Below are 57,340 nucleotides of genomic sequence, written 5' to 3'. Positions count from 1 at the left end.
CTGGGCCGCGCCGGGTGTAGGTAGTCGGCGCGTCTGCAATATGTGCCGTCCCAGGTGGGTTCAGAGCGCCCACTGACAAGGTGCGCACGCTTTCCGAAGGCTTCTGCAGTGTATCCGGCGAGGTTCGGTTGGCGAAATAAGTCTTAACGACGCTTGGTTTTGCCTGCCATGGCGCACGCGCCTGGGACTTGGGCAAGTTGCCAACTGAGTTGATAAACAGGACGCCGTGCGTATCAGCGATCTGATCCAATCTAGCGGCATAGATGCTGTACCGGCTCGCTTCGACGTCCGAAATTGCATTGATAGACAGATTAAAGATCCGAATACCATGAGCATCCTTGGCCTCGATCACCGCTTGCTCGAGCTCTTCAAGGAAATCTGAAAACCCCTTCGGGTACTCGCGCATGAAGTTGCCCTTCGGGAACAGTGCAGCATCGTACACCAAACACCCATCGGGTTCGGGGGCCAGGTTCGGTGCATTAATGCCCTGCCCCATTGCTGCGATCCCGGCAACGGCCGTTCCGTGTTGAGGATCACAATCCGAAAGGTCGAGGTAGTCGAAACGATCTACAATCCAATCGCCCAAGATATCCGAAATGCCGGAGTCGATGACGCCCAATCTGGGATACGTTGCATTGGGCTGCGGGACAGGAATTGAGATATCCAACCCTTGGTCTTCGACCTCCATAGTACTTGTCCAAGCCGGATCATCTGCCAGTGTGAGCTGGATCGGAGGACGGATTGCACGAACCAGAGGGTGCGCTTGCAGCGAGCTAAGAGCGGCTTCATGCCGATCAGGATTCAGGTCAGCTTCTGCCGATCTTACTGCTGGAGTTGCTTCCCCTGAACTCAGACCGATCCCACTGTCAACGATGGCACGAGTGTCACTGCGTGTTAGTTGCAGCTCGAGGACGGGCGTGCGGCCGATCTCGGTGGCAATGAACGTGCGGGCCCCCTGTCCCAGACCTAGGAGGAGTTGTTCGAGGCTTGCCAAGAGAGCTCGACGACCGGTCACATCGTCTGTGATTTCACGTCTCTCAGGCGTCTCAAAGAGCTCGATCTGATAACCTGAAACCGATGCCGGGTCGCTAAGTAGACGAACCGCTTCCGCCACAGAGAATTGCCGCTTTTCCACTGAAGGCGCGATCTCAATCGCGTCGATCGCACCGACTTCAGCACGCGCGGCTGATGGAGCCTTGTAGCTCTCGCCATCCGATTGCCGAAACTTGGTTTCTACGACGATCTCGGCTTCGTTCACCCGCCTGATCAGTGCGTCCAGATAAAACTCCGGCGCGCGGAAGTACAAGGTGCCAACAGCATCCGCCCCAACGCAGGGAAACTGCGCCGGTTTAAAGAGGTATGACACTGGGCGATAGGATTTCGCGAGTGCTTCGGTGCGCATTTGCACCTTCAGATATGCCGCTGGGCCAAATTCTTGTTCGGAAATCTCCAATTTGGCCTGTTTCAGCGATTCCAGTAGCGCGGTCTTGTGGCGTTCGAAGGCAGCGTCAGCACCGTCGAAGAAATCCTTATTCCTAGGTGGCTGCCCCGGTTCGGGTGCCTGATGGAAGTCTTGGTCGTTCAGGATGATCTGGACTGGATTATTGGGCAACGAACCGCTCCGCTACTTCGAGATGGCGCTTCTTTTGCTTGATCTCACTCACTTTGGACTGACCGAACCCTGTGGCTTCTCCGATTTCCGTTTGCTTGAGCCGAAGGTCATGATCATTCGCCGCAAGGCTAACAAATGCCTCGAGATCTTCCGTCAGCATCCACGCTGCTTGGTTTTCCAGATGCGGAGCCTTCGACAAAACTCCAACAAGGGCGTCAAACACTGAGGCCGCGTTCTGCGGGCTTTTGTTCAGTGCGAGAGTGCGCTTTACAGCCGTGCAGACGCGCTCCAGATCTGCGCCCGACAATCCCGCCAGACAGTAAGCAAACAGCTTGATTGTTGCTGGAGATGCAGGGACGGGCTTGAGGAAGCGGGCAATCATATGCTCGCGGGCATCGGAGTGCGGAGCATCGATGTGGATCTGGCTTTCGAACCGCCGCCAAACAGCTGGGTCGAGAAGCCTGTCGTGATTTGTGATCGCAATGGTAATCCCATGCCTGCGCCGCTCATCCAGGTTCTGCAGGAGCGTATTCACCACACGCTTGATCTCTCCGATCTCCTGAGGGTCGTCTCTGAGCTTGGCCAGAGCATCAAACTCGTCCAGCAACAGCACGCAACGATAGCGGTTCGCAAAGGAGAACAACCCAGCAATGTTGCGAGCAGTTGTGCCAAGAAACGACGAAATGAGCCCGTCGATGCGTGCAGTTAACAGAGGCAAGCCGAGCCGATTTGCGACGTAGTGAGCCGTCAGTGTTTTTCCTGACCCCGGAGGACCGTAAATCAAAACGCTTTTTGTTGGCTCAACATCCATCGAACTCAACAGGGCCGCACTCTGCCATTCCTCGATCATACCCTCGACGGCTTCACCCACAGTCGCACCGTGAACCGGTGTAACGATCTCATCACTCGGGAAAGCAATCTCGCAAAGAGCGGCGCCGGTCTCACGATCTATCGGCGGGTTAGCGTCGCGAGACAGTTCTTCCCCAGTGACAAGCGATCTCGAAACTTCTACTCGGCTCGGTGCCAGCTCTTTTGTTTCAGAGGCGGCGTGCAGGAGGCGTTCCAGGACTTCCACTTCCTTCTCCGAGCCGGCCTTCCGGAGGCGGCTCTGTAGGCGGCGAACTTGCTTGTCCACTGCTTTGGCATCGCCGTTAAGGCCTGCGCGAATGATGCTTTGTACCGCTGAAAAGTGTTCCATATCTGGTTTCTGCTCTGAGAATCTGATTTGGAGCCAAAATATCTGTGGGTTGGGGAAATATCAAGAAAAATCGCCGACTCTTTGGAAAATGACTGCTCGGAATCTCGAAACAGGGTGCAGGAATCTGGTGGAAGATACTTTTGACTGGCACGCCAGCGCTCCAGCGCTGACCAGGCTCTTGGCTACGCCCGGAGCCGCGTGACCCGCGTCTCCGCCATTCGGTGGCGATCCTTCGTGCATGTCTCAGGTGAGATCGCGGGCGAGACCGCGATCGCTTGAATCAATGGTCAGCCGGGTCTCCGCTTCGCTCTAACCCGGCTGGCAGGTTTCCAGTGTTGAATTCCGCCTGCCATCCGGTCGGCGCCCCGAACAGGGGCTCTGGTGTCGCGTGCCGCGCCAGCCTCCTCGGAGAAATCCGGTTCCTCCCGCGCGGATGCGCGGGTCCCTCCCGATTTCACCGCTCCGGCCCCCTGTGTCGGGTCGCCTTCCGGCCGCAGGACGGGCTATCGCCCTCACCTGCTCTGCCCAGCCGAAAAGCACGGGGGCTTTTCGGGCTGACAGATCAGTCGAGGCCTCCGCCACTGGCGGTAAGCGGGCCAAGGCCAAACGGTCGGAGAAATCGAGCACCGCGCCGCTCTAACCACGAAAGGAGCAGGCCATGGGCCTCGATCAATACGCATATGTCAAAACCCCCGAGAGCGGCGATGAGGGCGAAAGCCCCAAGTTCGTCTGGCGCAAGCACTCGAAGCTGCAAACCTTCATGGAAGGTCTCTACACCGAGCGGACCGGGCTTTCTGCCTCCGATCTGAACTGCGGTGAGTTGAAGCTCGAAACCGCCGACATCGACACGCTGGAACAAGCGGTGAAAGGAGGCGCCCTGCCCCATTGCGAGGGCGGGTTCTTCTATGGCATCAGTTTCAAGACGAGCAGGCCACTGAATACCGCGACTACGATCTGGAGTTCTGCGCTTGGGCGCGGGCCGAAATCGCACGAGGGTCGACCGTGATCTATTCCTGCTGGTGGTGACGCCTCTGGGTCGGGTCGCATGAGCGGCCCGGCCCCCTCCCCTACCCCATCAACAAAACCAGCCGCCGAGCGCCTGGGCTGCGCTCTAAGCGGGCCTGACACCCATCCGAAAGGACAAACCAATGACGAAACAACAACCCATCCAAACCGATGCCGCCAGCGCCGTGATCCTGCAAATCCCCTTGGAGATGCTCACCGTCTCTGATCTTAATCCACGCAACGCTGTTTCCGAAGCTCACATCGAGACGCTGGCCGACAGCATCGAGCGCTTTGGCCTCATTCACAATCTTGCAGGCCTCATGGACGAGAATGGAAAGGTTGGGATCGTCGCGGGCGGGTGCCGCCTTCGCGCCATTCAGATGATTGCCGAGCGGTCCAAAGACCACGCCTTCACCACCGTGCCTGTCAAACTCGCTGCTGACGCTGCCGAGGCCGAGGATTGGGCCAGCGCCGAAAACGCCGCCCGTGTGGATATGACCCCGGCGGATGAAATCCGCGCCTTCGGTCGCATGAAATCGCGCGGGGCCACCGTGCCGGAAGTCGCCCTCGCCTTCGCAGTCACCGAAGCCCGCGTCTATCAGCGGCTGGCTTTGGCGGGCCTGCCCGAGCCGGTGCTCGACGCGCTTTCGGCGGGTGAGATCAGTCTCGGCACCGCCAAGGCCTTCACCCTCTCCGATGACGAGGCGCTGACCTTGAGTCTTCTGGATCAGGTGAAGGGACAGGCGGTGTCCGAGAGCGCCATCAAGAACGCGCTGCAACCCGATGCGATCAAGGCCACGGACCGTCGCGCCAAGTACGTTGGGATCGAAGCCTATGAGGCTGAGGGCGGCACGGTCACACGCGATCTCTTCTCCGACGAGGTCTTCCTCGCTTCCCCTGCCCTTTTGGATCGCCTGTTCGCCGAGAAGTTGGACGAAGCCCGTGCCGATCTGATTGATGCTCAAGGCTGGGCATGGGCAGAGGCCCGGCCCGAGGCCTGGCTCAACTACTACGAACTGGATCAGATGAAGCTGGCCCGCCTCTACCCCATCGAGGGCGATCTGACCGAGGCGGAAGCAGAGGAATATGACGAATTGGCGGAATTGGCCAATGGCGGGGTTCTGGACGAGGACGGTGAAGCGCGGCTCTCGGAATTGCAGGCCACTCTCGACGGTGACTATTCCGAGGACCAGAAAGCCCATGCGGGCTGCATCATCCTTGTCAGCAGGTCCGGAAACCTTGAGATCACCGCCGGTCTGGTTCGCCCGGAGGACAAGAAAGCGGCCATTGAGGCTGGCGTTCTGCAAGCGCCGCAGACCACCAAGTCTGACACCCCGAAATCTCCCTACTCGCAAAAGCTGTTAGCGGATATGCAGGCGATCCGGCTGGCATCGGTGCAGGCCGCCCTTCTGGCCAAACCAGAACTGGTTTTGGACCTGTTGGGGTTCGGGTTGTCGGAAGTCTCGGGCAGTATCGAGAGCGTTTTCGGCATTCGACTGGACCGTCCGACCAACGCGCCAAGCGTGGGAAACGGATTTTCCAGCGAGCCGCGTCTTCAGCACGGGATCGATGCCAGCGAATACTGGCAGAAAGGCACTCGCGTGGAGGACCTGTCGGACGCCTTCACCGCTTTCCGCGAAGCCGGCAAGAAGGCCCGCAATGCCCAGATCACAGAAGCCATTGCGCGTACCCTGCCCTACCGGGCTGGTAGCGCTGAGTTCTTCGGCCTGATCGCGGACGAGGCCGGGGCCGATATCCGCAAGCACTGGACGCCCACGGCAGAGAATTTCTTCTCGCGGGTGTCTGCAGGCCATCTGGTCGATCTGCTTTGCAAATTTCTCGACTGCGATGCCCGTGACGAGCGTGTCGCCGGTTTCGCCAAGCTCAAGAAGGCAGAAAAGGCCGAGAAGATGGAAAAGCTCGTGATCGACCCCACAACCCAGAAGCTCATGGGGGTGACACTGGAACAGAAAGCCAAACTCGACAAATGGGTGCCCGACTGCACCTGATGGCTCCTTCGTGGGGAGACCCAACTGGCCCCGCTTCGGTGGGGTCTTTTTTGTTTGAGTTAGCATCAAGACGCGAAGCCTGCAAAATTGTCCGGCGGCGGGGCAGAAGGCCGAGCCCCCTGCCCCGCCGCCGGACCGGCGCTATCCGCGCGGGAGCACCGCCTGGGCGGTGCGGATTGATTTCAAAAAAACCGAACCGGACAAATACTTGACGATCCTAGGTGGAAACCCGATATTGAAATCGGCCTTCCGCACAGGCCGGTGTGCCCGCCACGCAAAGCCTTGCAGTGCTTGAAGTTTTGTTATCGACCCCTTCTTAGCGGATCGATTAGTAGCGGGCACCTAGTCAGATCCGGAACTAGGAATGGATCATGACTCAAGATCGCAATATGAAAGACCTGAAGACCATCGCAAAGAAGATCGCGAGGTCAAAACGCATCGACCACCATGAGGCACTCGATATGGTGGCTCAGGAACTCGGACATGCCCATTGGTACGCGGTGTCCGCTGCCAACAAGAATGGGTGGACCCCACAGCCGGATGACCTGTCCAAAGCGACCGGCTTGCTTGAACAAGTCAATCCTAGAGCGGTTCCGAACGAAGGAGAGCCAGATGCGACCTCCGAGATGTTCGGCGATCCCGGCGGTGAAAGCCAGGGACAGATCGGCCCACATCACTACAGGATCGATGTCTCTATGGATGACGTCTACATGAGCGGCCGCGGCTGGCTCATCCATGTCCCTGAGGCGCCTTCGAGACCGCCAATTGTTCAGGTGACCGACAGACGGTACAAGGTGAACCCAACAAGTGATCCCGACTTTGTTGCTCGCGCCTTGGAAATTGCCAATGTCAAAGCCGAACAGGTGCGTGCACGCATTGCTTCGGACTGGCCAAGGCGCTCAACGAAGCCGGACGCCCAAGGTCGTGCCCTTCATCCGATTCATCGGGATGAGAGTGATACCTGGTACTGTTTGCATTGCGATGAACAATCGTCTGGAAAGACCGTCGCCGCCAACCTCTGGCATTGTCCGGCCTGTGGCGCATCACCGATCGATATCTTCAGCTCTCCCTGGTGGCTTGATGATTTTCCGGGGACTCGCGAAAGCTCGGCGTAGCCTGTGCGGGTGTGTTCCCACGTGAAACGGGGCCGGTGGCGAGGTTCTCCACCGGCCCTTTCATTTGGCCGTGTCGGCGCTGTTGGTGCCAGTTGCTGAACATGGCAACCATGGGTGTCGCAGTTTGTCCTCTTGGATAGTCGACGTGGTAAAGGCGGAGTCTTTGGGGGCCGTTCACTCACGCTTTGCCCGGCACTTCCTGAACGCCTTAGGGTGTCAGTCTTTGCACCTTAATTCGGTGTTGCATGACATGCTGGTCGCAGGGTCCGCCCCGAACTCAAAGGGCGGTCGCCAGAATTTTCCCCTGCCCCATGGGCATTCCGCGCGGAGCAAAATTCAGACCCCCTGCCCTTCTCCGCTTCGCTTCGCCTTCGGTGTGTTCAGGCCTTTGTCCCCTGCCCTCTGACCATCATTGCAACACCAGAAAAGGAGCAAGGCAATGACCACCAACTGCATCAAATTCGAAAGTGCCGACATCGAGACCGCTAAGGGTGTCGGTTCGATCTCCACCCTGACCTTCGACATCGACATCACAGTCGAGCCCGTTACAAGCGACAATCCGATGGCACCGACGCACCGTGTTCTCGGTCGCTCGCCACGCGGTCGCCTGGTCGAATGCGGTGGCATCTGGAAAAAGCAGAACCGCGACACCGGTGCTGACTACTTCACCATGAGCATCCGGGACTTCGGCTTCAATGCCAATCTCGGCAAGGCCGCAAATCAGGATGATGACACGCTTCAGGCGGTGATCCCCTGGGGCCCGAAGGAAGCCTGAACGAAAACTCCAGCGAGGTTTTAACCCTCGCTGGAGGGTTTACACCTGTAAACCAATCTGGTTTCCTCAGTGGCGTATATAGTCTAACCCTGTCGCATTAGACACTAAATCAGCGAAAAACCTTGACTTAGATGGGTGAATCACACCTGTTATCCCCAAGTGGCGCGAAAAAGGCCACATTTTCGAAATTGGGGCAACCACATGATTCCAGTGACACCACTAGCTACCGAAAGGCCTTCAGCTCTCGCAACTGAGATTTCCGAGCGGTTGAATGCGGCAATTCGAGAACACCTACTTGCGGCATTCGCCCCAGACAATACCAAGACCCTGCGTAAATTCGCTGCTCCAGAAGTCGCCGAGCTTCTAGGTGTTTCCGGTCAATTTATGCGAAAGGTGCATGTGGAGGGAACCGTCCCTGAGCCCGATGACATTCGGGGTGGCCGTCGATACTACACTGCCCAGGAAATTTGGGACGCACGCGAGATTTTGGAGCGTTCATCCCGAACAAAGGGACGGTATGTGCCGCGCCGATCCTCCGAAGAAAAGCTCCAGGTTTGGCAGTTGATGAACTTCAAAGGCGGTAGCAGTAAGAGCACCACCACTATTCACCTGGCCCATTATTTCGCGCTTCGCGGGTACAGAGTCCTCGTTGTTGATCTCGACCCACAAGGTTCTCTTACTTCGATGTGTGGGATCAGTCCGGAGATCGAGTTTGATGGTCTGACGATCTATGATGCTATTCGTTACGATGATCCCGTGAACATGGCCGACGTTGTACAAGCGACGTACTTTCCAGGATTGTCTATCGCACCCTCGAGACTGATCCTTTCAGAGTTCGAGACAGAATCTGCGGTTCATTCTAACCCTGATCAGCCGTTCTTTACGCGGATAAGAAACGCACTGGCGCAAGTCGAAGGTGACTTCGATCTCGTTCTAGTGGACAGCCCTCCACAACTTGGCTTTTTGACAATTGCTGGGATGGCAGCAGCGAGCTCGCTTGTCGTGCCGCTTACACCTTCCATGCTGGACGTTTCTTCCACGGCCCAGTTTCTCGAGCTTGCGGGCGCGTACATGGGGGTTATCGAAGACGCCGGCGCAACGCTGCAATACGATCATTTCAAGTTTTTGGTCACCCGCGACGAACCGACGGATGTGCCTTCCCAGCAGCTTACATCGTTCATGCGCGCACTGTTTCAGGATCGCGTAATGTCAGCGACTGCGCTGAAGAGCACAGCAATAAGCGATGCAACGATGCTTAAACAGTCGATCTATGAGGTTGTTCGTTCTGAAATGACGCGAGCAACATACGATCGCGCCAAGGACTCAATGGACGCCGTGGGCGAAGAAGTCGAGCGAATGATCCATCAAGCATGGGGGCGTTCATAATGGCTAGGAAATCACTCCAAGAAATGTCTGGCATCGCCAGTACCATCGCCCGGTCTGGAGCTAAGCCGGCGGACAAGGTTGCGAAGACAAGTGCTCCGGCTCTCGGGGCACTTCAGGGTTCACTTGCCGCAATTCGTGAAATCGATCCGAACCTAATTGATGACTGGGGCCCTGTAGATAGGCTCGATGAGTTTACAGCTGTAAACTCTGAAGACGACGGCGAAGGTTTCGATGCACTCAAAAGCAGCATCCAGGACGGGGGACAGCAGGTACCAATCCTCGTCCGTAAGGCGAAGTCCGAGGGGCGGTTTGAGGCCATCTATGGTAGACGACGCCTAAGAGCCTGCCGGGAACTCGGCATCAAAGTACGCGCCAATGTCCAAGACATAGATGACCAGACAGCTCTTCTAGCGAAGGGCTTGGAAAACGCCGCTCGCCGCAACCTATCGTTTTATGAAAAGGCGCGGTTTGCCGAGGCCATCCTTGAGGCCGGGCACGCGACTCCGACGGTGCGGCAAGTATTGAGCTTGTCCGCCTCGGGTCTCTCGCACTTGATGAAAGTGACCCAGAATGTGCCGGTTAAGGTTGGAGATCTCATCGGTGCCGCTCCGAGATCTGGCAGACCGAAGTGGACCGCTCTCGCGGAGCTTTTCATCTCCAAGAAGCTTACTGAGAAGGCTGCAGTGTCAGTTCTTCAAAAATGCGGAGAGGAAGTGAGCTCAGATGATCGACTGGTTCTGCTGCTGAAAGAAGCTTCCAAACGAGGTGCACGGCAAGGCCAAGGCTCCTCGGAGGTCACACCGGTTGAGGGTGTTACTATCAAGACAGGACGTGGATCGATTTCGATGTCGGCTAAGAAATCGGGTGCCAATGCGAAGTTTGCGGAATGGCTCGACGATAACCTGGCTGAAATTATCAAGAGATCCTACGCCGAGTTTACAGCTGTAAACCGGACGGATGAAAACTGAGGACGAGCAGAAAGGAGGAAGGCGAGCAAAGAGAAACCCCCGAAACCGGAGCTTCGAGGGCTGCTGCGCAAAGCGCAATTCTTAGATTAGACACCTAGAATCTAGCAGCCACCGAATCACCACACAAGAGAAAACGCTCCTGAGCGAACGGGAAATCTTTGCCTGCTGGCAATGTAATGACAAAATTCGACGATGCTCCGCATGGAGCGACTGGGACAGTCATGCCTCAGAACGGTGGAGGTATGTCCAATGTCAACCAACCCTCGGGGTGGCGCAAAGCGACTGCCGGACTCGCAGTCGCTGAACAGCACGCACAGGCCGGAGAAAAGGCTGCCGTTCCCAAAACCCAAGCATTCGTGGCGGTAAAGCGCGTTGCTGCTCATATCGGCCTCAAGGCTGGCGATATGCTGCTGCTCGACACGCTTGGAGCTTTCACACAGGCCCAGGACTGGGAGGAGGGGCGCCGGCCGATCGTTTGGGCCTCCAACGCCTATCTGATGGAGCAGACCGGCTTCTCGCTCTCGGCACTCAAGCGCCATGCGCGGCGCTTGGCGGAGATCGGCGTGATTTCCTTCAAGGACAGTCCAAACGGCAAACGATGGGGCCGCAGAGATGCTGACGGTCGCATCATCGAGGCCTACGGCTTCGATCTGTCGCCGCTGTCAGCCCGTGTTGAGGAATTCGAGCAGCTGCAGGCCGAACTGCAGGCCGAGCGTGAGCTCTGCCAACGCCTTAAGCGCCAGATCACGGTTGCGCGCCGGATGATCCGTGCCCGGATCGAAGCGGCCTTCAGCAGCACGCTGAAAGGGCCCTGGGAGCATCTTTCAGGGTTGCTTATGGAGCTCCTGGACCGTCTGCCGCGCCGGAACACGGCCTCTGAAACGCTTGAACGGCTCCTGGCATGGTTCAGGGAGCTTCAGGAGCGCGTCGAGGCGACCTATCTCAACGCAATTCGGGCGGATGAGGTTGTGGAAAACACCACTGAAATCACCGAACAAGTCAGTGAAAAGACTCAAGAAATGGACCCCAGGGAGGTCGTTTCTGAACCTCATATACTAATTACAAACCAACTTAATCCTGTAACCTGTAATTCCTCAGAAAAAGAGGAAGCGGCGGGCGTGGTGCCCAATGCGCCACCGGAGGAGCGGGTGGATAGCGAGCTGGAAGACTGGGTTGCTGAAACCCGCAAAAAACGCGGTGCTGCGCTTGATTTGCCGACAGTCATGCAGGCATGTCCGGAATTCGCGTCCTGGGCACGCAATATCGGCGGATATCTCAAGGATTGGGGCGATCTGCACCGGGTTGCCGGGCAGTTGAGGCCGATGATTGGCGTCTCAGAGCACGCCTGGAACCTCGCTCAGGACCGTCTTGGACCTCAAATCGCAACCGCGGCGCTGGTTTTGACCTTCGACAAGCATTGCGCTGGCGAAGTAGGCTCTCCAGGCGGATACCTGCGCGGTATGGTCGAGAAGGCCGGGGCAGGGGAGCTGCATCTCGAGCGCAGCTTCTATGGCAGGCTCATCGGGCAGGCAGCGTGATGGGGCAGGGGGTCAGAGACCTGCGGCCTGGGTCAGGTTCACCCGGAACCGATCCCGGCGGCGCTGGTAGCGGCGGGTCATCTCAGCCGAGGCATGCCCGAGCTGCTTTTGAACGTAGCGCTCGTCGACTTCGGCTGAGCTGGCGAGGCCGGCACGCAAGCTGTGGCCCGAGAACAGCGCGAGGCGTTCTTTCTCGGGTAGTTCTGCACGGATGCCAGATTTCAGGACGGTGGTCTTGATAAGACGGGCGACGTGTTTGTCGGAGAGCCGGGCTTCGAGCGCATTCTTTCCGTCCCGCGACGTACGGACGAAGACTGGCCCGAAGTCGATCTTCGCAAAGTGCAGCCATTGCTCGAGCGCATGGACTGGACAGGTCTGATCAGTGGACCCGCGGCCAATTTCGACCTCGCGCCAGCCGGTCTTGGCGTTCAATGTCAGCACGGCACCGTCGTCGAGGATCTCGATCCAACCGCCGGAATCTGGCGTATCGTCCTTGCCAACATCCATGCTGACGATCTCGGAACGGCGCAACCCGCCGGCATATCCGATGAGCAGGATGGCCCGATCCCGCAACCCGCGCAGATCAAAGGGCAGGGTGGCGACCATGGCGAGGATGTCTTCGGGCAAGATCGCTTCCTTCTGCACCGGAGGGCGCGCATGTTTGCGTTTGATCCCGGCCAGGACGGTCGCGATGTGCCGGTCCTTGCGGTCGAGCGAGAACCCGCGTTGCGCATAGTTCCACGCAAGTCCGGACAGACGACGGTCAATGGTTGAGACGGATAGGGCAGGGGAGGGGCCTGTCGGTGCCGCCAGGTCGGTCAGATAAAGGCCAATCATCTCCGGTGACGGGGGCAGGGGGTCTGTTCCCTTCAACCTGCACCAGCGGGCAAAGTGCTTCCAGTCCGCGGCATAGGCCTTGTTGGTGTTCTCAGCCGTCGAGGCTTTTGCGTAGTCGCGGGCGTTCTCAACCAGACGGTCGAGCGTGCCGGACCCGGCGACATGGGAGGGCAGGGCAATCGTATCGCTCTTTACTTGATCTCTCTCGTCGACCTGAGCATCCTGAAGCGCATCAGAGTGAGATGATCTCGATTTCTCGTCTTCTGAGGCCATTTTTGTCGGTCTGCCGGAATTTCTGAGACTGCGTTCCATTTGTTTTCAACAGCTTGCCTGTGTCGCATTTCTGAAACCGATTCAGGGTATGTGAGACTGGACGCCGATTTGAGTCACCATTTGTGAGACTATCCGGCATCCATGCACTGAGTAAGTTATGTCCGATAATTTTCCAGCTGACAAGGATTGGGAAGAGGCCGAGCGCCGCGCGCAAGTGATCGCGGAGCTGCCGGTCCAGCTCACTCAGGGCAATGTCGACTGGGCCATGCGCCAGTTGAATGTCAGCCGATCCACGCTCTTTCGTCTGGTGAAGCAGTTCCGCGAAGACGGGCGGACCAGTGCACTGCTACGGGATACCCGGGGGCCCAAACCGGGCATGCAGCCCCTGGACCCGGCGGTGGAAGCGATCGTGTCCCACCATTTCAGGGTTTTCTATGCCACCCGCCGCAAGCCCACCAAGACCCGGTTCTGGCGGGAGGTCGCTGCCGATTGTCAGGCGCAAGGGTTGGCGCCACCCTCGATCCGGCGTTTGGGCCGCTGGCTGGAGCAACATGACCAAGCTAAACTGATGGCCCGGCGGGAGGGGAAGGACAAGGCGGAGCGACGCCATCTGGCCACACCGGGAGGCCTCACTGCGGCCCGCCCGCTCGACATCGTCCAGATCGACCACACCAAGGCCGATGTGACAGTGGTCGACCCGGTGACGCGTCGCCCGCTCGGTCGTCCGACGCTGACTGTGGCAATCGATGTGAACACCCGCATGGTTTTGGGGTTTCATCTGTCGCTGGAGCCGCCATCACTGCTGGCCGTCGCACTGTGTCTGACCCATGCGGTGATGGAGAAATCGCACTGGCTGGCGGCGCGTGGGATCAATACGGACTGGTCCGCTCATGGTATCCCGAGCGCGATTTACGTGGACAATGGCGCGGAGTTCCACGCGCGCGCCTTCGAGCGGGCCTGTTCCGAATATCAGATCGATCTGCGGCACCGCCCGCCCGGAACGCCGCGCTATGGCGGCCATATCGAGCGGCTGATCGGAACGATGATGGGCGCGATTCACCTACTGCCGGGCTCGCATTTCTCGAACATATTCGAGCGCGGTGGTCTCGACTCTGAGGCTGAGGCGGTGATGACGCTCGGAGAGCTGGAAACCTGGCTCGCTCTCGAGATCACTGGCTCCTACCATGCGCGGGTCCACAGCGCGCTGGAAACCACACCTGCAGTTGTCTGGGCCGCGCGGGTGGAAGAGGCCCAACTCCGCATGCCCGCCGATCTGAGGCAGTTCCTCGTCGATTTCCTGCCCTCGGAGCAACGTGTCCTGCAGCGCGATGGCCTGCATCTCTTCCACATCCGCTACTGGGCGGACGAGTTGCGCTGGCTGATGGGCCGGGAAAGCCGCAAGTTCACGCTCAAATACGATCCGCGTGATCTTTCGCGCATCTTCGTGCTGACAGAGAACGGGATCATCGAAGCCCGACCGGCGGATCTGACACGGCCTGCGGTCACGCTCTGGGAGCACCGCGCGGCGCGACGCGCTTTGCGCGAGGCCGGGCGCCGGTCGGTAGATGCGGAACTGATTTTCAGGACGATCGAGTCACAGCGCGACCTCGTCGACAGCGCCGAGCGGCAGACGAAGGCGATACGGCGCCACCAGGCACGGCGGGCACATCTGGCCCCTCTGCCGATGATCAATGTGACACCGGATGCCGCCGCGCGAGATGCCCTGCCTGCGCCGGAAGGGGAGGGGAGCACGTTTCTCAGCCACCCCGGCTTCAAGGTCGAGGAGTGGTACGAGGATGACTGAGTTCCCGCATCTCTATCCGGGAGCCGGCAAGATCGCCGCGCTCAGTGCCGAGGAGCGCATTCATAGGATTCGCGCCGACCGCTGGATCTCCTACCCCAGGGCTGAGGCCGCCTTGGAGAAGCTGGAAACCCTGATGTCGTTTCCCGAGCGCGCCCGCATGCCGAACCTGCTCATTGTCGGCGACAGCGGCATGGGCAAGACCATGATCATCGAGAAGTTCACCCGCGACCACGCATCGAGCTTCGACGAGACCAGCGGACGGCTGCATATGCCGGTCGTCGCCGTGCAGATGGTGTCTGGGCCTGATGAATCGCGCTTCTACCGCCGGATCTTGGCGACGATTGGTGCCCCGGAGCCGCCGCGGGCGACACTGTCTGTGCTGGAAAGCCTGGCCTTGCGTCTGCTCGCCGAATTGCGTCCGGGGATGCTGGTCATCGACGAGATTCACAGCCTGCAGGCGGGGACGATCCGCGAACAGGCACGATTCCTGAACATGCTGCGCTTTCTGGGCAACGAGCTGCGCATCCCGCTGGTCTGTGTTGGTACAGCGCAGGCTCGCAACGCGCTGCGCACCGATGATCAGCTGGTGCGCCGTTTCGAGGCCTTCGCGTTGCCGCCTTGGCGCGAGGGCGAGGATCTGAACGGGCTGATGAGCACGCTCACGCGCACGCTGCCTCTTCGGCGCCAAAGCCAGATCGACGAGAAGGCACTCACGCGGATGATCAAGGTGACTGGCGGCATCACCTCGGGCATCTTTTCGATCTTGTCGCAGCTGGCGATCGCCGCCATCGAAAGCGGGGAGGAACGCATTCTCTCGCGCGATATTCTGGGCGGCGACCGGTTGCAGGCGGTCCTGGGAGAGCCGGTGTGACGGCGCGCGGGCGCCTGCCGGTTGTCTACCTCCCCGAGGTCGACGAACGGCTGTCTTCCTGGGCTACCCGCATGGCCCCGTTCTACGCCATGACGGTTTCGGAATTCGTCGCCGCGCTTGGTCTAAAGGGGCACGACGTGTTCGACTTGGAATGGCGTCTTTCGGAAGGGCAGGGGGCTCTGATCGCGGCTCGGACCGGCCTTTCGCCCGAAGCGGTGCAGGCCATGACTTTTCGGGAACTGGGGCCTGCGGTGCGCATGATGATCGCGCGGAAGAACCGGTCTCCGTGTCCGCACTGTCCCGAAGACCTGCAGCGCAAAGCCGCCGCGCTGCCGTGGCGATTTCGCTGCCCGGTGCATGGTGTGGAGTTTCGGGACGCCACCGGCGAGACCCTCTCCGTCCGGTTCGGTACGGATCGCTTCAAGAGACTTGAAGGGCATGCCGAGGCTGGTGCCGCGTATCTCGATGCCTGGGCGCGCGGTGCTGGGCAGCGAGACCTGGAAGCGCCCGAAGTGCTTCAGGTTCTGACGGCACGGCATCGCCGCGCCTCGCCGCCGAACGTCGGCGAGCAGCCTCGAATGTCTCTGAAAGACCGGCGGGACTATCAAGATTTTCTGACCACGCCGATCCTCCGACAGGCGCTGACGGTCGTTGTCCCCGAATACGATCAGGTGGCGCCAGTGCTTGCCAAGCCGGTGCGGCCCGGTCTTCAAGCCCTGGCGCAGGGCTCGCTCTTGCAATGTTTCGCGCTGACGGTCGGCGTCGGGCGGATCATTGAGGATCCGGTCAAATGGGCGATCTCAGTCATGCTCGAGAGCGATGCGGAGGGGCAGGGAAGGGTCCGGCAGGCGATTAGCCCATGGCCTCTCTCGCTGAGGCGAAGCATCGCGGCCCGGTTCTGGCGCGCTGAGCGCGACGAGAGAGCTCGCCAGTCTGCCGAAGAAGCCGCGAGACAGCGCCAGTCTCGCAAATACCGACTCATCCAGTCTCATAAATACCGGTACAGAATCTCATGAACCCCGACTCGTTTTTCAGGGAAGTGCTTGAATCTCATGAATTCCGGCTATCCGACAAGTGAATCCGGTGGTGAAATTAAACTGCGTCCTAGCATATCTCTTGATGTCCGATAATGCAAACTTATTGGACATAGTGTAGAACAGCAATGCGGGGCGGTTTGGTTGCTATTTTATGGCAAAAAGCGCCGCGCTGATGTAGGCTTCAGGCATGACTTTCGCCCGGCTAGATCACATCAGCGACCTCGACACGTTACCCCGGATGCCTGCCTGGGTCACCTCTGCACGCGCTGAAACCCTTGAAGATGTTGCGTTTTTGTCGGGCGCGGCGCTGAACCATCTGCATGTTGTGCTCGGACGCGCGGAGGTGCCCCAAGCTTTGTTGCGGGACCGTTTGGCACTGAGCGCGGCTGCGGCTTGTGTCGCGTTCTCTGGACGACCGGAGCGGGAAGCGGAGTTGCGCGATGCGGTGCACCTGTTGCGGCCCGGCGATCTACCCGGACCGACCGGTGAAACCTGCCTCGCCTGGCGGCGTGCGGTGGAGCGGCTTGTTTCGGTGGAAAGCCTGTCCCGTGCCTTGCCGGAGATTGCGCCGGAGCGGATCGCCACATGGCTAGACGGAGAGCAGGACGGGCCGGTGGATCGCGCCGCTTGTGTGATCGAGGCGGTTCTGGCCGACATACCGCGCGCGACCTCGGCGGCGTTGCTACTGGCTGACGCGGCGCTGGCGCAGGCTTTGGGCTGGTCGCATCTGGTGCCGCTCTTTGGGGGTGGCTTGAAGCGCGCTGATTTACGGGCGACGGGCAATGAATTGCGGCTGGCCTGTCACCGCGCGGTGACCCGTTCAAGTGTCGAGGCCGCGCGACTGGCCACTGATCTGACACGCCGTGCAGGGCGGCTGGAAGCGGTGGCCCCCAAGCTGCGCGCCAAGGGGGCCGGGGAGGCGGTCGCGATTTTCCTGACCAGCGACGCGGTGGCGCCTGCTGCCCTGCCACTGCCCGACCGCGCGGCGCGGCGGCTATGCGACCGGCTGGTCGAGCTTGGCGCAGTGTGCGAGCTAACGGGTCGGGACACGTTCCGGCTTTACGGAGTGTAGCGGTGGCGAAGGACGAACCCGACCTTGATCGAGAGCTGGAAGACCTGCCGCCGGAACTGCGCTGGCGCGAATGGTTGCGCCGGATAGAGGCGGTGCTTTTCGCCTCTGCCTCCCCTGTGCCGCGAGACGACCTGGCGCGCGTGGTGGGGCAGGGGGTGTCGGTCGATCTGCTGGTCGAGGACCTTGCCGCCGACCTAGAGGGGAGGGCTTTTGAAGTTGCGCAGGTCGCTGGCGGATGGCTGCTGCGGACGCGGTCGACCTATGCGCCGGCGATCCGGGCAGCCGCCGATGTGGGCGAGCAGGATCTCGATCTGCGCGAGTACGAGGTCGCCGTGCTGGCGGCCATCGCCTATCACCAGCCGCTCACCCGCGACGGACTCAAAGACATCTTCGGCAAGGAGATTAGCCGAGACCTGATCGGGCGGCTGCATGCACACGGTCTCATCGGCACGGGACCACGATCCCCACGGCGCGGCGCGCCCTACACCTACGTGACGACAGATCAGTTCCTCATGGCGTTCGATCTGGAGTCGCTTCAGGACCTGCCGGATCGGGAACAGCTGGAGGATGCCGGCATGATTGCAGGTGATCCGGAACCGAGTTCGGCCGCGAAGAGTTAAGGGAGCATCAATCGATTTCGAATATTTCGAGGATTGCGATTGATTCGATTAACGCCTATGTTCTGTTCAAACCAGAACACGAACCCAGGAGCACATCATGACCGCCCTGAGGAAAGAGGCGTTCTTCGACCGACTGCCTGATGAGGTTGAGATCAAGAACGCCGAGCAACTCAGAACCATCGTCGCCTCGCAGATCAAGGAAGGCGAGCCCACAACCTTGTCGCTCGCTCTCGAGGGAGGGAAGGTCCAGAACGTAACGCTTGCACCTGCACTGGCGGCATCACTTCTAGAGGTATTGAGGCTTGTCTCGAGTGGGCGTGGGTTTCGCATGATTCCCGTCGGCTCTGAACTCACGACCCAGCAGGCCGCCGATTTGCTGAACGTGTCGCGCCCTTTCCTCGTGAAGCTTTTGGAAGAGGGCGAGATCCCGTTCACAAAAACCGGGCGCCACCGCCGCGTGCGCGCGAACGATCTCTTCGCGTACAAAGAAAAGCGCGACGCGACGCGGTCGGACGCTCTGAGTGATCTCGCGCGAACCGATTCCGAAGAAGCGCTCATATGAGCCAGTATGCCGATCGGTTCACAGCGCTGATCGACGCCTGTGTGCTTGGCGGTGCCTTGCGCCGCAACATGCTGCTCAGTCTAGCCGAGGCTGGACTGTTCCGGCCGCGGTGGAACGTGCGCATCCTTGATGAGACCCAGAAGGCGATCTCCGAGATCACGAAGGGTGCGACAGACGGATCGAGACAGCGTGCGGCGATTGAAGCTGCATTCCCAGAGTCCCTCGTTACAGGATACGAGGTGTTCGAGGATAAGCTCAAGCTGCCGGATCCAGGCGACAACCATGTTTTGGCAGCAGCGATTTCGACATCGGCACAAGTCATCGTGACCGACAACCTCGCGGATTTCCCAGCCGAAGCGCTTTCGCCGCATGCTATCGACGCGATCTCAGCAGACGACTTCATCGCCGACACGATCGAACTCGACCCTTCAGAAGCGATCCTCGCGTTGAGGCGTATGCGTGAACGGTTTGCGAACCCTGCGATCGATGTTCCTGCGCTGATCCACAAGTTGGAGGCACAGGGTCTTCTCCAGGTTGCAACGATCATGAATGAGTACAGAGCATTCCTTTAGAGGATCGAAAATCCGAGAATTGCCATCCCCGCATCAAACCAATTTGTTTCCAATGCGAAGAAATCTCCGTCTCCTTTCGGACTGACGCCCATGACATCGAAGGCAGTGACACCAGAAGAAATCGAGCGCCTGGCCCAAAGCAAGGGTCCAGTCACGGCCGCAGCGAGCCTTGGCATCGGTGACTACAGTGACGAAGCCTTGATGACGGCGCTTGCGGTAGGCGCGTCACGCCGCAATGTCCTGATTTCGGCTGATGATGAAGACCTCTTGGATAGCCTTTCTGGTTCACGCTTCTTCGACGTTCAGATCATTCTCGACGAGGTCATTCCAAAACTGCGGTCCCAACCACCTCAGATCATGGGGCTTGTCCGCCGCCTGGTAGAGAAGGGTGGAGACGATCTGGCGGCCAATCAGCCCAATGCCGCGTTTCGAAAATGGTGCGCTGCCGATCAGACCCGCGCCAACGCCGTGATCAAGGCTGCACGGAACGGCGATGAAGATGCGCTGCATCACCTCGTTTTTGCTTTGGAAGCGAAAGGAGATCCGGACGATGCCATGCAGTCTGCAAGATCCAGCGATGCAGAGAGGACAGCTGGCATTCTGGCATTGTCGCGCCTGCCGCTCGACCGAGAGCAGGCACAACATGCGCTTGCGTTAATCCTGGAATTCGTCGAAGAGGCCACGCTACAAGACGTTGCCGGCCTTTTGCATGCTGCACTAGCGGTCGCAGACAAGCACGAAGGCCTAGATCGCTCCTCCCTCGCCAGTGCCTTGGTTCAGCTCTCGGCGTCAAATGACCCTACAGCTGTGCATCTGCTGGCAACTGCGCTCCATTGGCATCAGTCAAAGATGACAAGGGAGGAGTATGAAGCCTGCCTCCTTGGAATTCGGTCGGTAAACCCTGAGAATGCCGGCACGGTGAAGGAGATCGACCGCGCGCTCACGAAACTATGGGCATCGCACCCTGAGGATGCCGCCTCAGCGGCAGGGGATATCATTGAGCGCGCAGCCGGACGTATCGGTACGAAGGAAATGGACGGCTTCTTCCACGCTGTAGAGAATGGCGATCCTCGTACATCGGGCCGATTGGCAACCTCATGGCTTCTTGAAGGTGGCTACCACGCACGTCAAACACTGGCTTCTCTCTTTTCCGAGATCAACCGAACTGAGCCCTGCGTGCAAGTCACGCCTGAGGATCTGCCGAAAAGCGCTCCTGATCAACTCTTCCTCTGTCGGAAAGCTATTGGTTTTCTGTTCCTGTCCCCGATGACGGCAGCCTCATGGATCGTCGCTGTGCTCCGCGGAGGAAATCCTGAAGCTACGACACAAGCAGCAGATCTGCTCTATGAACCGCTTCTCGTGAACTATGGTGGTGCGCTGCGTAATTGGCTTGAACGCACAGCAAAAGAAGGTGCACCTGGTCAAGAAGCCATTCAGGACGTGTTGGACCGTGCTCGGCTATTGCACGACGACATCGTCGCAGCCGGCGAGATTGTGGAGCTTGAGCCGTCCACTCATCGCCGGGCACAGCTCCACTTTATGGAGGCAGAGGAGGCGGAGCGGGTTCAAGAGCAGGCTCATTCGCAGTCGATTTTCGCGGACTTGGTCACGACCCAGCATCTCCTGTACGGAGATCGCTCAAGCTTTCGTGTGACCGACGGCCAGGGCCGTCGACATTCTCAAACGACCCATATGGCCGAGTTGTCTGTCAGTTCCGAACTGCCGAAGGGGCTCATCTTCGATCCGGTTGGTTTGGAACACGTCCTGGAGGTCTTACGCCATGAAGTGAGGGCCGGATCATGAAACTGCTCGTGCGCCAGCACCTGTTTGGCATGAAGGAGCGCGGTGTCCTTGATGTTCTTTTGCCGCAGTTACTCAGCGAGATGGGATTTGAGGTGATCCACCATCCTCGTATCGGCGGACGACAGGCTGGAGTGGACGTTGCAGCGGTTGGGCCAGATCCGGATGCGGGCGATCGCAATACCTTGCACCTCTTCGTCATTAAGTCTGGTGATATTGGCCGAGGAGATTGGGACGGATCACTGCAGGCAGTGCGCCCTTCTTTGGGAGAGGTGGTTGATGACTACATACCCAACCGGGTGCCGCCTCAATACCGTGATCTACCCATAGCGGTGTGTGTTTGCATGGGCGGTGAGATCCAGGAAGGCGTCCGAGCCCAGTGGAAGGGCTTTGCCGCCAAGGAAGGTACGGACCAGATCTCGTTTCGAGAGTGGAACGGTGATCGGCTCGCCAACCTAATTTTGTCGGGCATTCTGCGAACTGAACTTCTCGAACCGGCTCATCGAGCCCACTTTCAAAAGGCTGTGGCGTTGGTCAGTGAGCCGGACGCCTCCTACGAAAACTTCCGGGCGCTCCTCGATGCGCTCTCCGAGAATATGGACTACGGGGCGCATGGCGCGACACGCCTGAGGCAGATGATGATTTGCCTTTGGATACTTGTAGGTAATGGTCTCGATGCCGGAAATCTCGATGCACCTTACCGCGCGTGCGAGTTGGCAATGCTGCATGCTTGGGATGCCCGTCGCAAGGTTTCCGAGGACATAAATCCTGCGCAGAAGAAGGTACGTGAAGAGATACTTGACCACGTGCTTGGTCTGTATCTCGCCGTCGCGGAGAAGCTGGTAGTCGAGAAAATCGGTCCTCATGCCCCGAAACGCCATGCGCTCTCCGCGAGTGTCAGATCCCGTTCGGCCCTTGATGTGAACCTGGCATTGTTCGAGACGATGGGCCGTGCTGCACTGCTAGGACTATGGCACCACTATATCGGGTGCTTTAGTGACGGAGAAGAGCAAACCATTCATCTCAAAAAGCGCGACGGCATTGTCGACATAGCGATCGGAATGATCAACGCGAATCCGACCTTGGTTTCGCCAATGCGCGATGATCATCAGATTGAAATCGGCCTTCTAATGCTCCTCGCACAAGGTTGCGGCCGACTGTCGAACGTGGATGGCTACCTTCAAGAAGTCAGCGAGCGCCTAGCGTACCGGTATGGTCGTCGGCGACACTGGCCGACGCATTTCCGGGACTACCGGCAGCTGCTCCGGCATCCCGTTGATCATGGGGACGAGTACTTCCAACGTTCGACCCGTGGGAGCGTCCTTATTCCTTTCTTGATAGCCGGCCTCCAGCGTCTCGGCGCAAATGACAGCAGCGAGTTCCTGACGCAGGTTGAAAGTGACCACCTGAGCCATACGACGCAGCAGCTCTGGGCACCTAGTGAGGAGACGGACGATGTCATGTGGATCCAAGGTGACAGCATCGGCTATGCGGTACCAGTTGGCACGCCCGAGCTTGATGGCAGCACGCCGTCGATATCGGAAGAGGCGGACGGTATTGCGGAAGATCACGACGCTGTCTTGAAAACGCAGGCCGTCTCACGCGGACTGATCCCGCTCTTTCTAACGGCCTGCCGTCACCACCGCCTACCATTGCCACCCCACTTCTGGTTTCTCGCCGGTGGACGCGAGAACGACGAAGAAAATCAGGACGCTGGATAGCTCGTTTTTTTGACGGGCTCTTCTTCTGTTGGCCTAAAGCGAAGTTGGCGATCCAATCTGTTTACGGACCAGCCCAAACAGAGCAGCGGATTGGCTTTGCCGCGGTTTACTCAATCAGATTGCGAGACAAGGCAGCGGCTTATCGCCAATCAGTTCGCGCCACTTTCGGTTCAACTGATTTTCTTCAATAGTGCCGCACGCGCAATTGGTTCGCACCCCTGCCAGGCCTTCTCGGACTGACTGATGAGACGTCTGCTCCTTTCATCGCTCGGACCATGAATGATGGCGGATCGAACCTTGTAGAACCGTCTCAATTGTTCCCTGATCGAATTTTTCTCGTCGTCAGTGACTGCTAGCAACTCAGCCGTGGATTTTTCGAGTTCTCTACCAATTGACCGTCCTCGAGGCTTGAATAAGCGCTCAAACACGATCGCTAAGTCCAGAACCCGGTCCTCCAGTGCAAAACGTCCGTCGCGTCTATGCGCTTCGGCGAGCCTTTGAATGATGGCGGCCATTTCCGGATACTCTGTGTTGCGCCGTTTGGAAAATAGCTGTTTGACCAACGTGATCTGGTCAGCTCCAACGAAATCGGTTCTGTCAAAAGGAGAGAACAGGTGGCTGATTGAGCGGCCTTTGTGCGTTTGAGCGGCGTCGTGATGGGAGCCTAGGAGCTTTGCTGCGCGGCGTGGAATGCACCCTTCGAATGTTGCGAGCCACGACACACGATAGCTCATCACTACTGATAGCAGATTGGCAAACTCGGCCGCCCAGCGATGGAACAGCGGCGGTGGATTCCTTGTTTGTGGTTCAGGGGGAAAGTGCAGGTTCCCGACGCTGGGCTTCCAGGGAAAACGCCGCACGATACCAAAAACCTGCTCCATTCGCCGCCAGCTCACTTGTTCCGCCGCAACCGCTTTCAGCCAGCCCATGTCAACGTAGTCAGCAAGTTGTTCGAACGGGAGCAGCGCATATTATTCCCCGAGTTCGACTTCGTCCTCAAAGCATGCCCCGCAGTACACTGCTACATCGATCGCCGTTCCAAGGGATTCGGCTTTTTCCGCTTCGGCTTGCACCAATGAGAGTTCCAAGAGTGTGCTCAAGTCCGATGCTGGTTTGCGGAAAGGTTCCGTGGTCCCTTCGTCTTGATACTCCATAAGGCCGACAATCAGCTGACTGAGTGTTGTCATTGAGGTGTGATTCAGAATTCCGACCTGGAATTCGTCGCGTTTGAGGTCTCTGCCCATAGCGCGTGCCAACGTTGGATGGTCTCGCAAGACTCCACGGACGGGGTCCAGCGCAGCTTTCAGCTTCTTGAATTTTTCGGTCTTTCGAAAACGAGCCTCAAACAGGGCATCATCATAGAGTTTTCCAAGTGCTTCGCTGGGATATGGCGTTTCGTCCCGACCGTTCCGAAGGATCCGAGGGTAACCACTGGGAGTGAAGTACCATTGTAGAAACGGCTGCTGCGCTGCTTCTAGGTCGTGGAGACAAGCCGTCAGCCGTTTGATCCATTCCGTGCGGTCGAAGTTGTCTATATGCATGAGTGCCAAGCTAGCAAACCCGTCGGACAATCGAAACTGAGTCCTCTATTTGCACGGTGAGCGCACGAATGCACGACGATGGACAACGCAGTCGATTGCTGCAGCAGAACAGGTCCCGCTACAAGCACACATAGCGATCCAAGTCTGGCTACTCGGCGTTGGGTTTATTACAATAACATATAGGCAGAAGCGGTCAAGCAGGCATCAATTGACGATGTACAAGACAAAGAAAGACTGGGGCACAATGCACCCCGCGTTCGAGGGGCGTCAGATTTCGGCGAATCCTCATGATAGAGCTACACTTCCATCCGACGTCCTGTCGTTCAGTATGCCGGATACCTGGCGCGATGCCGTTTGGCGCATCCTCAGCGACCAAGTAACTGACGAGGTACTTTCAGCATTCTGCGCAGCACCGCCGAAGTATCTTGCTTCGGATGATCTTGGGTGGCTGGATGACATAATCGAGATGGTTTCCGGAGAACCGAGTGACATCAAGGCGCTTCTCGGCGCAAGGTTGAGGGAAGCGTATGGCTATTTCCGGGCAGGACACGCAACTCGTACAGATGATCTGACTCCCTACTACGAGCGCGGGCTTCGGGTTCTTCGGCCCGAAGAAGCTCAGGATAAGGTTCGCTATCTTTTTTTGAACGGTCAGTTTCGCGGCGTGTCGGAGACCAGGCTAGAGGCGGCGATTGAGGAGGTCGGAGAAGACACGCGAGAAGGCCACCTTTACTTTGCTGCTCGAGAAGACAGCTTGTATACTGAAGACGGGTCAGCAGGACACTATCTCGTCTACGGCAGCGAATACCTCTACTGTCTTGCCATCAGGGTTGCAGGTACGATGACTGCAAAGAAAGTCCTCAGTAGGATCGGTCGGCCAACTATGTTTGTTTGTGATATCCCGATGGATCAAATTCGAGATGGTACGCTCGAGGAGTTCGCGGGGATGATGCTGGAATATCTCTTTGCCGGTCTCGTCGAACAGATCGAGACTGAAGTGCTCTCACCATGGAGCGGGTCAGCATTGTCGATCTGGACTGATGTCGCACCAGAGTGCATTGTTGGACACTATCATCCTGAAAAGGTGTTCGATCCGCTTTGGAATGCTTGGTAGGAGGTGTTGTACTCATCTTGGTCAAAATGGTGCTACGGTGAACGAGTTCACCTTGGGCTAAGCTCGACCCGAATTTGTGACGGATATTGATCGCACCATGAAGAGAATTACCGATGCAATACAGCTAAGTGCTTCTGACCTCGTGGGCCATTTGAGTTGCAGCCATCTAACGGAACTCGATCTTAGTGTCGTTTCCGGTGCGCTTGAAAAGCCGAATGTCTGGGACCCGCTTCTGGAGATTCTTCGAGAACGCGGCCATCGCCATGAGCAAGAATATGTGCAGCACTTGGCGGATCAAGGGCTTGCGAGCGTCGTCATTGATGGCGTGGACATCACCAATGGCGCAGTATCCGAAACTTTGGAAGCGATGAAAAGTGGGGCCGATATCATCATACAGGCCGCTCTTCGTCACGAGCGCTGGTCTGGACGCGCCGACATCCTTCGCCGCGTCGAAACGCCCAGCGATCTTGGGGCCTGGTCGTACGAGATCATCGACACGAAACTTGCGCGCGAGGCCAAAGCAGGCTCCGTCCTCCAGCTTTGCCTCTATGCCGATTTGCTGCACAGAGCGCAGGGGACCCCGCCTGAGTTCGTCTACGTTGTTGCTCCCTGGTCGAACTTCGTGCCGCAGCAATTCCGTTATGCCGACTACGCGGCCTATTTTAGGAGAGCCAAGGCAGCCATCGAATACGCGACCCTGGACGATGCACCGCCCTCGCACTACCCCGAGCCAAAGGAGCATTGCGACATTTGCCGCTGGCGTGAACGCTGCGAGAAAAGACGGCGCGAAGACGATCATCTCTGCCTTGTCGCCGGGATCAGTAAGAACCAGACGAGCGAGCTTCAGGAGCATGGCATCACAACGGCGGCGGCGCTTGCCGCCATGCCAGTGCCAATGCCCTGGAGACCGCAACGCGGTTCCCCGCTTTCGTTCGAGAAAGTACGCGAGCAAGCTCGCATCCAGATCGAGTCCCGTGAAGCAGGTGAGCTCAAATACGAAACCCTGCCGGTCGTACCCGAAACCGGTCTTTGCCTTCTGCCCGAGCCATCCGAAGGCGACATCTACTTCGACATTGAGAGCGATGCCTTTGTTGGAGAGCACGGCCTCGAATACCTCTTCGGATACACCTACCGAGACGATGACGGGAACTGGACCCACACAGCAGATTGGGCGTTTGACCGTGATGCAGAAAAAGCAATCTTTGAGCGCTTCGTTGATTTCGTGAGCGCACGCCGCAAGACCTATCCTGACCTTCACGTCTACCACTACGCGCCTTACGAGCCGGGCGCTCTGAAGCGTTTGATGGGACGCTATGCCAGCCGAGAGAATGAGATCGATAACTTCCTGCGCGGACACGTGCTTGTCGATCTCTACGGCGTGGTGCGCAACGCCGTGTGCGCTGGCGTGGAAAGTTACTCGATCAAGAAGCTTGAGCCGATCTACGGTTTTGAGCGTCAGACCGGCCTGCCAGATGCCAACTTGGCTCTGGCCAGCCTTCAGGCCGGGCTTGAACTCGGCGAGCCGGACTCGATCAGCCAAGAAGATCGGAACACCGTCCAAGGCTACAATGAAGATGATTGCGCCTCGACGATTGCCTTGCAGGAATGGCTGGAGGCAAGGCGGCAAGAACTCATCGACCAAGGCACTGATGTGCCGCGACCGGTTGCTCCAGAGGGGCAAGAACAAGAAGAACTGAGCGAGCGCCAACTGGCGATACAAGCTCTGATTGAACGCCTGACAGCCGATGTGCCGGTAGACATTGAAGAGCGAACACCGGAGCAGCAAGCGCGCTGGGTGCTCGCCTATCTGCTCGAATGGCATTGGCGCGAAGAAAAATCCACTTGGTGGGAATACTTCCGGCTGGCAGGTCTTACGCCAGAAGAACTCATCGATGAGCGCGCGGCCTTGTCGAACATCAGCTATGTCGCAACCATTGACCAGTCGGCAAAAGGCATCCCGACTGATCGTTATCGCTTCATTCAACAGGATTCTGACCTTCGCGGCGGTGAGAGCTTGAGATCAGCTGGCGGTGAAACATTCGGCAGCGTGGTTACCATCAACGCGGATGAGCGCACCGTCGATATTAAGAAGATGGGCAAGACCGCAGACATTCATCCTGAGGCCGTTTACGCCTTCGAGAACTTTCCAGGTAAAGAGCAGGCAAACGCGATCTTTCGGATCGCCGAACATGTTTCCGGTCACGGCATTGAGGGCGACGGGCCGTTTCTTGCGGCTCGCGCTCTACTCTTGCGAGAAAAGCCGCGAATAAGTGGCGAGCCGATCCGAAAGGAGAACGAAGTGGCGCTGGAAAGCGCCCTTCGCATTGCCGACAATTTGGACGGAGGAGTTCTGCCTATCCAGGGTCCACCCGGAACTGGAAAAACCTTCACCGGCGCGCGGATGATTTGCCGGTTGGTCGAACGTGGCCTCAAGGTCGGTATCACGGCCAACTCTCACAAGGTCATCCGAAATCTGCTGGACGGCGTTGTCAAAGCATCCATCGAAATGGGCACCAATCTCACTTGCATCCAAAAACCCGGCGAGCGTGAGTCAGACCAGGAGCGCCTTGTCTTCGCCAAGAGCAACGATGACGTCTTCTCGGCGCTCGGTTCACGGCGCTGCCAGGTGGCGGGAGGAACGAGTTTCTTGTGGGCGCGCGAGGATGCGAGCCAAACGCTCGATGTCTTGGTTGTCGATGAAGCTGCGCAGATGTCACTGGCCAATGTCGTCGCCGTATCGCAAGCCGCGAATACGTTGATCCTGCTCGGCGATCCGCAGCAACTCGACCAACCAAGTCAAGGCTCTCACCCAGACGGCACAGATGCCTCATCCCTCCAGCACATTCTGGGCGACGAACACACGATCAGTGCCGACCAAGGCCTCTTTCTAGAGCAGACATGGCGTCTTCACCCCGAAATCTGTTCCTTCAATTCCGAGCTCTTCTACGATGGAAAACTTCACGCGAAGAATGAATGTGCGCAACAAACGATCATCTCGGAAGGCCCGATTAGCGGCAGCGGGCTTCGCTATCTGCAAGTGCCCCATAGCGGCAATAAGAGCTTCTCTATCGAGGAGGCAGACGCCATCGCCAAGCTCGTGAAGGGTATTCTGGGCAGCAAGCCAAGCTGGATTGATCGTGACGGCGAGGAACATGCACTCAGGCTTGAAGACATCCTTATCATAACGCCGTACAACGCACAGGTCTTCGAGATTCAACAGCGACTGCCGAACGCGCGCGTCGGCACAGTGGACAAGTTCCAAGGCCAGGAAGCACCCGTGGCGATCTACTCGATGGCAACGTCGAGCCATGCGGATGCGCCGCGCGGCATGGAGTTTCTTTACAGTGCCAACCGATTCAACGTCGCGATATCACGCGCCCAATGCGTCGCGATCCTGATCGCATCGCCCGATGTATTCGAGGCTGAGTGCAAGACCCCTCGTCAGATGCAACTTGCCAATGCTTTTTGTCGGTATCTGGAGGTGTCTTCTGTTTTCTAGTAGACCGGATAAAGGCCGCATATGCTTCAGTTTAACCCACCCGCGAATACGGGTAGGCGTTCTTTATGTAGGTATTCAGGAAGCGGCCCTTCGAGGGATCGTTCATTAGTTGATCGTATATGTTTATAGGTACATTGTAGTACTGATAGATCGACCCGTTTAGAAATTCCACTTCCAGAGTTTGAGACGGCTCGTCGTATCCGATTGATGCAATATTTGAAGATGCTACAGAATATCTTTCCATTAATTCCTCCCTCAATCGTCCTTTGATTCATCCGTCACTGGTGCACGCGTGATTGTCACGGGATTGACCGTCGCACGAGGCCTTTGGGCACGCCAGGAGGCTATCACCCGATCATACCCTTCCGCGCGGCGTGGAAGCGACCACTCCTTGGCGACTTTGGGATCAGCACTTCTCGGCCTGTTCTTTTCATCAGGCAGGGTAATTCGGCAGCGCATTGGGAGCTTAGCGGCCTCGCCCATCACAATGGCTTCACCTGTTCTCAACACAGGGAGAACATCAAGCAGGGAAACCAAGCCGTCCGGTAACGTGCCCTGAACACGCTGGCGGTCTGTAGGATTGGACAGGCGCAGGGCGAAGTAAGTCCCACACTGCGAAAGGATCGTCTCATCGACCTCGGATGGTCTTTGGCTGATCACCATCGAGCCGACACCGTATTTGCGCCCTTCCTTAGCAATCTTCTTTGCCGTTTCGAGCGCAAGCTTCTCACCTTCTGATGAGAGATACCGATGCGCTTCTTCCATCACCAGAAGCAGTGGTCGCCATTTTCCGCCCTCGGATTTCTCTCGGCTCCAGTACAGAGACTCATAAACGATCTTCAAAATCGAACCTACGAGCCGCTCAAGCACCGCGCTTGGAACGCCGGATAGATCGAGAATTGTAATCGGCTTTTCTCCGCCCAGCCAACCTGCAAGAAGTATGTCGAGATCGTTCGCTATTGTTCCATCAAGCGCAGGCTCCCAAGGTCCTGGATGGAGAAGAAAATCGTAGCGTCGATCCAACAAACGTGAGCGAAGCAAATTGAGCTGCCTGCGGATTCCGTGTGCTTGCTGATTAAGAAACGGCCCCTGAGCACCCATTGCGTGGGGCTTGTACTTGGGAGGGATCAGATTATCAGCATCTCCATCATCCTGCTTTGTTGATTGATCTCGTTGAGTGCCTTCGAATGTCGCGACCTCAAAATCAATGAGATCGTGCCATAGCTTCTTTAGGCTGAATGGAAGTGGCGTATCCACCGTGATGGAGGTTTTCTCTACACCCGGGAATGGATTTGCCTCATGCGCTTTGACCTTCAGATCGAAGATTTTGTCCGTGAAAGCTGTCTCGCGCGGACCCTCCACGCCGCCAGTTAGAAAATCCAAGAGATCGGAGGAGTCTAGCGCCCAATAAGGGATATACAGCTTCTCTTCGCCAGGTTGTGGGTCCACAGAGAATACGGTCGCTACATCGGCAAGAGCGCCTGAATATTCTCCATGGATATCAAGCATGAGAATCCGAGCGCTCGGGTAGCTTTGTTCGTCCTGTTGAGGGCTTGTGATGGAACGCAACAGGCTCGCGATTGTAGTGGACTTTCCTGAGCCCGTGGAACCCAAGACCGCAGAATGCCGCGTAATCAGTTCATCTAGGCTAACCCTGGCCGGAATGCTCTCAGCGCTGGAAAGAGACCCGATGACAACATGTCCAAATTCGTTGGTCCCGTAGATACGCGCCAGGCTACTTTCAGTCGTGATATGAACGGTGTCACCGATGTTTGGATACTGGCTGATACCGCGTTCAAACACGCCGCCAATTGCCTCTCCCACAAGCTGAACCTGCATCGAGCGCCCGGTATCGGTATCGACCTCGTCTGTTGAGGTCGGTGCAGCCTTTGCGCCAACTTCCGATACGACGCCGAAGAGGTCTTGATAACCCTGTGGGATGCGCACGAAGCTACCCACTTGGCCGATCCTGTACGTGCGCCCTTCAATCACCGATAGGCCCGATGCTACCGACTGCGCGATGTGAACACTTACAGACGAACCGGAGACGGAAGCTACGGTGCCCAGATAGGTTGGATCACGGCTGAGCATCACCGCCCCCATCCGGCACATCGACAGGTGCAGCAGCTGGTGTTGTGACGACTGCATCTGGCGCGGCTACCGCACTTTCGCTCGCTGGCCTCAACTCGATGGCATGGGCACTAGCAAAGAAGCGAGAAAGCTTGGCGAAGTCGCCTAGAATGAACTGCCCTTTGCCGCCCGCTCCATCCGCGTTCCAAAACGTACGACGAATCGAAGCCCACTCTTCCGTAGGTGGTTGCCCGGGCTGCCAGCGACCGGAAACACCGAAGATTACGGCACCGTCGCTTGCGTATACGCTCAGATTTGGGCGACGCAGAGCCACCTCCACCGCAGATGGTTCGTCAGCGAGCGTCTTGTATTGGAACGCCAGCACCGCCGTATGCGAGTTCGCCGCCAAAGCTTCGTCGATCACCGAGGTGATGTGAGCATCAAAAAACGAAAATCCGGTGCATAAGAGTAGGCTGTCGGGGGTTGTAAGGAACTTCCGAAGACGCTCAAAGAGCGCAGAATATGGCTGTCTCGCGATGTGATCATATTTGAGATGGTCAGGATAAATGAGAGTTGTTGCTTTCCTTTCGCCGGTGCGGACGATGCCATCACCGATAACGTTCCAGCCCAGCGACCCGTGGATTTTCCAGACGCGAGACCAACGCGGCGGAAGTTTATCGTCAGTAATGGTTGTCGGATCGAAAAAGGGGCGATGCGCTCCCGTGAATCCGTCGAAATACGGAAGACGCGCGCGTTCGAAAGCCTCTTCGATCAGGAGATCGTAGTTGGGTGTAAATATCTCTATTGGATGCTCTCGGTGCGTGCCGCCGATCCACGACACCAATTCGGTGAACGGATTTGGCTCTTCTGGCAGCGGGGCGGCGACAATCGCGCCAATCTTCTCGCAAATTCGCTCGGCAAGCTTTTCGTATTCAGGTCCGGCAAGACCATGAACCTTGGCAGCCCCAATCGCCTGTGCGAGACGCCTGATGCGAGTCAGAATAGTTTCGATATTCGGGTTCGGTCCAAGTTCTGGGAGGAGGGTATCGACACAGGCGCGGTCGGCTTCTTCGAGCTGGTCAAGAACCGTTTTGGTTATGCCTGCCACATCGGGGATGAGGGGATTGCCACTTTGGTCAAGTTTGCCCTCCTCGTTCACTCGAACTGAAACCGGAGCACCGGCGCCGACGAGCAAGCCGATCCTCTTCCTCCCTTGTGACAGGATCTGTCGAAGATCGACCATAAAACGGTCTGGGTTGTGGATTGTATCGCTCATGCATCGGTTCCGTTTAGAACATTGAATCTTCAACATCGCGCGTTTGATGTGAAGCACTTGAATTTTCAGCCCAATATACCAGCATTTGTGCTGCGTGGGAGCCTGCAATCTGAATGCAGGATTGCGCCACCGATTCTCCTGATTTCGTATTGTGCCATCGACGAGTGGTAGCAGCTCCGCAGCGTTCAGCCCCCCAAATCCAGTTGGGCAAGCAAGCTGAATGACGCATGATCAAGTACCCAGGGTGGCAAGTCGAGTGGCAGCCAATAATTAGGTTTTTCTCAGATGGTTTCAGACGCCTGTCCCCGGAAGCTAAGAGCTCTCAATACATCGGCGCGCTCCATTGCCCGTCGCAGCGCATAGTTCGAAACCCGCATATAGATCTCGGTCGTCCTGAGACTGGCGTGTCCGAGCAAGGCCTGGACCGTCCGGATGTCGATGCCTTCCTCGATCAGCAGTGTTGCGGCGGAGTGCCGGAACCGGTGCGGGGTCAGGTGCGGCTCGATGTCGAGGCGCTTGGACAACGCCCGCAGCCGCTTACGGAACGTGGCCGAGCGAAGTCGGCGACCTTCCGTGTTCAGAAACAAGGGTGCTGCGACGGAGCTTTTCCTGCGTCGCACCTCGGAATGTCGCCTTACGTCCTCCTGCAACTCATGGTTCGGCACGAAGACGATCCGCTCCTTGTTACCTTTTCCTCGGACGAGAATCTGGCCTCCGTCCTGCGACACGTCGCGGATTCTTACATTGGTCAGCTCGCTGATCCGCAACCCGGTTACGATGAGCAGTTTGATGATCAGGATTGTGACGGCATTTTGCTAGACCGATGCCGCATCGTCCGCGCCTGACTTCGACCCCACAGTAACGGGACCTTCACACTGTTGGAGAACCATGCAGAGGATGTCTCGATCGATTGGACGCGGCAGGCGACGCGGAATCCTCACGGAGATGCGGAGGTCGGCGAATGGGGAGGGCAGGGCGCCTTCCCGATCTTCGCGCCAGGCGAAGTACGATTTGAGGGTAGAGAGCCGTCGCTCGATGGTCGCCGGCTTCGCTTTGATCTCATCGCGCAGGTGCTGATGGTAGCCAAGGATGTCGTCGCGCGAGATAGGCTCCGTGATCTGGCGAAGATCGGTATAGCGGGCAAACGTTCGCAGATCCTGGGCATAGGCCCGCAAGGTGTGATGTCCGACGCCGCGCTCATCGCGGCAGGCGTTGATGAAGGCTCTGTGGTCGAGGTGAGGCATGCTGAACTCCATTGTTGGGGTTCAGCCATTTCAGCACGGGCGGCGCATCGCACTGAAATGGCGCCCTGAAACGGTAACGATAATGGCCCCTCTTATGGCCCTTCCAGAATCTCGGCACCCATGAGGGCGCACGTATGCAAAGCCGAATCTTCCGGTGTCGAGATTTGCATAGACTGACTTACAAACTCTCTCAGGGAAAAGACGGCTGATCCGGTGGTTCATGTCGTGGCACGACCCCAGGTCAACGGAGGCGCGCGTCGGGGTCGTTTGCATCACTGGGCGGCTGACTTCTAGATCGTCGTCTGCAAGGGTGTAGTGGCGCAACATCGCCGCTTCATCGATCGGAAGATCAAAAAGTGCAGAGCGCTGACGCTCGATGAGGATAGTGCGATGCGCCATGTTTTTGAACTCTGTGAGGAACTGGGGATCAAACCGGTCACACTCTACCGGCGTGTCGTTTCCAACGGCAATCTACGCGATTTCGGAAAACGAGCTCTCGAAGCTTAGCGTAGGATTCTGCACTCTACAGCATCAGACCCCTTACGCTTTCAATTGATCGAGCTCTCTGAAAATAACCTTGCAAATCTGCCATTACATGGAGTAAATGCAAGGTATGATCGAGCGCAGTCATAGAAGATCAGTTGAAGAAGCACTGGAGAACCAAGCGGGCGTCGTCCTTCTTGGGCCGAGGCAGGTTGGCAAAACGACGCTCGCTCAGGACATAGCGGAAAGCCGCGATGCGGTCTATCTGGACATGGAGCGAACTGCTGATCGCCAGGTATTGGAAGAACCTGATCTATATCTTGACGAACAGGTGGGTCGCCTCGTCGTAATTGACGAGATCCAGCTCTTGCCAGATTTGTTCGGCGCTTTACGCGGGCAAATCGACCGTCGGCGTAGGCAGGAGCAACGGACCGGGCAATTCCTGTTGTTGGGATCTGCGTCGAACACACTCTTGCATCAAAGTGCGGAATCCCTGGCCGGTCGGGTCAGCTATCACGAACTGACACCATTCATGCTGCCGGAGGTTGGTTCGGATGCCATGTCGTCTCTCTGGCTGCGAGGCGGCTTTCCCGACAGCTATCTTGCGAGGAACGACCGGGCCAGCCTCACTTGGCGGGAAGATTTTATCCGGACTTATCTTGAGCGCGACATTCCCTCATTCGGGTTGCGCATCCCTGCGGAAACGTTGCGTCGGTTCTGGACCATGCTTGCACACGAGCAAGGCGGGCTTCTGAATGCAGCCAAGCTTGCCGCCAATCTCGGTGTTTCGGGACAGAGCATTGCTCGGTATCTCGATCTGCTTGTCGATCTGATGCTGGTGCGGCGATTGCCACCCTGGCATTCCAATGCTGGAAAGCGATTGGTTAAGTCACCCAAGGTTTATATTCGGGATTCCGGACTGACCCACGCTCTCCTTGGGATCGAAGCACAGGAAGACTTGCTGGGACATCCGGTCGTTGGCGGCAGCTGGGAAGGGTTCTGCATCGAGAATCTGATTGCTGCCGCGCCACGTGGGACCGAGGCGAGCTTCTATCGTTCATCAGCCGGAGCAGAGATCGATCTGGTTTTGAAACTCCCGCGAGGCCAGATTTGGGGCATCGAAATCAAACGGACGACGTCGCCAAAAGTCACGCGCGGGTTTCACATCGCAGCCGAAGAGTTGGGCGTCTCGGAACGGATCCTCGTCTATGCCGATGAAAAGGATGTGCCGGGGCAGGGCGGTGTTCGTGCTATGCCTTTGACGGGTGCACTAGAGCGGCTCGCCTCAGCCTAGAGGGCCGTTCACAGGTGAAGCCACCATGGATGGATCACTATGAACCAGGATATGCGAACAGCTTTGCTCACAACAGTGAACGCTATTAGCCTGCCGATAGCGAGAACGCATCTGACCCGGCATGGCGGTAGGAGATTACGGATAGACGGTGGCGTTTCGGGCAGTACAGTATGGCGGCCAGTGAAGTGGTCCCGCCTTTTCGGACAGGTTTGCAGCGTTTCTAAGGTCTACCCGGTTTAGGTTTCATGCTGCTTTTTGGTCAGAACCGAGCCCTAGTCGGTCGGCTGCATGAGCAAGGTGTGATCGGGACCGGACCGCGATCGCCGCGCCGCAGAGCGCCCTATACTTTTGTGACGACACAGCGGTTCTTGACGCTGTTTGGGATGGAGAGCCTACAGGACCTGCCAGACCGGGAGGGACTGGAGGATGCGGGGCTGGGTCATCACAAAGCTGAATCGCCCAGAGTGGATTGATTCAGATTTGTCGTTGGACGGATGAAGCCCGACAGGCCAGACTCTGGCCATGCAAAGCGGCACACACGACCCTGTCGATCTCGAACGCATTGATCCCGCCCAGAACATGGCGCGGTTCTATCAATTGACTGTGCAGCCCACTTTGTTTGGAGAACAATCTGTCATCCGGTGTTGGGGGCGCATCGGCACACGGGGCCGCAGCATGATGGTTACGTTTGCAACGGAAGGCGACGCTGTCAAAGCCTGCAAGAAACATGTACGCAGAAAAGTGGCAAAGGGGTATCTTTGCCTGAGCGCCGCCGAGGAGCCGTGAGCTATAGATTTGACACCTATGCCTCAAAAATGATCTATTTATGAGGTATAGGAGAAGGCTCTATAACTCATGGCATGGAACTGGCAGATATCTGGCTGGCCGGAATTCCGGTATGACGAAACAGCACTGGCACCGCTTGAACAGCGCTTTCTAATGTCGTCGGGTGAGGTTCTGGGGGCTGTCCACCATGTGAACCCGTCCGAGCGTGATCAACTCCGCATCGATCTGCTGAGCGATGAAGCCATGAAGACCAGTGCCATCGAGGGCGAGATGCTGGACCGGCGCAGCGTGCAATCCTCACTCCGTCGGCACCTTGGATTGGAACCAAGCAACTATCCGAACAAACCTCGCGAGCAGGGAGTGGCTGAGATGACGGTCGACGTCTACTCGACCTATGCGGAGCCGCTCGAGCATCGCACCCTGTTTCGGTGGCATGAGATGCTTCTGGCCTTCGATAAGCGTCTGGAGGTCATCGGGTCATATCGGCGGCACGAGGAAGCCATGCAGATTGTTTCGGGCCGTCTTGATCGTCCGGTCGTGCATTTTGAGGCCCCACCATCTGGACGGGTTCCGGATGAGATGGACCGGTATGTCGACTGGTTCAACCGGACTGGGCCGGGTGCCGAAGCACCCGTGCCAGCCTTGACGCGCGCGGGCCTGAGCCACCTCTACTTCGAAAGCATCCACCCGTTTGAGGATGGGAATGGTCGCCTGGGCCGGGCCTTGGCCGAAAAATCCCTAGCTCAGAACATTGGGCAGCCCAGCCTGATCGCGCTGGCCTTCACCATCGAGCGAAAGCGGAAGGACTATTACGATCAACTTGAACGCCACCAAAAGACGCTGGATGTCACACCGTGGCTCGTATGGTTTGCAGAGGCCGTACTGGACGCGCAGCAAGTCACCCTGGATCGTGTAGGCTTCTTCATTGCCAAGGCACATTTTTACGACCGGCATCGCGAGGCGCTGAATGCAAGGCAGGCCAAGGCGACCCTGCGGATGTTCCGCGAAGGGCCGAACGGATTTAAGGGTGGTCTGAGCGCTGAAAACTATATCGCGATCACGGGGACATCACGCGCGACCGCGACGAGGGATCTGCAGGAACTTGTCGAGATAGGAGCTCTCACGCGCACAGGCGAACGCCGATACACACGGTACTGGCTGAAGCTTGAAGAGCCAGGCGGGTAGTGCAACGTGGGCGGTAAGGGCGGGAAGCCGACATTCGCTGCATTCATTTCAAATGTCCGCTGTAAAGGGAGGCCGGTTTCGCACAGTCGTGTTTCCTGAACAAAAAAGCCGCCTCAAACGCAATGAACGACGATTTTCCACTTACTTGGTCGAATATCCGACTGCATCGATTCCCAACGCCTGAAATTCCAGCTATTTCGGTTTCATGGAGATCGTTCTCGTCACCACAGTCATTGCGTCCTTGTTTGCCGTAATCGGCGTGGCGGAGCCGCTCGCCGCGCGGCTGCGGCTGCCTTATAGCGTGATCCTTGCCGTGCTTGGGGTGCTGATCGGTACGGGGGCGATCTTTTTTCTGCGGACTGAGCTGACCGATGCGCTAAATCCGGTGGCCGAGGCGATCTTGGGTCTGCCGATCCGGTCTAACGTCTTCCTTTATGTCTTCCTGCCAACGCTACTGTTTCAGGCAACGCTTGGGATGAACCTGCGCCGGATGCTTGACGATTGGGTGCCCATTCTGGTGCTTGCGGTGGTTGCTGTGGTCGTGGCGACCCTCAGCGTGGGCTATGCGCTGGCTTGGGCCAGTGCCCTGCCGCTCGCGGCCTGCCTGTTGATCGGCGCGATTGTCTCCACCACCGACCCGTCAGCGGTGGTCGGCATTTTTCGCTCGATCTCGGCACCACGTCGATTGGCACGCATCATCGAGGGTGAGAGCCTGCTCAACGACGCCGCTGCCATCGCGTTGTTCGGCTTGTTTATGGGCTTTATGATGCTGGGGATCCCTGACCCCGACCTTGGTGAGGCGCTGGCCCGCTTCCCCGTCCTGATCGTCGGGGGCGCGTTCACGGGCTGGCTAATGGCGCGGGTGGCTGTTTGGATTATGGCGATTTTCATCCGGTTCGAGCTGGCGCAGCTTTCGATCTCGGTCGCGCTGCCCTATCTGGCCTATATCAGCGCGGAGCAAAGCATCGGTGCCTCGGGAGTCATCGCCGTGGTCGCTGCGGGTCTGACGCTGAATCTGACCGGGCCGGGGCGTCTTCCGCCGCAGGCGTGGCAGAATCTGCGCGAGCTGTGGGACGTTCTGGCCCATTGGGCCGGGGCGTTGATCTTTATCCTCGCCGCGCTTCTGATCCCGAGGCTGCTGGAAGAGGTGCGCTTCGCCGATTTTGTCTTGATCGGCGTGGTGATCCTTGCCGCAATCTCCGCGCGTGCGTTGATCTTGTTCGGGCTCCTGCCGCTTCTAACCCTTCTGAAGCTTTCGCCTGCAGTCGAACGGCCCTACCGCGCCGCGATCCTATGGGGTGGTTTGCGTGGGGCGGTGACGCTTGCACTGGCGCTTGCCGTCACCGAGAGCTTCCGCGTCCCCGACGGGATTCAGCGCGTCGTGGGCATCCTTGCGACGGGCTTTACGCTTTTCACACTGATTGTGCAGGGCACCACCCTCAGGTGGGTTATTGGCAAGCTGGGTCTTGACCGCCTGTCACCCATCGACGAGGCGCTGTCGCGGCAGGTGGTCGCCGTCGCGCTGCAAACTGTGCGCGAAGACGTTGCGCGCACGACCGAAAACTACGAGTTGAGCCATGATACAGTGCGTTCCGAGGCAAAGCACTTTGGCGAACGTTTGGACGCGGCGGTGAAGTCTGCCGAGGCGAGCGCCGACATTCTGGATCGCGACCGGGTGACGCTTGGGCTGATTGCGCTGGCCGGCCACGAACGCGACACCATCCTTGCGCGTGTGCGAGAACGCACGATTTCTGCGCGAATGGCTGAGCAGGTGTTGTCGGATGCGGACCGCCTGATCGAGGGCGCCCGCAGTGGGGGTCGCAGCGGCTACAACCGCGCGGCGCGCCGCAGCATTGCGTATGGCCGAATTTTCCGGGCCGCTGTTCTACTGAATGGTCGGTTGAGTATCTCCTGGCCCTTAGCCCGGATCACCGCCGATCGGTTCGAACTTTTGCTGTCACAGCGACTGATCCTACGCGATCTTGGGGCTTTCATCGACGGACGCATCCGGCGCATCCACGGGCGACGCGTTGCAGATCTGCTGCACGAGTTACTAATCAGACGGGCCGATATAGTGGAAACCGCGCTGGAAGGGTTGCGCCTTCAGTATCCGGGCTATGCCGAGGATCTCGAACGCCGTTTCATTCGACGGACAGCTCTGCGGCTGGAGGAACGGGAATACAAAACGATGCGCGAGGACGGCCTCATCGGTGCCGAAGTCTACACCGCGCTGATGCAGGACCTCGACGCGCGCCGGGCGACCGCCGAAGAACGTCCGCGCCTCGATATCGCATTACAGCGCGTCGAACTGGTCAGGCAGTTTCCGCTCTTCACCGACCTTGACGACGCGCGAATCAAGCGTCTTGGTCGCGTTCTCAAGACCCGTTATTTCAACGCGGGTGACGTGATTATGCGCAAGGACAGCGAGGCAAAGAATGTTTTTTTCATCGCCTCCGGCGCAGTCGAGCTGGAAGCTGCTGGCCAGACTTGGCGGCTTGGGCGTGGCGAGATGTTCGGGCAAATGGCGATCCTTTTGAAGATGCCGCGCCGCGCCGAAGTTCGCGCCATCACACCAACAACACTTCTGGTGCTTGACGACGCGCGTTTCCGCCGGTTGCTGAACCGTAGTGCCGCCATCCAAGACGCCGTGCGCAACAGCGCCGAAAAGCGCGGGATCGAGCCAGAAGGCCTGTTCGAAGGCACATCGGAAGCACGCCAAGTATAGTACGCGCCTCAATTCGAGGTCAGTTCGGCGCCGCGTCGGAAGCGATTTTGTTGAGCCAAATGCCGATGGTGGTTGAGGTGCGGCTTACACAAAATTCAGGTTCGGAAAGCGGCCTTCGACCACGCGTCTGGTAGGTGGTAGTTAAGGGCCGTTCGTGTCGACCGACAGCAGGGGCGGATTCCGGTCATTCGCTGCGCGTCACGCAGATCGCCGCTTTGCGGAATCGCTATCATTCGCTCGAATGGTCTAAATGACCGCTTATAGTTCAAAGCCAGTCAGGTGCCTTCAGTGGAGCGCGCCTTAAGCCAGGCTACGACGTTAACGGCCGATGCATTGTTCTTGTCTGCTCGCGGCATGAGGACATAGAAGTCACTTCCGTCCTCGTCCCAAGCTGCACCAACCTCGACCAAACGTCCGGCCTCAAGGTCGTGAGCCACCAGAAACCGACTTACCAAGGCCAAACCTTGCCCGGCGATAGCAGCGTCGACCGCAAGAGACGTTTGGCTCAGGCGAAGGTGACGAGGGGACTGTTCCTGAACACCCAAATACGAGAGATAGCTTGGCCATTGGTCATGAGTGTCATGGACCTTCGGCATTCTCGCAAGTTTATCGGGATCAAGAAGAGTGTCGCCTTTCTTTGTAAACTTCGGCGCGGCGACTGCGATCAGCGATTGCTTAAAGATTAGCATTGCGTCCAGTGATGCGCCGAACGGCGGCGATCCCTGGCGCACTGCAAGGTCTATTCCGTCGCTGTGAAAGCTCGAAACTTTTTCTGTCGCCAGTATCCGCAAATCGATGTCCGGGTGTGCTGCGGTGAAGCCCGGAAGATTGGGGATCAGCCATTTCGCAGCAAAGGTCGGCGTGACGCTGATGAGAACTTTATTCGGCTCTGGTTTCAGTTCGGCAGTTGCGGCGCGAAGGTCTGCGAACACTCCGGCAATCCGGTTGTGATAGCTGCGCCCGACTGGCGTAAAAGCCAGACCTTTCGGCACCCGTTCAAACAAGACCACATCAAGATGCGCTTCGAGCTGGCGCACCTGTTGCGCAACGGCTCCCTGCGTAACGCCCAATTCATCGGCGGCTGAGCGGAAACTGAGGCGGCGGCCGGCTGCATCGAATGCACGCAAACTGTTGAGCGGGGGAAGTTCAGTCATGCTGAGATAGTAATTCTACTGCCACGCAGCATCAATTCTGAATCGAAGTTTTTCAGAATTATCATAATATATGACTCAATCAGGAAAGGATGCTCGATATGACAGTAGAAAAAGTAGCTCTTATCACTGCAGGCGGCAGCGGCATGGGTGCGGATGCCGCCCGAAAACTGGCAGATGATGGGTTCAAGGTCGGCATCCTGTCCTCATCCGGCAAGGGTGAAGCGCTTGGCGGCGAACTTGGCGGCTTTGGCGCAACGGGCTCCAACCTTGATGGAGAAGCGCTGAACGCATTGGTCGAGGGTGCGAAGGAGCGTTGGGGCCGCATTGATGTGTTGGTGAACTCTGCTGGCCACGGACCAAAAGGTCCGGTTCTCGAGATCAGTGACGAGGAATGGCATCAAGGGATGGACATCTACCTGATGAATGTGATCCGCCCGACACGTCTTGTCACACCCACAATGCAGGCGAATGGCGGCGGGGCAATTATCAACATCTCCACCTTTGCGGCATTCGAACCTGACCCTCTTTTTCCAACGTCGGGGGTCTTCCGGGCTGGGCTCGCCGCATTCACGAAGCTCTATTCGGACAACTATGCCTCAGAGAACATTCGCATGAACAACGTCCTTCCAGGCTTCATAGACAGCCTACCCGAAACCGAAGACCGAAAGGCGCGTATTCCGATGGGACGCTATGGTTTGGCTTCGGAGGTGTCTTCCCTCATTTCGTGGCTCGCGTCGGAGGGTGGAAGCTACATGACGGGACAAAACCTGCGTATAGACGGAGGGTTAACCCGTGCCGTTTGACACCTTGGCCATCGGATCGTCGCGCGAGCGCCTTGTCTTCGCGGTCAAGTGGGGCGCATCCGCCATTCAGATCATGGGATACGCTGCCACGGGATTTGGCTGGACTCCCTGGAACCTTTACCTGTTTCTCGTCGGTGTCCTGGGATGGTTTGCCGTCGGCGCGCTATGGAATGACAAAGCGCTCATGCTTGTCCACCTCGTCGCACTCGGCGCAATGATTGCCGGTATGGCAAGCGGATGATGAGCGAGAACAGCCATTCGGGCACTGTGCAGCATTCAGGAGGCAGGGTTCAAAGCGGCCCTTCGCTGAAACAGCTATGAGCGACGGCTCTGGGCCGTCCACGACGGCCTGCGATACGCCTAACACTTCTATGCTGCGCTGAATCCGAGGTCCGCAGTGAGCCCAATGTACCCGACGCTGCAGAATGCACTGATGGCCGCAGTGCCTACCAAAGCAGACGTCTACAAAGTCAATCAAATCTTTCCCGTGATGGGTGGCGTCTATTTATGCTATATATCAAAGGCTTATATGGCGTTGCGTACGACGCAAGTCATGTTTCGATTGCGTAAACTAGCGGGACTTCGGGCTGTAGCGTAGGCGGCCTCGCCTGATGGCCAGTTTGGGTTGAGTAGTAGGTACCAACCAAGCCCATTAGTCCGATGAATTGCCGATTTCGGCTTTTTCCCATATCCGCGTCCAGGCAACCCGCTCAGCTGGACGGACCAGCCCATCGCGCTCGAGGCGTCGTAGGAGATGCAGGATGCCACTGTTGCTCATTCCAAGCGCGTCCCGTAATTCCGACTGCGTGCGCGGCCGTTCGAGAGCGGACAGCACGAACCGGCGGCGCTCTTCGGGGCCGAACCTCTGGCGGCGGCGACGTCGTTCCAGTGCGCCGCCCGGCATCACGCCACGTCCCGCACATCGCCCGAGGCGTCGGAGATGCTTGCCAGCGCCTCCTCGATGCTGACCGCGTAGTGCACGAGGGGCCGTTTCAGGCCGTGTGTCACGAAGACCCTCTGGATGTCGCGGCTTGCGCCCGTCAGCCAAAGCGCAACGCCGCGTTTGTGGGCCTTGTGGGCGAGACCCTCGATCATATTGGCGCCAGTCGAGTCGAGGAAGGGCACAGCCGAGAAGTCCACGATGAGCGCCTTGTGACTGTCTTGGATCCGGTCGAGCACCGAGCCGATGGAAGCGGTTGCGCCGAAGAAGAGAACACCGGTGATACGGTAGATCACGACTTCCGGGTTCGCTGCGACTTCTTCGTCATAGCTGCCGCGCGATCCCGCGTCATCCGCCTCGTCCCGTCCCACGAAGGGCGTGTGGGTGGTGATGGCGGTGGTCTTGCTCATCCGCTGGATAAAGAGGACCGAGCCAAGTGCAAAGCCAACCACGATGGCTTCGGTCAGGTCGCGGAAGATGGTCAGAAGGAAGGTCACGGCCAGCACTGTCGCCTCGCCCCAGCCGGACCGGACCAAGATGGTGATGGCAGGTTTCTCGATCATGTTCCAAGCGACCACAGCAAGGACACCCGCGAGCGCGGCCAGTGGAATGTAGGCGGCGAGCGGCGCGGCGATCATCATGAAGAGCAGGATGAACAGCGCGTGCAGAATGCCCGCGACCGGACCGTGCGCACCCGAGCGCACGTTGGTCGCGGTTCTTGCGATGGTGCCAGTGACGCAGAAGCCGCCGAACAGTGCCGAGCCGATATTGGCCGCGCCCTGTGCCACAAGCTCGCAGTTCGAGCGGTGTCGGCGCCCGGTCATGCCGTCGGCGACCACGGCGGAGAGTAGCGACTCGATGGCACCCAAAAGCGTAAAGGAGATTGCGGTGGGCAGCATCGTCATAATCTTTTCGAGCGAAAGTTCCGGCAGGCTGGGAGCAGGCAGGGTCGAAGGGATGCCGCCAAACTTCGTGCCGATGGTCTGCATCGGAAGGTTAAGGAGCGCCGTCGCCAGACCCGCAAGGCCCACCGCGATCAACATGCCCGGCCAATGCGGTCGCCAGCGACGAAGCCCGAGGATAATCGCAACCGTCGCCGCCGAGACGAGAAGCGCGGCAGGCGTCAGGCTCGCGCGCGCCTCCCACAAAGCCGGGAGCTTCTCGAGCAACGTGCCCGGTTCATGATCTAGCGACAGGCCGAAGAGTTCCTTGATCTGGCTCGCGAAGATGATGACCGCGATCCCCGCGGTGAAGCCGACCGTCACCGGGAAGGGAATGAACTTGATGAAGGTGCCAAACCGCAGGAAGCCGACGACCGCCAGCATCAGGCCCGACAGGAAGGTCGCAAGGATCAGCCCGTCCATCCCGTGCTGAACAACCGTCGCGGCCACAAGCACGATGAAAGCCCCCGCAGGCCCGCCGATTTGGAACCGCGAACCGCCAAGTAGCGAAACGAGGAAACCGCCAATGATGGCGGTGTAGAGCCCCTGCGCCGGGGTCGCGCCGGAGGCGATGGCGATCGCCATGGAGAGCGGCAGCGCCACGATGGCGACGGTCAGCCCGGCAATTGCGTCTGCCCGCAACTGCGTCGGCCCGTAGCCCTCGCGCAGGACGGTCACGATTTTCGGGGTGTAGAGGTCGGCGAAGCTGAGCGTGTCACCGGTCTGCCTGGTCTGGTTTTTCATCTGGAGCCGCACCTTGAATTGGTAGCGGCGGGATCGTCGGCATGTGGTCGGCGGTCGCCGTCGCGAAGTATTGGGTCAGTGTTTCGGGGGTGGAGTCTTCAGGCGAACACCGCGCCCGCCTGCCGTGCTGGGGGTGCCTTCACCGATCAACTCGACGCCAGCGATTTCCAGCGCCGCGACGACTTTGGTGAGGCTGTCGACCACGCCACGCACGTTGCCTGTGCTGGCCTCCATGCGCTGAATGGTCGGAACGGACAGTCCCGACAACTCGGCCAGAGTTTTCTGGTCGATGCCGAGAAGGGCACGCGCCGCGCGCATCTGGGGGCCGGTGATCATGAAGCATATCCTGTATGGGATAAGCTATGCTTAACTTATTGATACTGATATTTCAAGCATCATTAATCATGTGCAATATGATAACGCTTGTCGTGCTTTCATCAGTCACTAGCTGGGCGTAACAAATCGAATCTGGAAGAACGGACAGACTTTCCGGCTGGATCAGGGAAGTACTAACCGAACGCGTGCAACTTGTGTGCATTTCAAAACGAAGGTCGGGAAAGCGTACGAAAGCAGCCTCTTTCGCAAACGCAGCGAATGCTCTCTTTGTCCCGCAGATTGTGAATTCGACCGCGTTCAAAGTTTGCTCATGCAGCGAATGGCGGGTTCGACGGGCCGCACCGCAGCATGCCGATCAGTGAGTGAATGGCCGGTTAGGGCCGGGTTTACCTTCACTCCGCGAAGTCGTTCCTAAAATCTGCTTTTCATAGTCGCCGCGCGACTGATAGCGCGCTTTGCTTTCTCGGTAGGCCCATACTTCTCTATGTATTCGAGCAAGGCTGCTTCCAACTCGTCTATGCAACGCAGGGTGTCTAGCTGTTTCTCATCCATCTCGCTTCTCCATTGGTTCGGTGCCAACCTAGCGTCATGAGCGTTAACAAAATGCTAACGTTGCAAGCTCTAGAGGGACAAGGATGAACTACGCATTTGATCGTCAAAGCGAACGAACAGAACTTTTGCATGAGCTTTCGAGGCTGCCGGATGACCAACGGTCGAAGCTCATTGAAGAGTATCGGCAGCGCTCTGAGGCGGCCTTTGCTCCGGCAACACTGAGGAATTACCGCATGATACTCAGGTTGTTTTCTGAGTGGTGTGCGCCACGAGGGTATAGTGCGGCACCACCTATCTCTCCTTCTACAATCGCGGAATGGGTCGATGATATGGGGGGAAAGCTAGCGGCAACAACGATCGAAACGAGGCTCTGGGGGATCGCCGAGCTTCATCGTTCTCACTTCCTACCTACACCAACGACGCACCGCTTAGTTGAGCTGGCCGTCAAGAGTGTCAAACGAAAATACGGATCTGCAGCCAAACAAGCTTCGCCACTCGGAAAGAAAGACGTCTTGACCGCTATTGGAAGCCTAGGAAACTCACGGATTGAGATGCGAGACAAGGCACTTCTTTGGATAGCGACAGACAGTTGGTGCCGCGCTTCTGAAATCTGCAATTTCCGCGTGAAAGACCTACAGCGACAGGATGATGGGAGCAGCTTGCTTTTCGTGTCTCGATCCAAAACTGACCAAAATGGCGAGGGTGCCTATGCATTCCTATCGAGTCGAGGCACGAATGCAGTAGTTGCTTGGATTGATGAAGCTGGCTTAAAGGCTGATCATCCAATTCTCACCAAGTCGCAAAGGGGAGGCTTAAGAACTCCTCTAGATCCAGCAACACTATCCCGGATCATCCGACGACGTACTGGCCGAAACGATGTATCCGCACACAGCACACGAGTTGGAGGTGTGCAGGATGCTTTTCGTTTGGGCTGTGATTTATCCTCTATCATGGTGGCTGGTCGCTGGACTTCACCTGAAATGCCTGCCCGCTATGCACGTCGCCTGCTCGCCTCACAATCTGCAGCAGCTAAGGTATCGGAGGCCTTTCTGAAGGAACAGGATTGAGCATCAAAGAGCAGAATGCCCCAAAGGCCTCTGTTGTGAAACGCACCGAGGCGCCCCGAGCTTGGGTCAATGCCGTGTTCGGGCCATCGTTGCCTGATAGGTGGCTAGCGGTTCGACCTCATCCTCTTCTATTCTTCGTAGTAGCGCTTCAAATCACGCCGCCCCTTCAGTTGCACCGGTCGATATGGTTTGACCTCGCCGCACTGAGCAACGGCCTTGGCTCGCATGCGTACCTCAACCGAGGGGTGAAGAGGAAAATCGTCGCCAACCTCTCGGATGCCCTTCTTCCAGCCAATGCGAAACGGTCCAAATGCCACCATCGCATCTTCTCGGTGCTGCAGACCGAAAGGGTCAGGTGCGCGATTGAGGACATTTTCGTTGATCCGGACCGACTGCACACATTCTTTTAACTCGTCTACCATCCAGTCTAGAGCAATGTCGCTGAGGCGGGACTCTGCCTCGGGATAGCTTCCGCCGATATCGCTGTGGCAGCCTGGAAACCAGACTTGCTTGAGCCACCTTGGTTCACGGTCTTTGGTCTCGATGGCCGCCTCTCTGGACGCCCACCCAACTCTAGGAAAGTCCGCACGGTCTTCGTCGATTGCCATGGCGTGGCGGGCGTGTTGAACGTCGGGGTCCAGCCACATGTCGTAGTTGCGCTTGTTCCAGGCGGCGAAATGTCCTGTCTTGAAAATCTGCGGCCAATCCGTTGGGCGCCACAGCTTCAGTTTGCGATCCGGGTCGTCCGAGAAATATTTGAAGTTGTCGAGCAGCAGTGAGCCGAGTTGCCAGACAAGCGCGACGAGCAGTGCGCCAAGTGGGAAAACCAAGAGCCACGACCACCCAAGCGCTAGGCTGGCGACAAATGCAGTGCCGACTGCAAAAGTGCCGCCCCACACCAGCGTGCGGACGACGGCGGTTCGTAGCGACGCTACCGTGTCGAAGACCCCGATGAATGTCGGCTGGACGTTGCCTTGATTGTCATCGCCCTCAACGGGGAAGCTCGAATATTTCTTGCGAAATCGCCGGCCGAGCTCCTCGCGGTTCATATAGAACGGATTCTGTGTCCGCGGTTTCCCGGCGCCGTGGTTGTAAACGAACTTCACGGCATCTTTCGCGATCTTGCGCAGGCCGGGACCGCAACGCGGAACCGGCGAGCCGTCGGGCATCTGTGTTGGGACACCGCACAGGTTCATGACATTGGCAAGTGCTCTGACCGTATAGGCCCCGCGCGAGAACCCAAACAGAAGGACTCGGTCGCCGGGCTCGTAGTGGGCAATGATCTGCTCATAGCAATCGATAATGTTGTGATCGATACCGGTGCCGACCGCGCTTCCCAAGATCGGCTTGATGCGGCCGAAGAGGCCGCCGCTTTCGCCCGTTCCCAGGCCAGGGTCGTAGTACGCAACTTGATCCTTTGGGCTAATCGGGGAATCTGGGCCAGGTCGCATGGCCCGATACATCTTGTAGACATTCGAAAGCCGCTGGTCCGGCCTGACGCCGCCCATCTGGCCGGTTCCATCCGAGAAGATACAGATATTCTTGACCATATGTCACCCTCTCGATGAATACCCAGTATCGGCTGCAATCCTTAAAGCTCGGCGAACCGCTAAGAATAGGAGAATGCAACGGATGAATTTCGCGTCAATCGGGAAGAATTAGAACATAGAGGAAACACATGTGTCCATCTGATACTGTGTTCAACAGGGGGTAGGTGCTCGATATCTTCCTTGCGAGTCAGGAAATGTAGCCATTTCAGACGGCGGTTGTTCTCAAACGAAGCGATCCGTCATTCCTGAACTGCCGCCGAGTACCGCGCGGATATGCGGCGCATCAGAGGGAAGAGCGGCGTCGGGGAAGCCGTGCCGAAAAAACGACGCGGGTGACGAGCGGTAGATCTGGGCTGGGTTGCCACTACTCCGCGAAGTCTCCTCAAATGGCTGCTCTCCTAGTTGCCGTGCGATTGTTCGCGAGTCTCGTTTTCTCGCTTGGTTCATACTTCTCAATCTATTCGAGCAAGACCGCTTCCAACTCGCCTATGTTGATGGGAATTTGTCCCGAAGCGCGCTTCTCTCAACGATCCAGCGCTCTCAACATTGCTTGCCAGTCTTGCGCCGCGCCGAGAACACGCAGGATCACCAGAAGATCTTGCTCAATTCGATAAATGACAAGGTGTTCAGCACTCGGATGGATGCGGATGGGAGGATCGAACTCTGGACGTTCCCGCGCCATCTCCGGCATGAAGAGCAAGCGCTCAAAAATATCTTCCAGTATGTCAACGTATCGATCGGCCTGAGTGACCGACCACTGTTGAGACGAGTAGAGCCAGATATCTTCCAAGTCTGCTTGGGCGGCAGGTGTCAATCGGTAGGCTGAGAGGTTACGTCCGGACATGCCGCTCGCGCATCCGTGCCTTGAAAGACTTGAAGTCGAATGGCTCGGGTTCGCCGCTATTGACGCCTTCATCAATGGCGCTCTGCAGAGCGCTGATAGCTTGTGTTCTTTCTTGATCTTGCCGAATAAGATGGCGAACGTAATCGCTGGTGTTGCTAAAGCTGCCGTCTTCCAGCCGACCTTCAACCCAAGTTTTCATGGGGCCAGGAAGGGAAACATTCATCGTTGCCATTGGAGATACTCCTTCGTTTAGCGATAGTAACCAATACAACATAACTATGACAAGATGTGTGGCAAAGTTTGCCATTCTTTTTTCCAAGTCCTGGCAGGAAAGCGCGATTGATACTTCGCGAGCTCACGAGGCCCGTTGTTCTCGCCAGGTCTTCCCACAAGTCTCCTCACGTCTCTTCGCTTTATGGGTGCCGTTCCGCTCGTCGCCTGCAAGGCCCTGACGGGCTGGAAAGACCTGGCGATTGGGTCGGGGAAGATCTCCGCTCGAGTGCGTCGATCCCCTGCGCAGGGGGATTCGGACGAGCCGAACGCCCCTGACACCTTTGGGCCGCGCTTCTAGCGCGTCCAATTAGGGAACCGCCGGTTCCCCCACGCAACCCCGAAACACTGCACCCAAAGCGGTCTCCCCAACCACGGTCTCTGCTTCGCCTGAGCTGCGTGGCCGGGTGATCCCCCTCCGCTTTGGGCTGGGTTTGCGGCATTGCGCGGGTCCCCCTCCTGCCCTCGCCGGGAGGCAGGGTTTCAGGAGAGGGGCGCGCTTCGCGCTTCCTCGCCAGAAACCCCGCCCTGATTTTCGGCATCAAGACCGAGAGGGCAACTCATAGGAGGCCACAAATGGCGAAAGAACCTATTCAGATCACCGTAGACGACGAGGTCGCGGCGGCGCGGATTGCGCTGATCGCCAAGCAGAACGACCAGTTTCGCACCACATGGGGCGCTGATTTCACAGTTCCCGGCCGGATCGTCATGACGCGCGGCGTTGCGGCCCTGTCGCATGAGGCACAGGTGGCGATCATGGTTGCGGTGATGCAGTTCAGCGAATTCACCGAAGACAACGACCCGCACGGGACGCATGACTTTGGCATTTTCACCGTGACCGAAGGCGAGCGCGAGGTGCGGCTCTACTGGAAACTGGACCTCTACGACACGCGCTATGAGTTCGGTTCCGACGATTGCGCGGACCTGAACAAGACCCGCCGCGTCCTGACCATCCTCCTGCCCGAAGACTATTGAACTCGGCCCGCCCTGAAAGGGGCGGTGCTCGACAGGCGCGACCCGCGCCGGAAAGGAGGTGAGTGCATGAGCAATGATTGGAAACTGGCGCGTATCGCAGAAGCATGGGCGCTGGTTGGGAAAGGCGGCCTTTCAGCCAAGATCGGAACCGCCTTCCTGAAACAACACGGGGCCATCTAGGCCCCCTCGCTCCAGCCCCGAAGGGCTGGGGCAGCAATACCACAAACGCAAACAAGACGACAAGGAAAAGACCCATGACCATGCAAGAGACGATTACCGCCCCGACCGAACAGATCCCCTTTGGCGATCTCTATGTGTCCGATCTGAACCCGCGCACCGTGTTCAGCCCCGAGGGCATCAAGGCGCTGGCCGAGAACATTCGCCAGCTTGGCCTGATTCAAAACCTCGCAGGGCTGCGCGACGAAACAGGCAAGGTTGGTATCGTGGCCGGAGGGCGTCGGCTTCGCGCCCTCGAGACGCTGCAAGACGATCCACGCTTCGCGACGGTTTCCGTGAAGATCGCACCGGATCAGGCGACAGCTGAGGTTTGGGCTTCGAGCGAGAACCACCAACGCGAACAACCCCACCCCGCCGACGAAATCCGCGAATATGGCGCTATGGCGGAGCGGGGCGTTCCCGTCCCTTCCATCGCACTCGCCTTTGGCGTCAACGAACAGCATGTCTATCGCCGCCTCAAGTTGGCAAGCTTGCCTGTATCGGTGCTGGACGCGTTGAAGGCCGGTGACATCACCCTGTCCAATGCCGCCGCGTTCACGATCAGCGAGGACGAGGCCAACACCCTGAGCGTTCTCGAGCATGTGCGCGGTGAAGGTTATAGCGCTCATCGGATCAAGCAGATGCTCAAGCCTGACTCCGTGGGGCAGACGGACCGCCGCGCGGTCTATGTCGGACTGGAGGCTTATCAGGCAGAAGGTGGGCGGGTGACAGGTGATCTTTTTGCCGAGCAGACCTACCTTGATGATGTGGCGCTCTTGAATGAGCTATTCGCCAAGAAGCTGGAGGCCGATACAGACGCCATAAAGGCCGAGGGCTGGAAATGGGCCGAGGCTCTGAGCGAGACCTATGTCGGGTATTTCGAGTTGGAAGAACGCAAGGCCAGCCGCATCTACCGAGAGGAAGGGGCGCTGTCTGACGAAGACAGCGCGCGCTATGACGAACTGGCGGAACTGGCAGAGAGCGAGGTTCTGGACGAAGCCGGAGCCGAAGAACTGGCCGCGTTGGAGACGGTTCTCGCCGGGTATTGGTCCGACAAACAGAAATCCGTCGCAGGTGTCTTGATCTATGTGGATCAGAGCGGTGTGTTGAAGACCTATGAGGGTCTTGTCCTCAAAGAAGACAAAGCCGCCGCCATTGATGCGGGTGCTTTGAGCAAATCAGACCACGCCAACACCAGTGCGCCGAAATCACCCATCAGCCAGAAACTGCGTGACGATTTGGGCCGCATCGCGCGTGGCGCACGCCAACATGCAGCGCTGCGCGATCCCGATCTTCTGATCGACCTTCTGGCCTATCAGTTGAGCCATGCCTTGCGCTGGAATAACCCGCTTGGCATCGCCACAACCGAAGTGCCGAACTGGCCTTCGACCGAGGGAGAGGGCTATGCGCTTGACGAGCGTCTGACCGAAAATCCACCGCGCAACATGTGGGATGCGAAAGACCTTGGCGCGTCGTTCCGTGCGTTTCGCAAGAAAGGCCCCGAGCACGTGCGCGGCGAATTGGCCCGGTTCCTTGCGGCACAGTATGGCGGGGGCTGTGAGACACTGGTCGCGATGATCGACAAGGAGACGCAGCCGAATATCCGCGAGGTGTGGACCCCGAACGCGGCGAACTTCTTTTCCCGCGTGGCCGGACCCTACCTCAACGAACTGTGGCGCGATCTTCTGGACCTTGCCGAGGACCACCCCACGGCCACGACATTTGCCAAGCTAAAGAAGGCTGAGAAGGTGGCAAAGCTGGAAGCACTTTTTGCCGGGGATGCGGACCTGCGCCAAGCCCATGGGATCACCGAGGCACAGGTGGCGAAGATCGATGCGTGGCTCCCCGAAGGGATGGAGTGAAGCCAACGGTGGGGCGCGAAAGCGCCCCGCTTTATGAGCTGAAATTCCAATAAAGCATGGGGGATCGAAGCCGGGTTCTGCATTCCAAACCTTGCTTTTGTTCCCGTATTGTTCTATTGCTGCGTCGCAGTGGATCAACGACAGGAGCTGCCCCATGTCCCACGCACGACAAAAGACATTTGCCTCACCGGCGACGCTGCCCACCCCCAAGCAGATGGCCTATGCCCGCGCATTGGCTCAGCAGAACGGGAGCGTCCTGCCATGGGAGGCCACCACATCGCGTCAGAATCTCAGCCAATGGATTGATGCCCAACTTGTTCGGGCCAGAGCCAGCGATGCCAATCTGAGGCCCACCTCGAAACAGGTGGCCTTCGCCGAGCGCATCGCGCGTATGAAGCGTTCAGCCGTTCCAGATGAGTGTTTTCGCAGCCGCGAACTTTTGAGCCGCTGGATTGACAGCAACAAGCATTGACTCCAAGCTATCCCTGTTGAGAACAGTTTTCCTATCCTTCCGACCAACCACAACTGGCCCCGTTGCTCTGAACTGCACGGGGCCATTTTTGTCGTGAAGGAGCATTGCTGTCCGGCCGGCTCAGGGCATCAGCCCCGAGCCGGCCGGACTTGGGCTATTCGCCCGGAACCGCTGCGCGGGCTGGGGGCTTGTTATTGGCACCAGCTCTGCCGACGGCCGCCGTTGTAGGGCCGCGCGAGGCGCTCCCCGATCAGATGCCGCCCAAGGTCTTTGCCTCGGATCAAGATCCGCGCAAGGCCCCGACCATATTTGTCGCGTCCCGGCAGCACGATGAACTCCACCATCCCGGCATTGTAGACCAGCTCGCGTGCACGCTTCGTGGCGGCCTCTCCGAGCGCTTTTTCATAGGAACAGCGTGGCCGATAGGTTTCTGGCGTGTCATAGCCCACAAGACGATATCGCAACTCACCGATCGCCGCGGTGTCGCCGTCGATCATGTAGAGCGTAGACGCGCGGATCATCTCTGCAGGGCTTTGGGTCGGAGCCAACCCAAGAAGGCTTCCCAACATGAGGATCAGCAGATGGGCGGTAAGGCGGGGTGTCTCCCGCTGTCTCTTGTCCCTGTTTTTTCGGTTCAGTTTCTTTTCAACGCGTCTCCCAACACACCAACTCGACATAGAAACAGTTCCCTTGTTCCAGGCGCGCGAGGGATGCGCCATCGTTCTGGTTGATGATCCGACCGATCAGTCGCAGGCGTCAACCCGGTCTTGCCATCCTATCGCTTCGATCCTGGCGGAGCTCCTGCTGCGGCCCCTCTGGTCTCCTTTGCATGCGGCGTTTCTGAAAGATGAAACCTACAGGGTCGCGCGGCAGCCGGCCTACGGCCTTCAATGGCTCATTTCCCCTGGCCCTGCGGGCCATTCCTCGCGAGACCAAATGAGCCTTTGACTGCCCCGACTTGCACCCTGTTTGGCAGGTTCATCGAAACGCCAGCTTGAAAGGATAAACCAATGGCCGCTCAAAACATGAAACTCCGCGTCAAAACCGGCGAGAAGGATGGCAAGAACTTCTGGGACACCTGCGGGGTCGTCTTCATCAACCAGAACGATGTCGGCGAAATCACCTCGATCCAGGTCCGTCACAACATGTTCCCCAATGTCGAGATGGTCGCCTTCCCCAAACGCGATGAGGATCCCGTCACCGAATAAACAGGGACAAGGGGCGGCTTTGCGCCGCCCCTACCGCCTTGGGCTGATCCAAAGGAACCCTTCTCAGAACGGCCCCGAAGCCCTATATTACAGAGGACACCACGCTATGAGCGAGACAAACATGACAGAAGCTGAAGCCAGAAAGATAGATGCGGAGATCGCTAAACTGATGGCCGAGACAACCAAGTTGAACAAGGAAATCAAATGGTATGAAGCCGTGATCCTTGCCGGTGGCGCATCGGCACTGACATTGGCCATCGTAGCTGTCACCAAACTCTTCCTCTAAACCCACTCACGGTTGGAGTATGAAGCGGCCCCTTACGGGGCCGCTTTCTTGTTGTGGGTGGCGCTTCTCAAGACGGATCGAGCGGACTCGAGGGGCGGGCATAGGGTGCGGCTCAATGCGATTGGTGCGCTTTGGGTTCTTCTGATGATAGATGTTCGGTTCGGTGTGATTGATTGGGAAGGTCAGATGGTCCTTTGGCAAGAAATGGAAGCGCATTTGGAGAATGAGTGAGGGTGTTCTCAGGGCGCCTCCTCGCTTCACGAGGATTGCGCGCTAGGGCCACCAAAGCGGCCCCCAAGCCGATCGGTGCGATGGTCCCGGCTGCGACCGGGGCGGCCCGTCTCTCACGAGCCAGCCCTTCCCCGGTTCGGTCCTGGTCCCCTTGCACCGCCTGTCTCGGCCCATACGGGTAACGCTCGCGGGCGCGCTCACCAGGTCTTCCCACAAGCCTCCTCACGTCCCTTCGCTATATGGGGGCACGTTCCGCTCGTCGACTGCAAGGCCCTGATGGGCTGGAAAGACCTGTCGAGAGGGTAGAGGAACATCTCCGCACGAGTGCGTCGATCCCTTGCGCAGGGGGATTCGGACGAGCCGAACGCCCCTGACACCTTTGGGCCGCGCTGCTAGCGCGTCCATGAAGGGAACCGCCGGTTCCCCCACGCAACCCCGAAACACTGCACCCAAAGCGGTCTCCCCAACCACGGTCTCGGCTGTGCCGAGCTGCGTGGCCGGGTGATCCCCCTCCGCTTTGGGCTGGGTTTGCGGCATTGCGTGGGCCCCCCTCCTGCCCTCGCCGGGAGGCAGGGTTTCAGGAGAGGGGCGCGCTTCGCGCTTCCTCGCCAGAAACCCCGCCCCGATTTTCGGCACCAAGACCGAGAGGGCAACGCATAGGAGGCCACAAATGGCGAAAGCAAAGTTTGATGTGTACAGCCACGTCACGGACATGATCATTGCGGAGATCGAGGCGGGCACGCCGCCTTGGCGCAAGCCTTGGACCGGAAGTGCGGGCGGTATCGCCTTGCCGGAGCGTCACAATGGCGAGGCATATCGCGGTATCAATGTGCTGATGCTTTGGATTGTGGCGGCAAAACAGGGGTTCGCGTCGAGCCGCTGGATGACCTACAAACAAGCCCAAGAGCTTGGTGGGCAGGTCAAGAAGGGCGAGAAGTCCTCTACCGTGGTCAAATATGGCACCTTCACCCGTAAGAACGACGATGGCGAAGAGGAAGACGTCCCCTATGCACGCGCCTATCGGGTTTTCAATGCAGACCAGATCGAGGGGTTGCCAGAGAACCTCTATATCCGTCCCCAGGCCCCGCGCGACCTTGGCACCGAGAGCGATCCCGAACTAGAGGCGTTCTTTGTCCGCACTGGGGCAGAGATTGTCACCAGCGACGAGCCGCAAGCCTATTACAGCCCGGCAAAAGACCACATTCATATGCCCCCGGTCAGCACCTTCCTCAGCACGCAGGACTATTTTGCAACCCTTGCCCATGAGGCAATTCACTGGACTGGCTCTGAAAAGCGGTTGGCTCGGATCAAGACCTTTACCACACGCGAGGACTACGCGACCGAGGAACTGATTGCGGAGATTGGAAACGCCATGATCTGCGCCCAACTCGGTCTCGAGCCGGATTTCGGACAGAGTGCAGCCTATGTCGAAAGCTGGCTCAAAGCGCTGAAGGAAGACAAGAAAGCAATCTTCCGCGCGGCCTCCCAAGCCCAAAGGGCGGCGGATTTCCTGTTGGAGGCCGCAGGCGAAGGCACCAAGGCGGCCGCAGCATGAGCGCGGCGGCAAACGCCCCCGCCATTCAGGCCGAGCGCATCCTTAAGGCACTCAATACGCTCTATCCTGACACCGCCGGCCATGTGGCTGATCTGATGGCGTATGCGCTTTGCGATCTGCGCCACTTGGCCGACCAACATGTGATCTGTTTCGGGAGCATCGATCAGAAGGGGTATCGCACCTATCTCGAGGAGAAGAAGGGGAGATAGGAAACAGCGGCGTGCGCGTAGGCACTTCTGTAGGCCGGTCGCGCGCGCTTTTGTTGTATTGGGGGTCTGCTCCGGGTGAGTGCAGACCCCCACATGGCCGTGTCGCCGATCCAATGCACATAGTTGGCTTCTCCGGACGTTCTTCGCATCGCAACTTGTGCTAAGATTCATACGTTTTGTCACAGGCGAAAACGACCGTTCTTGTGCGGTAGGTTATGGCGAGGGGTTTGAGTCCGCCGCGCGGGACAACAAAGCGAACTTCCGGGTAGCAATTCCGATCAAGACATCGGTGAACCATGGAGCCACAATTGGTATGCTTCATTGGAGGTTGTCATGGATTTTGTTGGAAAAGCACTGTGGTACATCGAGACCCACTTTGAGGATGAATTCACCCTCGATGAGGTCGCCAATGTGGCCGGTATTTCAAAATTTCATTTCGCTCGCACGTTTGGCACCTGCTTCGGAAAATCCGTTATCCGCTATGCTCGGGAAAGGCGTCTGAGCGAAGCTGCCAAACAGCTGGCTGATAGTGATCGTAGCATTTTGGATGTCGCGCTTGGGTCTGGCTATACCTCCCACGAGGCATTCACGCGGGCTTTCAAAGCGCAGTTCGGTGTTACGCCGGAATCGATCCAGAAAGCCGGCTCAACTGAAGCGATCAATCTAGTGGAACCTCTAAAAATGAATGAAACACCAACTCCCGCGACTCTTGATCCGCGCATCGAAAGCGGAGATGTGATGCTGCTTGTCGGCCTCAAGAGGCGCTATAGCGATGCTACAAGCGCTCTGATTCCGGCACAGTGGCAAGCCTTCCAGCCGCATATAGGAAACATCGAAAGGCATATCGGCACCGCAGCGTTCGGCGTGATGTGCAACAGCGATGATGAAGGAAACATCGACTACTTCACGGCTGTTGAGGTCAGTGGCTTTGGCGACAACACGCCGGAACTCGATGCAATACGTGTACCGCCTCAGACCTATGCAGTTTTCGATCATGATGGGCACGTTTTGAGGTGCCCCTAGTTTCCTAGACACCTGCCTTTTCCAGTTTGCGCTGTCTTTCTTCGAAGTCAACGGGCGACAGCATGCCGTTGTTCGTGTGCTTGCGTTTTGGGTTGTAGAACAGCTCGATG

51 protein-coding genes and 1 pseudogene (1 of these 52 cut by a window edge) are annotated in these 57,340 nt (G+C 58.0%); 34 read left to right on the top strand and 18 right to left on the bottom strand.

All coding sequences use genetic code 11. From position 1 onward, the window contains the following. Together MK745_RS13765 and MK745_RS13760 are read right to left on the bottom strand one after the other, a co-directional pair. On the bottom strand, positions 1-1,612 hold the 5' portion of the coding sequence (locus MK745_RS13765) for a S8 family peptidase (protein WP_243613883.1). The gene continues 923 nt to the left of window position 1, outside the view; 1,612 of the gene's 2,535 nt are visible here — the first part of the coding sequence; its start codon is at positions 1,610-1,612; its stop codon lies off the left edge, out of view. Continuing rightward, complete coding sequence (locus MK745_RS13760) at positions 1,602-2,810, bottom strand: AAA family ATPase (RefSeq protein ID WP_243613882.1); 1,209 nt, start codon at positions 2,808-2,810, stop codon at positions 1,602-1,604. Before MK745_RS13760 ends, MK745_RS13765 begins: the two co-directional genes overlap by 11 nt. A 658-nt stretch (positions 2,811-3,468) precedes the next feature. On the opposite strand from MK745_RS13760, the gene MK745_RS13755 reads away from it, so the two are divergent. The 7 genes from MK745_RS13755 to repC all read left to right on the top strand — a co-directional run bounded on the left by MK745_RS13755 (position 3,469) and on the right by repC (position 11,606). Next, positions 3,469-3,816 (top strand): hypothetical protein, encoded by a 348-nt coding sequence (locus MK745_RS13755; protein ID WP_243613881.1) that lies wholly within the window; start codon positions 3,469-3,471, stop codon positions 3,814-3,816. 142 nt (positions 3,817-3,958) lie between these two features. Beyond that, complete coding sequence (locus tag MK745_RS13750; RefSeq protein ID WP_243613880.1) at positions 3,959-5,824, top strand: ParB/RepB/Spo0J family partition protein; 1,866 nt, start codon at positions 3,959-3,961, stop codon at positions 5,822-5,824. 371 nt (positions 5,825-6,195) lie between these two features. Next, positions 6,196-6,939 (top strand): hypothetical protein, encoded by a 744-nt coding sequence (locus MK745_RS13745; protein WP_243613879.1) that lies wholly within the window; start codon positions 6,196-6,198, stop codon positions 6,937-6,939. Positions 6,940-7,378: 439 nt separating this feature from the next. Beyond that, positions 7,379-7,714 (top strand): DUF736 domain-containing protein, encoded by a 336-nt coding sequence (locus tag MK745_RS13740; RefSeq protein ID WP_243613878.1) that lies wholly within the window; start codon positions 7,379-7,381, stop codon positions 7,712-7,714. A gap of 201 nt (positions 7,715-7,915) precedes the next feature. Next, positions 7,916-9,100 (top strand): plasmid partitioning protein RepA, encoded by a 1,185-nt coding sequence (gene repA, locus MK745_RS13735; RefSeq protein ID WP_243613877.1) that lies wholly within the window; start codon positions 7,916-7,918, stop codon positions 9,098-9,100. Further along, positions 9,100-10,068 (top strand): plasmid partitioning protein RepB, encoded by a 969-nt coding sequence (gene repB / locus MK745_RS13730; protein WP_243613876.1) that lies wholly within the window; start codon positions 9,100-9,102, stop codon positions 10,066-10,068. Before repA ends, repB begins: the two co-directional genes overlap by 1 nt. A 221-nt stretch (positions 10,069-10,289) precedes the next feature. Further along, positions 10,290-11,606 carry a plasmid replication protein RepC gene (gene repC, locus MK745_RS13725; protein ID WP_431978978.1) on the top strand — a complete coding sequence of 439 codons (1,317 nt, stop codon included), beginning with the start codon at positions 10,290-10,292 and terminating at the stop codon, positions 11,604-11,606. 12 nt (positions 11,607-11,618) lie between these two features. On the opposite strand, the gene MK745_RS13720 is transcribed toward repC, so the two are convergent. After that, entirely contained in the window at positions 11,619-12,716 is a 1,098-nt protein-coding gene (locus MK745_RS13720; RefSeq protein WP_243613875.1) for a tyrosine-type recombinase/integrase, read from the bottom strand. A 157-nt stretch (positions 12,717-12,873) separates the two neighbouring features. Here MK745_RS13720 and MK745_RS13715 point away from each other — a divergent pair, with 157 nt between their 5' ends. The 9 genes from MK745_RS13715 to MK745_RS13675 all read left to right on the top strand — a co-directional run bounded on the left by MK745_RS13715 (position 12,874) and on the right by MK745_RS13675 (position 22,775). Next, positions 12,874-14,520, top strand: coding sequence for a Mu transposase C-terminal domain-containing protein (locus tag MK745_RS13715; protein WP_243613874.1), 1,647 nt, complete (start codon positions 12,874-12,876; stop codon positions 14,518-14,520). After that, entirely contained in the window at positions 14,513-15,391 is an 879-nt protein-coding gene (locus MK745_RS13710) for a TniB family NTP-binding protein (RefSeq protein ID WP_243613873.1), read from the top strand. The genes MK745_RS13715 and MK745_RS13710 overlap by 8 nt, the downstream gene beginning before the upstream one ends. Next, positions 15,388-16,407 carry a TniQ family protein gene (locus MK745_RS13705; protein ID WP_243613872.1) on the top strand — a complete coding sequence of 340 codons (1,020 nt, stop codon included), beginning with the start codon at positions 15,388-15,390 and terminating at the stop codon, positions 16,405-16,407. The genes MK745_RS13710 and MK745_RS13705 overlap by 4 nt, the downstream gene beginning before the upstream one ends. A 208-nt stretch (positions 16,408-16,615) precedes the next feature. Then, a complete protein-coding gene (locus tag MK745_RS13700; protein WP_243613871.1) occupies positions 16,616-17,500 on the top strand; it encodes a DUF1403 family protein in 885 nt (294 codons plus the stop codon). Between the two features lie 2 nt (positions 17,501-17,502). Next, entirely contained in the window at positions 17,503-18,120 is a 618-nt protein-coding gene (gene scpB, locus MK745_RS13695; RefSeq protein WP_243613870.1) for an SMC-Scp complex subunit ScpB, read from the top strand. Between the two features lie 97 nt (positions 18,121-18,217). Continuing rightward, entirely contained in the window at positions 18,218-18,682 is a 465-nt protein-coding gene (locus tag MK745_RS13690) for a helix-turn-helix domain-containing protein (protein ID WP_243613869.1), read from the top strand. Beyond that, positions 18,679-19,254: a PIN domain-containing protein gene (locus MK745_RS13685; RefSeq protein WP_243613868.1), complete on the top strand. Its 576-nt coding sequence runs from the start codon at positions 18,679-18,681 to the stop codon at positions 19,252-19,254. The genes MK745_RS13690 and MK745_RS13685 overlap by 4 nt, the downstream gene beginning before the upstream one ends. A 90-nt stretch (positions 19,255-19,344) precedes the next feature. After that, positions 19,345-21,057 (top strand): hypothetical protein, encoded by a 1,713-nt coding sequence (locus tag MK745_RS13680; protein ID WP_243613867.1) that lies wholly within the window; start codon positions 19,345-19,347, stop codon positions 21,055-21,057. Then, positions 21,054-22,775: a hypothetical protein gene (locus tag MK745_RS13675; protein WP_243613866.1), complete on the top strand. Its 1,722-nt coding sequence runs from the start codon at positions 21,054-21,056 to the stop codon at positions 22,773-22,775. The genes MK745_RS13680 and MK745_RS13675 overlap by 4 nt, the downstream gene beginning before the upstream one ends. 170 nt (positions 22,776-22,945) lie before the next feature. Here the strand turns inward: MK745_RS13675 and MK745_RS13670 are convergent, their stop codons facing one another. Next, positions 22,946-23,704: a HEPN domain-containing protein gene (locus MK745_RS13670; protein ID WP_243613865.1), complete on the bottom strand. Its 759-nt coding sequence runs from the start codon at positions 23,702-23,704 to the stop codon at positions 22,946-22,948. Positions 23,705-23,746: 42 nt separating this feature from the next. Then, the gene (locus MK745_RS13665; protein ID WP_243613864.1) at positions 23,747-24,325 is read right to left on the bottom strand and encodes a hypothetical protein; all 579 of its coding nucleotides are present in this window, start codon (positions 24,323-24,325) and stop codon (positions 23,747-23,749) included. Between the two features lie 199 nt (positions 24,326-24,524). Here MK745_RS13665 and MK745_RS13660 point away from each other — a divergent pair, with 199 nt between their 5' ends. Beyond that, positions 24,525-25,430: a hypothetical protein gene (locus tag MK745_RS13660; protein ID WP_243613863.1), complete on the top strand. Its 906-nt coding sequence runs from the start codon at positions 24,525-24,527 to the stop codon at positions 25,428-25,430. Between the two features lie 97 nt (positions 25,431-25,527). Then, complete coding sequence (locus tag MK745_RS13655) at positions 25,528-28,929, top strand: TM0106 family RecB-like putative nuclease (RefSeq protein WP_243613862.1); 3,402 nt, start codon at positions 25,528-25,530, stop codon at positions 28,927-28,929. Positions 28,930-28,960: 31 nt separating this feature from the next. On the opposite strand, the gene MK745_RS13650 is transcribed toward MK745_RS13655, so the two are convergent. The 5 genes from MK745_RS13650 to MK745_RS13630 form a co-directional block, all read right to left on the bottom strand. Further along, on the bottom strand, positions 28,961-29,173 hold the full coding sequence (locus MK745_RS13650) for a KTSC domain-containing protein (protein ID WP_243613861.1): 213 nt from the start codon (positions 29,171-29,173) through the stop codon (positions 28,961-28,963). A gap of 11 nt (positions 29,174-29,184) precedes the next feature. Further along, complete coding sequence (locus MK745_RS13645) at positions 29,185-31,020, bottom strand: ATP-binding protein (RefSeq protein ID WP_243613860.1); 1,836 nt, start codon at positions 31,018-31,020, stop codon at positions 29,185-29,187. After that, positions 31,007-32,275: an SIR2 family protein gene (locus tag MK745_RS13640; protein WP_243613859.1), complete on the bottom strand. Its 1,269-nt coding sequence runs from the start codon at positions 32,273-32,275 to the stop codon at positions 31,007-31,009. Before MK745_RS13640 ends, MK745_RS13645 begins: the two co-directional genes overlap by 14 nt. Before the next feature lie 281 nt (positions 32,276-32,556). After that, entirely contained in the window at positions 32,557-33,066 is a 510-nt protein-coding gene (locus MK745_RS13635) for a tyrosine-type recombinase/integrase (protein WP_347813655.1), read from the bottom strand. 24 nt (positions 33,067-33,090) lie between these two features. Continuing rightward, the gene (locus tag MK745_RS13630) at positions 33,091-33,519 is read right to left on the bottom strand and encodes a tyrosine-type recombinase/integrase (RefSeq protein WP_243613858.1); all 429 of its coding nucleotides are present in this window, start codon (positions 33,517-33,519) and stop codon (positions 33,091-33,093) included. Between the two features lie 613 nt (positions 33,520-34,132). Here MK745_RS13630 and MK745_RS13625 point away from each other — a divergent pair. The 5 genes and pseudogenes from MK745_RS13625 (at position 34,133) to MK745_RS13605 (ending at position 39,992) form a co-directional block, all read left to right on the top strand. Then, a complete protein-coding gene (locus MK745_RS13625) occupies positions 34,133-35,296 on the top strand; it encodes an ATP-binding protein (RefSeq protein WP_243613857.1) in 1,164 nt (387 codons plus the stop codon). A 266-nt stretch (positions 35,297-35,562) separates the two neighbouring features. Continuing rightward, positions 35,563-35,769, top strand: a pseudogene (locus MK745_RS13620) (SMC-Scp complex subunit ScpB); the annotation flags it as partial. 49 nt (positions 35,770-35,818) lie between these two features. Then, positions 35,819-36,082 carry a WGR domain-containing protein gene (locus MK745_RS13615; RefSeq protein ID WP_243613856.1) on the top strand — a complete coding sequence of 88 codons (264 nt, stop codon included), beginning with the start codon at positions 35,819-35,821 and terminating at the stop codon, positions 36,080-36,082. A 69-nt stretch (positions 36,083-36,151) separates the two neighbouring features. Beyond that, on the top strand, positions 36,152-37,267 hold the full coding sequence (locus MK745_RS13610) for a Fic family protein (protein ID WP_243613855.1): 1,116 nt from the start codon (positions 36,152-36,154) through the stop codon (positions 37,265-37,267). Positions 37,268-37,472: 205 nt separating this feature from the next. Continuing rightward, positions 37,473-39,992 (top strand): cation:proton antiporter, encoded by a 2,520-nt coding sequence (locus MK745_RS13605; protein ID WP_243613854.1) that lies wholly within the window; start codon positions 37,473-37,475, stop codon positions 39,990-39,992. Positions 39,993-40,267: 275 nt separating this feature from the next. On the opposite strand, the gene MK745_RS13600 is transcribed toward MK745_RS13605, so the two are convergent. Beyond that, a complete protein-coding gene (locus tag MK745_RS13600; protein ID WP_243613853.1) occupies positions 40,268-41,146 on the bottom strand; it encodes a LysR substrate-binding domain-containing protein in 879 nt (292 codons plus the stop codon). A gap of 98 nt (positions 41,147-41,244) precedes the next feature. On the opposite strand from MK745_RS13600, the gene MK745_RS13595 reads away from it, so the two are divergent. Both MK745_RS13595 and MK745_RS13590 read left to right on the top strand, forming a co-directional pair. Beyond that, positions 41,245-41,949: an SDR family oxidoreductase gene (locus MK745_RS13595; protein ID WP_243613852.1), complete on the top strand. Its 705-nt coding sequence runs from the start codon at positions 41,245-41,247 to the stop codon at positions 41,947-41,949. Further along, the gene (locus MK745_RS13590; RefSeq protein WP_243613851.1) at positions 41,939-42,190 is read left to right on the top strand and encodes a DUF6552 family protein; all 252 of its coding nucleotides are present in this window, start codon (positions 41,939-41,941) and stop codon (positions 42,188-42,190) included. Before MK745_RS13595 ends, MK745_RS13590 begins: the two co-directional genes overlap by 11 nt. 411 nt (positions 42,191-42,601) lie before the next feature. Here MK745_RS13590 and MK745_RS19785 read toward each other — a convergent pair whose 3' ends face one another. From MK745_RS19785 to MK745_RS13575, 3 genes are all read right to left on the bottom strand, one after another. Further along, complete coding sequence (locus MK745_RS19785; protein WP_279391817.1) at positions 42,602-42,853, bottom strand: winged helix-turn-helix transcriptional regulator; 252 nt, start codon at positions 42,851-42,853, stop codon at positions 42,602-42,604. Then, positions 42,853-44,574, bottom strand: a complete 1,722-nt coding sequence (locus MK745_RS13580) for a SulP family inorganic anion transporter (protein ID WP_243613849.1) — start codon at positions 44,572-44,574, stop codon at positions 42,853-42,855. The genes MK745_RS19785 and MK745_RS13580 overlap by 1 nt, the downstream gene beginning before the upstream one ends. Positions 44,575-44,649: 75 nt before the next feature. Further along, positions 44,650-44,910 carry a helix-turn-helix domain-containing protein gene (locus MK745_RS13575; protein ID WP_243613848.1) on the bottom strand — a complete coding sequence of 87 codons (261 nt, stop codon included), beginning with the start codon at positions 44,908-44,910 and terminating at the stop codon, positions 44,650-44,652. Positions 44,911-45,545: 635 nt separating this feature from the next. Here MK745_RS13575 and MK745_RS13570 point away from each other — a divergent pair. Next, entirely contained in the window at positions 45,546-46,529 is a 984-nt protein-coding gene (locus MK745_RS13570; protein ID WP_243613847.1) for a tyrosine-type recombinase/integrase, read from the top strand. Positions 46,530-46,657: 128 nt separating this feature from the next. On the opposite strand, the gene MK745_RS13565 is transcribed toward MK745_RS13570, so the two are convergent. From MK745_RS13565 to MK745_RS13555, 3 genes are all read right to left on the bottom strand, one after another. Further along, the gene (locus MK745_RS13565) at positions 46,658-48,079 is read right to left on the bottom strand and encodes a DUF2235 domain-containing protein (protein WP_243613846.1); all 1,422 of its coding nucleotides are present in this window, start codon (positions 48,077-48,079) and stop codon (positions 46,658-46,660) included. A 523-nt stretch (positions 48,080-48,602) separates the two neighbouring features. Then, entirely contained in the window at positions 48,603-48,923 is a 321-nt protein-coding gene (locus MK745_RS13560) for a type II toxin-antitoxin system RelE/ParE family toxin (protein ID WP_243613845.1), read from the bottom strand. Then, complete coding sequence (locus MK745_RS13555; protein ID WP_243613844.1) at positions 48,910-49,155, bottom strand: type II toxin-antitoxin system ParD family antitoxin; 246 nt, start codon at positions 49,153-49,155, stop codon at positions 48,910-48,912. The genes MK745_RS13560 and MK745_RS13555 overlap by 14 nt, the downstream gene beginning before the upstream one ends. A 614-nt stretch (positions 49,156-49,769) precedes the next feature. Between MK745_RS13555 and MK745_RS13550 the strand changes: the two genes are divergently transcribed. From MK745_RS13550 to MK745_RS13540, 3 genes are all read left to right on the top strand, one after another. Further along, positions 49,770-50,168 (top strand): DUF3768 domain-containing protein, encoded by a 399-nt coding sequence (locus tag MK745_RS13550; protein ID WP_243613843.1) that lies wholly within the window; start codon positions 49,770-49,772, stop codon positions 50,166-50,168. 254 nt (positions 50,169-50,422) lie between these two features. After that, a complete protein-coding gene (locus tag MK745_RS13545; RefSeq protein ID WP_243613842.1) occupies positions 50,423-52,246 on the top strand; it encodes a ParB/RepB/Spo0J family partition protein in 1,824 nt (607 codons plus the stop codon). Positions 52,247-52,400: 154 nt separating this feature from the next. After that, positions 52,401-52,718 (top strand): hypothetical protein, encoded by a 318-nt coding sequence (locus tag MK745_RS13540; RefSeq protein WP_243613841.1) that lies wholly within the window; start codon positions 52,401-52,403, stop codon positions 52,716-52,718. Between the two features lie 191 nt (positions 52,719-52,909). Here the strand turns inward: MK745_RS13540 and MK745_RS13535 are convergent, their stop codons facing one another. After that, positions 52,910-53,287, bottom strand: coding sequence for a thermonuclease family protein (locus MK745_RS13535; protein WP_243613840.1), 378 nt, complete (start codon positions 53,285-53,287; stop codon positions 52,910-52,912). A gap of 441 nt (positions 53,288-53,728) precedes the next feature. On the opposite strand from MK745_RS13535, the gene MK745_RS13530 reads away from it, so the two are divergent. The 5 genes from MK745_RS13530 to MK745_RS13510 all read left to right on the top strand — a co-directional run bounded on the left by MK745_RS13530 (position 53,729) and on the right by MK745_RS13510 (position 57,230). Next, a complete protein-coding gene (locus MK745_RS13530; RefSeq protein ID WP_243613839.1) occupies positions 53,729-53,926 on the top strand; it encodes a hypothetical protein in 198 nt (65 codons plus the stop codon). A 106-nt stretch (positions 53,927-54,032) separates the two neighbouring features. Then, complete coding sequence (locus tag MK745_RS13525) at positions 54,033-54,212, top strand: hypothetical protein (RefSeq protein WP_243613838.1); 180 nt, start codon at positions 54,033-54,035, stop codon at positions 54,210-54,212. A gap of 901 nt (positions 54,213-55,113) precedes the next feature. Next, on the top strand, positions 55,114-55,998 hold the full coding sequence (locus tag MK745_RS13520) for an ArdC family protein (protein WP_243613837.1): 885 nt from the start codon (positions 55,114-55,116) through the stop codon (positions 55,996-55,998). Beyond that, complete coding sequence (locus MK745_RS13515) at positions 55,995-56,207, top strand: hypothetical protein (RefSeq protein WP_243613836.1); 213 nt, start codon at positions 55,995-55,997, stop codon at positions 56,205-56,207. Before MK745_RS13520 ends, MK745_RS13515 begins: the two co-directional genes overlap by 4 nt. A gap of 333 nt (positions 56,208-56,540) precedes the next feature. Next, positions 56,541-57,230 carry a helix-turn-helix domain-containing protein gene (locus tag MK745_RS13510; protein ID WP_243613835.1) on the top strand — a complete coding sequence of 230 codons (690 nt, stop codon included), beginning with the start codon at positions 56,541-56,543 and terminating at the stop codon, positions 57,228-57,230. Positions 57,231-57,340 lie beyond the last annotated feature (110 nt).

Source organism: Shimia aestuarii (genome assembly GCF_022814865.1).
Classification (GTDB): Bacteria; Pseudomonadota; Alphaproteobacteria; order Rhodobacterales; family Rhodobacteraceae; genus Shimia; species Shimia aestuarii_A.
The sequence above is the reverse complement of the archived record's forward strand: the minus strand, read 5'-3'. Positions and strand labels throughout refer to the sequence as shown.

Bases quoted from the DNA above. Each gene is read 5' to 3' on its own strand.
- MK745_RS13760 (WP_243613882.1), bottom strand. From the start codon at position 2,810: ATGGAACACTTTTCAGCGGTACAAAGCATCATTCGCGCAGGCCTTAAC.
- MK745_RS13755 (WP_243613881.1), top strand. From the start codon at position 3,469: ATGGGCCTCGATCAATACGCATATGTCAAAACCCCCGAGAGCGGCGAT.
- MK745_RS13750 (WP_243613880.1), top strand. From the start codon at position 3,959: ATGACGAAACAACAACCCATCCAAACCGATGCCGCCAGCGCCGTGATC.
- MK745_RS13745 (WP_243613879.1), top strand. From the start codon at position 6,196: ATGACTCAAGATCGCAATATGAAAGACCTGAAGACCATCGCAAAGAAG.
- MK745_RS13740 (WP_243613878.1), top strand. From the start codon at position 7,379: ATGACCACCAACTGCATCAAATTCGAAAGTGCCGACATCGAGACCGCT.
- repA (WP_243613877.1), top strand. From the start codon at position 7,916: ATGATTCCAGTGACACCACTAGCTACCGAAAGGCCTTCAGCTCTCGCA.
- repB (WP_243613876.1), top strand. From the start codon at position 9,100: ATGGCTAGGAAATCACTCCAAGAAATGTCTGGCATCGCCAGTACCATC.
- repC (WP_431978978.1), top strand. From the start codon at position 10,290: ATGCCTCAGAACGGTGGAGGTATGTCCAATGTCAACCAACCCTCGGGG.
- MK745_RS13720 (WP_243613875.1), bottom strand. From the start codon at position 12,716: ATGGCCTCAGAAGACGAGAAATCGAGATCATCTCACTCTGATGCGCTT.
- MK745_RS13715 (WP_243613874.1), top strand. From the start codon at position 12,874: ATGTCCGATAATTTTCCAGCTGACAAGGATTGGGAAGAGGCCGAGCGC.
- MK745_RS13710 (WP_243613873.1), top strand. From the start codon at position 14,513: ATGACTGAGTTCCCGCATCTCTATCCGGGAGCCGGCAAGATCGCCGCG.
- MK745_RS13700 (WP_243613871.1), top strand. From the start codon at position 16,616: ATGACTTTCGCCCGGCTAGATCACATCAGCGACCTCGACACGTTACCC.
- MK745_RS13690 (WP_243613869.1), top strand. From the start codon at position 18,218: ATGACCGCCCTGAGGAAAGAGGCGTTCTTCGACCGACTGCCTGATGAG.
- MK745_RS13685 (WP_243613868.1), top strand. From the start codon at position 18,679: ATGAGCCAGTATGCCGATCGGTTCACAGCGCTGATCGACGCCTGTGTG.
- MK745_RS13680 (WP_243613867.1), top strand. From the start codon at position 19,345: ATGACATCGAAGGCAGTGACACCAGAAGAAATCGAGCGCCTGGCCCAA.
- MK745_RS13675 (WP_243613866.1), top strand. From the start codon at position 21,054: ATGAAACTGCTCGTGCGCCAGCACCTGTTTGGCATGAAGGAGCGCGGT.
- MK745_RS13670 (WP_243613865.1), bottom strand. From the start codon at position 23,704: ATGGGCTGGCTGAAAGCGGTTGCGGCGGAACAAGTGAGCTGGCGGCGA.
- MK745_RS13655 (WP_243613862.1), top strand. From the start codon at position 25,528: ATGAAGAGAATTACCGATGCAATACAGCTAAGTGCTTCTGACCTCGTG.
- MK745_RS13650 (WP_243613861.1), bottom strand. From the start codon at position 29,173: ATGGAAAGATATTCTGTAGCATCTTCAAATATTGCATCAATCGGATAC.
- MK745_RS13645 (WP_243613860.1), bottom strand. From the start codon at position 31,020: ATGCTCAGCCGTGATCCAACCTATCTGGGCACCGTAGCTTCCGTCTCC.
- MK745_RS13640 (WP_243613859.1), bottom strand. From the start codon at position 32,275: ATGAGCGATACAATCCACAACCCAGACCGTTTTATGGTCGATCTTCGA.
- MK745_RS13630 (WP_243613858.1), bottom strand. From the start codon at position 33,519: ATGCCTCACCTCGACCACAGAGCCTTCATCAACGCCTGCCGCGATGAG.
- MK745_RS13625 (WP_243613857.1), top strand. From the start codon at position 34,133: ATGATCGAGCGCAGTCATAGAAGATCAGTTGAAGAAGCACTGGAGAAC.
- MK745_RS13615 (WP_243613856.1), top strand. From the start codon at position 35,819: ATGCAAAGCGGCACACACGACCCTGTCGATCTCGAACGCATTGATCCC.
- MK745_RS13610 (WP_243613855.1), top strand. From the start codon at position 36,152: ATGGCATGGAACTGGCAGATATCTGGCTGGCCGGAATTCCGGTATGAC.
- MK745_RS13605 (WP_243613854.1), top strand. From the start codon at position 37,473: ATGGAGATCGTTCTCGTCACCACAGTCATTGCGTCCTTGTTTGCCGTA.
- MK745_RS13600 (WP_243613853.1), bottom strand. From the start codon at position 41,146: ATGACTGAACTTCCCCCGCTCAACAGTTTGCGTGCATTCGATGCAGCC.
- MK745_RS13595 (WP_243613852.1), top strand. From the start codon at position 41,245: ATGACAGTAGAAAAAGTAGCTCTTATCACTGCAGGCGGCAGCGGCATG.
- MK745_RS19785 (WP_279391817.1), bottom strand. From the start codon at position 42,853: ATGCCGGGCGGCGCACTGGAACGACGTCGCCGCCGCCAGAGGTTCGGC.
- MK745_RS13580 (WP_243613849.1), bottom strand. From the start codon at position 44,574: ATGAAAAACCAGACCAGGCAGACCGGTGACACGCTCAGCTTCGCCGAC.
- MK745_RS13575 (WP_243613848.1), bottom strand. From the start codon at position 44,910: ATGATCACCGGCCCCCAGATGCGCGCGGCGCGTGCCCTTCTCGGCATC.
- MK745_RS13570 (WP_243613847.1), top strand. From the start codon at position 45,546: ATGAACTACGCATTTGATCGTCAAAGCGAACGAACAGAACTTTTGCAT.
- MK745_RS13565 (WP_243613846.1), bottom strand. From the start codon at position 48,079: ATGGTCAAGAATATCTGTATCTTCTCGGATGGAACCGGCCAGATGGGC.
- MK745_RS13560 (WP_243613845.1), bottom strand. From the start codon at position 48,923: ATGTCCGGACGTAACCTCTCAGCCTACCGATTGACACCTGCCGCCCAA.
- MK745_RS13555 (WP_243613844.1), bottom strand. From the start codon at position 49,155: ATGGCAACGATGAATGTTTCCCTTCCTGGCCCCATGAAAACTTGGGTT.
- MK745_RS13550 (WP_243613843.1), top strand. From the start codon at position 49,770: ATGGCGAAAGAACCTATTCAGATCACCGTAGACGACGAGGTCGCGGCG.
- MK745_RS13545 (WP_243613842.1), top strand. From the start codon at position 50,423: ATGACCATGCAAGAGACGATTACCGCCCCGACCGAACAGATCCCCTTT.
- MK745_RS13540 (WP_243613841.1), top strand. From the start codon at position 52,401: ATGTCCCACGCACGACAAAAGACATTTGCCTCACCGGCGACGCTGCCC.
- MK745_RS13535 (WP_243613840.1), bottom strand. From the start codon at position 53,287: ATGTTGGGAAGCCTTCTTGGGTTGGCTCCGACCCAAAGCCCTGCAGAG.
- MK745_RS13530 (WP_243613839.1), top strand. From the start codon at position 53,729: ATGGCCGCTCAAAACATGAAACTCCGCGTCAAAACCGGCGAGAAGGAT.
- MK745_RS13525 (WP_243613838.1), top strand. From the start codon at position 54,033: ATGAGCGAGACAAACATGACAGAAGCTGAAGCCAGAAAGATAGATGCG.
- MK745_RS13520 (WP_243613837.1), top strand. From the start codon at position 55,114: ATGGCGAAAGCAAAGTTTGATGTGTACAGCCACGTCACGGACATGATC.
- MK745_RS13515 (WP_243613836.1), top strand. From the start codon at position 55,995: ATGAGCGCGGCGGCAAACGCCCCCGCCATTCAGGCCGAGCGCATCCTT.
- MK745_RS13510 (WP_243613835.1), top strand. From the start codon at position 56,541: ATGGATTTTGTTGGAAAAGCACTGTGGTACATCGAGACCCACTTTGAG.